General features: G+C 60.6%; 51 protein-coding genes and 1 tRNA gene (2 of these 52 only partly in view). 30 read left to right on the top strand and 22 right to left on the bottom strand.

Annotated elements, in window-relative coordinates:
* On the top strand, nucleotides 1–776 hold the 3' portion of the coding sequence (locus tag V3C40_RS12440) for a type VI immunity family protein (protein WP_072454268.1). Its footprint begins 301 nt before the window's first position; only the last 776 of its 1077 coding nucleotides appear in the window; its start codon lies off the left edge, out of view; it ends in the stop codon at nucleotides 774–776.
* A gap of 4 nt (nucleotides 777–780) precedes the next feature.
* On the opposite strand, the gene V3C40_RS12435 is transcribed toward V3C40_RS12440, so the two are convergent.
* From V3C40_RS12435 to V3C40_RS12425, 3 genes are all read right to left on the bottom strand, one after another.
* Nucleotides 781–1734, bottom strand: coding sequence for a hypothetical protein (locus V3C40_RS12435; protein WP_072454269.1), 954 nt, complete (start codon nucleotides 1732–1734; stop codon nucleotides 781–783).
* Nucleotides 1735–1907: 173 nt separating this feature from the next.
* Nucleotides 1908–1984, bottom strand: a tRNA-Pro gene (locus V3C40_RS12430).
* Nucleotides 1985–2056: 72 nt separating this feature from the next.
* Entirely contained in the window at nucleotides 2057–4150 is a 2094-nt protein-coding gene (locus V3C40_RS12425; protein ID WP_331777574.1) for an AsmA family protein, read from the bottom strand.
* Nucleotides 4151–4271: 121 nt separating this feature from the next.
* Here V3C40_RS12425 and V3C40_RS12420 point away from each other — a divergent pair, with 121 nt between their 5' ends.
* Nucleotides 4272–4625 carry an ArsR/SmtB family transcription factor gene (locus V3C40_RS12420; RefSeq protein WP_319992349.1) on the top strand — a complete coding sequence of 118 codons (354 nt, stop codon included), beginning with the start codon at nucleotides 4272–4274 and terminating at the stop codon, nucleotides 4623–4625.
* 13 nt (nucleotides 4626–4638) lie between these two features.
* The gene (gene arsC, locus V3C40_RS12415; RefSeq protein WP_219330051.1) at nucleotides 4639–5061 is read left to right on the top strand and encodes an arsenate reductase (glutaredoxin); all 423 of its coding nucleotides are present in this window, start codon (nucleotides 4639–4641) and stop codon (nucleotides 5059–5061) included.
* Nucleotides 5062–5121: 60 nt separating this feature from the next.
* Here arsC and ispB read toward each other — a convergent pair whose 3' ends face one another.
* The gene (gene ispB, locus V3C40_RS12410; protein ID WP_034754644.1) at nucleotides 5122–6111 is read right to left on the bottom strand and encodes an octaprenyl diphosphate synthase; all 990 of its coding nucleotides are present in this window, start codon (nucleotides 6109–6111) and stop codon (nucleotides 5122–5124) included.
* A 304-nt stretch (nucleotides 6112–6415) separates the two neighbouring features.
* Between ispB and rplU the strand changes: the two genes are divergently transcribed.
* The 5 genes from rplU to proB all read left to right on the top strand — a co-directional run bounded on the left by rplU (nucleotide 6416) and on the right by proB (nucleotide 9832).
* Entirely contained in the window at nucleotides 6416–6727 is a 312-nt protein-coding gene (gene rplU, locus V3C40_RS12405; RefSeq protein WP_034754730.1) for a 50S ribosomal protein L21, read from the top strand.
* 40 nt (nucleotides 6728–6767) lie between these two features.
* On the top strand, nucleotides 6768–7040 hold the full coding sequence (rpmA, locus tag V3C40_RS12400; protein ID WP_010395157.1) for a 50S ribosomal protein L27: 273 nt from the start codon (nucleotides 6768–6770) through the stop codon (nucleotides 7038–7040).
* A 113-nt stretch (nucleotides 7041–7153) separates the two neighbouring features.
* Nucleotides 7154–8263 (top strand): GTPase ObgE, encoded by a 1110-nt coding sequence (gene obgE / locus V3C40_RS12395; protein WP_034754647.1) that lies wholly within the window; start codon nucleotides 7154–7156, stop codon nucleotides 8261–8263.
* A gap of 12 nt (nucleotides 8264–8275) precedes the next feature.
* Entirely contained in the window at nucleotides 8276–8686 is a 411-nt protein-coding gene (locus tag V3C40_RS12390) for a hypothetical protein (RefSeq protein WP_331777573.1), read from the top strand.
* A 27-nt stretch (nucleotides 8687–8713) separates the two neighbouring features.
* Nucleotides 8714–9832: a glutamate 5-kinase gene (gene proB, locus V3C40_RS12385; protein WP_319992351.1), complete on the top strand. Its 1119-nt coding sequence runs from the start codon at nucleotides 8714–8716 to the stop codon at nucleotides 9830–9832.
* Between the two features lie 119 nt (nucleotides 9833–9951).
* Here proB and nth read toward each other — a convergent pair whose 3' ends face one another.
* Together nth and rsxB are read right to left on the bottom strand one after the other, a co-directional pair.
* On the bottom strand, nucleotides 9952–10599 hold the full coding sequence (gene nth / locus V3C40_RS12380; RefSeq protein ID WP_331777572.1) for an endonuclease III: 648 nt from the start codon (nucleotides 10597–10599) through the stop codon (nucleotides 9952–9954).
* Nucleotides 10596–11327 carry an electron transport complex subunit RsxB gene (rsxB, locus tag V3C40_RS12375; protein WP_331777571.1) on the bottom strand — a complete coding sequence of 244 codons (732 nt, stop codon included), beginning with the start codon at nucleotides 11325–11327 and terminating at the stop codon, nucleotides 10596–10598. The genes nth and rsxB overlap by 4 nt, the downstream gene beginning before the upstream one ends.
* 316 nt (nucleotides 11328–11643) lie before the next feature.
* Here rsxB and V3C40_RS12370 point away from each other — a divergent pair, with 316 nt between their 5' ends.
* Nucleotides 11644–12429, top strand: a complete 786-nt coding sequence (locus tag V3C40_RS12370) for a substrate-binding periplasmic protein (protein WP_235194277.1) — start codon at nucleotides 11644–11646, stop codon at nucleotides 12427–12429.
* Nucleotides 12430–12514: 85 nt separating this feature from the next.
* Here the strand turns inward: V3C40_RS12370 and V3C40_RS12365 are convergent, their stop codons facing one another.
* From V3C40_RS12365 to V3C40_RS12350, 4 genes are all read right to left on the bottom strand, one after another.
* On the bottom strand, nucleotides 12515–13735 hold the full coding sequence (locus V3C40_RS12365) for a polyhydroxyalkanoate depolymerase (protein ID WP_072454276.1): 1221 nt from the start codon (nucleotides 13733–13735) through the stop codon (nucleotides 12515–12517).
* 275 nt (nucleotides 13736–14010) lie between these two features.
* Nucleotides 14011–14334 (bottom strand): ferredoxin FdxA, encoded by a 324-nt coding sequence (gene fdxA / locus V3C40_RS12360; RefSeq protein ID WP_010395176.1) that lies wholly within the window; start codon nucleotides 14332–14334, stop codon nucleotides 14011–14013.
* A gap of 341 nt (nucleotides 14335–14675) precedes the next feature.
* Nucleotides 14676–14963: a protealysin inhibitor emfourin gene (locus V3C40_RS12355; protein ID WP_034754675.1), complete on the bottom strand. Its 288-nt coding sequence runs from the start codon at nucleotides 14961–14963 to the stop codon at nucleotides 14676–14678.
* Between the two features lie 96 nt (nucleotides 14964–15059).
* Complete coding sequence (locus tag V3C40_RS12350) at nucleotides 15060–16457, bottom strand: hypothetical protein (protein WP_219330049.1); 1398 nt, start codon at nucleotides 16455–16457, stop codon at nucleotides 15060–15062.
* A gap of 200 nt (nucleotides 16458–16657) precedes the next feature.
* On the opposite strand from V3C40_RS12350, the gene V3C40_RS12345 reads away from it, so the two are divergent.
* The 4 genes from V3C40_RS12345 (at nucleotide 16658) to proX (ending at nucleotide 20929) form a co-directional block, all read left to right on the top strand.
* Nucleotides 16658–16942: a polyhydroxyalkanoic acid system family protein gene (locus tag V3C40_RS12345; protein ID WP_034760280.1), complete on the top strand. Its 285-nt coding sequence runs from the start codon at nucleotides 16658–16660 to the stop codon at nucleotides 16940–16942.
* A gap of 583 nt (nucleotides 16943–17525) precedes the next feature.
* Nucleotides 17526–18758 (top strand): glycine betaine/L-proline ABC transporter ATP-binding protein ProV, encoded by a 1233-nt coding sequence (proV, locus tag V3C40_RS12340; RefSeq protein WP_034760513.1) that lies wholly within the window; start codon nucleotides 17526–17528, stop codon nucleotides 18756–18758.
* Nucleotides 18755–19858, top strand: coding sequence for a glycine betaine/L-proline ABC transporter permease ProW (proW, locus tag V3C40_RS12335; RefSeq protein WP_070303355.1), 1104 nt, complete (start codon nucleotides 18755–18757; stop codon nucleotides 19856–19858). The genes proV and proW overlap by 4 nt, the downstream gene beginning before the upstream one ends.
* Before the next feature lie 12 nt (nucleotides 19859–19870).
* Complete coding sequence (proX, locus tag V3C40_RS12330; protein WP_070303354.1) at nucleotides 19871–20929, top strand: glycine betaine/L-proline ABC transporter substrate-binding protein ProX; 1059 nt, start codon at nucleotides 19871–19873, stop codon at nucleotides 20927–20929.
* Between the two features lie 91 nt (nucleotides 20930–21020).
* Here the strand turns inward: proX and V3C40_RS12325 are convergent, their stop codons facing one another.
* From V3C40_RS12325 to V3C40_RS12315, 3 genes are all read right to left on the bottom strand, one after another.
* Nucleotides 21021–21491, bottom strand: a complete 471-nt coding sequence (locus V3C40_RS12325; RefSeq protein ID WP_331777570.1) for a GNAT family N-acetyltransferase — start codon at nucleotides 21489–21491, stop codon at nucleotides 21021–21023.
* A 46-nt stretch (nucleotides 21492–21537) separates the two neighbouring features.
* The gene (locus V3C40_RS12320; protein WP_034760268.1) at nucleotides 21538–21792 is read right to left on the bottom strand and encodes an acyl-CoA-binding protein; all 255 of its coding nucleotides are present in this window, start codon (nucleotides 21790–21792) and stop codon (nucleotides 21538–21540) included.
* Between the two features lie 199 nt (nucleotides 21793–21991).
* Nucleotides 21992–22348 (bottom strand): FKBP-type peptidyl-prolyl cis-trans isomerase, encoded by a 357-nt coding sequence (locus V3C40_RS12315; RefSeq protein WP_034760263.1) that lies wholly within the window; start codon nucleotides 22346–22348, stop codon nucleotides 21992–21994.
* 197 nt (nucleotides 22349–22545) lie between these two features.
* Between V3C40_RS12315 and V3C40_RS12310 the strand changes: the two genes are divergently transcribed.
* From V3C40_RS12310 to V3C40_RS12285, 6 genes are all read left to right on the top strand, one after another.
* On the top strand, nucleotides 22546–23517 hold the full coding sequence (locus V3C40_RS12310) for a YVTN family beta-propeller repeat protein (RefSeq protein ID WP_034760259.1): 972 nt from the start codon (nucleotides 22546–22548) through the stop codon (nucleotides 23515–23517).
* 50 nt (nucleotides 23518–23567) lie between these two features.
* Complete coding sequence (locus V3C40_RS12305; RefSeq protein ID WP_442907256.1) at nucleotides 23568–24371, top strand: polysaccharide deacetylase family protein; 804 nt, start codon at nucleotides 23568–23570, stop codon at nucleotides 24369–24371.
* Nucleotides 24368–25408 carry a sterol desaturase family protein gene (locus V3C40_RS12300; RefSeq protein ID WP_442907249.1) on the top strand — a complete coding sequence of 347 codons (1041 nt, stop codon included), beginning with the start codon at nucleotides 24368–24370 and terminating at the stop codon, nucleotides 25406–25408. The genes V3C40_RS12305 and V3C40_RS12300 overlap by 4 nt, the downstream gene beginning before the upstream one ends.
* A complete protein-coding gene (locus tag V3C40_RS12295; protein WP_034760257.1) occupies nucleotides 25408–26235 on the top strand; it encodes an EI24 domain-containing protein in 828 nt (275 codons plus the stop codon). The genes V3C40_RS12300 and V3C40_RS12295 overlap by 1 nt, the downstream gene beginning before the upstream one ends.
* Before the next feature lie 31 nt (nucleotides 26236–26266).
* A complete protein-coding gene (locus V3C40_RS12290; RefSeq protein ID WP_072454280.1) occupies nucleotides 26267–27052 on the top strand; it encodes a competence/damage-inducible protein A in 786 nt (261 codons plus the stop codon).
* Nucleotides 27053–27416: 364 nt separating this feature from the next.
* Complete coding sequence (locus V3C40_RS12285; RefSeq protein WP_331777569.1) at nucleotides 27417–30545, top strand: transglycosylase domain-containing protein; 3129 nt, start codon at nucleotides 27417–27419, stop codon at nucleotides 30543–30545.
* Nucleotides 30546–30596: 51 nt separating this feature from the next.
* Here the strand turns inward: V3C40_RS12285 and V3C40_RS12280 are convergent, their stop codons facing one another.
* Nucleotides 30597–31202 carry a glutathione S-transferase family protein gene (locus tag V3C40_RS12280; protein WP_331777568.1) on the bottom strand — a complete coding sequence of 202 codons (606 nt, stop codon included), beginning with the start codon at nucleotides 31200–31202 and terminating at the stop codon, nucleotides 30597–30599.
* Nucleotides 31203–31333: 131 nt separating this feature from the next.
* On the opposite strand from V3C40_RS12280, the gene V3C40_RS12275 reads away from it, so the two are divergent.
* Nucleotides 31334–32686, top strand: a complete 1353-nt coding sequence (locus V3C40_RS12275; RefSeq protein WP_331777567.1) for a TAXI family TRAP transporter solute-binding subunit — start codon at nucleotides 31334–31336, stop codon at nucleotides 32684–32686.
* A gap of 139 nt (nucleotides 32687–32825) precedes the next feature.
* On the opposite strand, the gene V3C40_RS12270 is transcribed toward V3C40_RS12275, so the two are convergent.
* From V3C40_RS12270 to V3C40_RS12260, 3 genes are all read right to left on the bottom strand, one after another.
* Nucleotides 32826–33110 carry an XRE family transcriptional regulator gene (locus V3C40_RS12270; protein ID WP_034760245.1) on the bottom strand — a complete coding sequence of 95 codons (285 nt, stop codon included), beginning with the start codon at nucleotides 33108–33110 and terminating at the stop codon, nucleotides 32826–32828.
* Nucleotides 33107–33457, bottom strand: a complete 351-nt coding sequence (locus V3C40_RS12265) for a type II toxin-antitoxin system RelE/ParE family toxin (protein ID WP_331777566.1) — start codon at nucleotides 33455–33457, stop codon at nucleotides 33107–33109. Before V3C40_RS12265 ends, V3C40_RS12270 begins: the two co-directional genes overlap by 4 nt.
* A gap of 156 nt (nucleotides 33458–33613) precedes the next feature.
* A complete protein-coding gene (locus V3C40_RS12260) occupies nucleotides 33614–34075 on the bottom strand; it encodes a rhodanese-like domain-containing protein (RefSeq protein ID WP_331777565.1) in 462 nt (153 codons plus the stop codon).
* Nucleotides 34076–34460: 385 nt separating this feature from the next.
* Here V3C40_RS12260 and glnA point away from each other — a divergent pair, with 385 nt between their 5' ends.
* The 7 genes from glnA (at nucleotide 34461) to V3C40_RS12225 (ending at nucleotide 44900) form a co-directional block, all read left to right on the top strand.
* Nucleotides 34461–35876 carry a type I glutamate--ammonia ligase gene (gene glnA / locus V3C40_RS12255; RefSeq protein ID WP_029496182.1) on the top strand — a complete coding sequence of 472 codons (1416 nt, stop codon included), beginning with the start codon at nucleotides 34461–34463 and terminating at the stop codon, nucleotides 35874–35876.
* A gap of 173 nt (nucleotides 35877–36049) precedes the next feature.
* Nucleotides 36050–36532, top strand: a complete 483-nt coding sequence (locus V3C40_RS12250) for a DUF4124 domain-containing protein (protein ID WP_128140903.1) — start codon at nucleotides 36050–36052, stop codon at nucleotides 36530–36532.
* Nucleotides 36533–36537: 5 nt separating this feature from the next.
* A complete protein-coding gene (glnL, locus tag V3C40_RS12245) occupies nucleotides 36538–37626 on the top strand; it encodes a nitrogen regulation protein NR(II) (protein WP_331777564.1) in 1089 nt (362 codons plus the stop codon).
* Nucleotides 37627–37674: 48 nt separating this feature from the next.
* Nucleotides 37675–39165, top strand: a complete 1491-nt coding sequence (ntrC, locus tag V3C40_RS12240) for a nitrogen regulation protein NR(I) (protein ID WP_331777563.1) — start codon at nucleotides 37675–37677, stop codon at nucleotides 39163–39165.
* Nucleotides 39166–39305: 140 nt separating this feature from the next.
* The gene (corA, locus tag V3C40_RS12235) at nucleotides 39306–40271 is read left to right on the top strand and encodes a magnesium/cobalt transporter CorA (protein ID WP_034760218.1); all 966 of its coding nucleotides are present in this window, start codon (nucleotides 39306–39308) and stop codon (nucleotides 40269–40271) included.
* Between the two features lie 134 nt (nucleotides 40272–40405).
* Nucleotides 40406–41779: a GAF domain-containing sensor histidine kinase gene (locus V3C40_RS12230; RefSeq protein WP_331777562.1), complete on the top strand. Its 1374-nt coding sequence runs from the start codon at nucleotides 40406–40408 to the stop codon at nucleotides 41777–41779.
* Nucleotides 41780–42083: 304 nt separating this feature from the next.
* Nucleotides 42084–44900 (top strand): TonB-dependent receptor plug domain-containing protein, encoded by a 2817-nt coding sequence (locus tag V3C40_RS12225; RefSeq protein ID WP_331777561.1) that lies wholly within the window; start codon nucleotides 42084–42086, stop codon nucleotides 44898–44900.
* 79 nt (nucleotides 44901–44979) lie between these two features.
* On the opposite strand, the gene V3C40_RS12220 is transcribed toward V3C40_RS12225, so the two are convergent.
* A complete protein-coding gene (locus tag V3C40_RS12220) occupies nucleotides 44980–46611 on the bottom strand; it encodes an NAD(P)/FAD-dependent oxidoreductase (protein ID WP_331777560.1) in 1632 nt (543 codons plus the stop codon).
* 1090 nt (nucleotides 46612–47701) lie between these two features.
* On the opposite strand from V3C40_RS12220, the gene V3C40_RS12215 reads away from it, so the two are divergent.
* Nucleotides 47702–50698, top strand: a complete 2997-nt coding sequence (locus V3C40_RS12215; RefSeq protein WP_051992113.1) for a TonB-dependent receptor — start codon at nucleotides 47702–47704, stop codon at nucleotides 50696–50698.
* Between the two features lie 127 nt (nucleotides 50699–50825).
* On the opposite strand, the gene V3C40_RS12210 is transcribed toward V3C40_RS12215, so the two are convergent.
* On the bottom strand, nucleotides 50826–51551 hold the full coding sequence (locus tag V3C40_RS12210; protein ID WP_331777559.1) for a 16S rRNA (uracil(1498)-N(3))-methyltransferase: 726 nt from the start codon (nucleotides 51549–51551) through the stop codon (nucleotides 50826–50828).
* A gap of 196 nt (nucleotides 51552–51747) precedes the next feature.
* On the opposite strand from V3C40_RS12210, the gene tkt reads away from it, so the two are divergent.
* Together tkt and gap are read left to right on the top strand one after the other, a co-directional pair.
* Nucleotides 51748–53745 carry a transketolase gene (gene tkt, locus V3C40_RS12205; RefSeq protein ID WP_331777558.1) on the top strand — a complete coding sequence of 666 codons (1998 nt, stop codon included), beginning with the start codon at nucleotides 51748–51750 and terminating at the stop codon, nucleotides 53743–53745.
* 77 nt (nucleotides 53746–53822) lie between these two features.
* Nucleotides 53823–54833 carry a type I glyceraldehyde-3-phosphate dehydrogenase gene (gap, locus tag V3C40_RS12200; RefSeq protein WP_046685413.1) on the top strand — a complete coding sequence of 337 codons (1011 nt, stop codon included), beginning with the start codon at nucleotides 53823–53825 and terminating at the stop codon, nucleotides 54831–54833.
* Between the two features lie 75 nt (nucleotides 54834–54908).
* Here the strand turns inward: gap and V3C40_RS12195 are convergent, their stop codons facing one another.
* The 3 genes from V3C40_RS12195 to glnE all read right to left on the bottom strand — a co-directional run.
* Nucleotides 54909–55097: a hypothetical protein gene (locus V3C40_RS12195; protein ID WP_034760197.1), complete on the bottom strand. Its 189-nt coding sequence runs from the start codon at nucleotides 55095–55097 to the stop codon at nucleotides 54909–54911.
* A gap of 126 nt (nucleotides 55098–55223) precedes the next feature.
* Nucleotides 55224–56000, bottom strand: a complete 777-nt coding sequence (locus V3C40_RS12190; protein ID WP_034760193.1) for a YoaK family protein — start codon at nucleotides 55998–56000, stop codon at nucleotides 55224–55226.
* A gap of 13 nt (nucleotides 56001–56013) precedes the next feature.
* On the bottom strand, nucleotides 56014–56523 hold the 3' portion of the coding sequence (gene glnE / locus V3C40_RS12185) for a bifunctional [glutamate--ammonia ligase]-adenylyl-L-tyrosine phosphorylase/[glutamate--ammonia-ligase] adenylyltransferase (RefSeq protein WP_442907247.1). Its footprint extends 2244 nt past the window's final position; the window shows 510 of its 2754 coding nt (coding positions 2245–2754); the start codon falls outside the window, past its right edge; its stop codon occupies nucleotides 56014–56016.

Genomic DNA, 56523 nt, shown 5'->3' with positions numbered 1-56523 from the left:
TGGTGCGTATGGACGCAGACGATGCAGTGAGTTTTCATTACACCAGCGGTGTGCAGGCCCAGGACGCGGGTCCATGGGAGTTTCAGGTCGTCGGGCTCCCCGCTTGGCGGGCGGAAATGGGAGGCTGGGGCTTGTGCGGGCTGCGGTTTAGCATGCCCATTTTGTTCGTCGAAGAAAATCCCGGACTTTTCCAGACGCTCTTCGTGAGCTTCGCCCGACGCCTATGTGCCGTCCACGGGTATGGCGGCCACAGTCTAATACTGTCGGCCGCTCACTATGACGAGAACCAGGCATTCGAGGCATTCCTGACGTCCAAGCTCCGAGGGTTTGATGCCGGCAATCTTGTTAGCGGCGCAGTCAATGCGCACCTGGGCATTAAAACAGTAGGCTGGCTCACAGCGATAGACAATGATTATGTGGAAAAAATCGGAGGTATATCGGCCATTCGTTCGGCATTACCGATGGACTGGTTTGGCCTATTCGACTATGGGACTGGGCTTGTAATCCAGGGCGGCGCCCAACCCGAAGCCGCACCTGCTGACTCGCCGATACCCGCGCGGTTGGTGCTTCCCAATATGCTCCTCAAGCCCACTAGGACACCGAAAGTCCGGATGCATTACGCATCCGCTGGGAGCGAGCCACGGTTGATTGGCCGAGCTGCGGAGGAATGGCTGAACCGTTTCGATGTCGCGGACAATGAGCTAATGGCGTACAAGGCTAAACTGCTAGACGAGCCGAAATTTGCTGGGCTACCAGACCTTCCTACTCGCCTCTGATTGCTTAAAACAGCGGGCATTCGCCCAGGCCGACATGAAAAACCTCCACGGCGGTGAGCATGTGGAGGTGAGGTCTGGCGGTGCGCGCGCCGGCAACTTGCGTAAAGCCGACCGCAACCTTGCGGTTACTCGTCATCAGTTCTTCAACGCGCAATTCAATTGAGCGCAGTCGGTCTTCCTCGATGGCTGATGCGATAAGGCGTTGTTCTTCGTCGCCCCGGAGACGGCGGTCTCGTTCGTTCCAGTATTTTGGCCGACGTACCCCGTCCATCGGGTTCTCACCGATACGATATTTCCATACCTTTGTCGCGACTGTGAAGATGGCCCTGATGACGTCCAGCTCTCGGTCGACTGTAGACGGCTTGACGTCCTGCCTGCGGTCTTTCATGTAGTCTTCGATATCGGTGGTTTGGATGTTGGCGAAGGGTTTGCGCATCCATAGGATAGTTCCTGCGGGCTGACGCATTGAGTGATGCTTTGGGTTTTTTGCGCCGACATTGGTAGCCTTAGCTTTTATCTGGGCAACGCGTTTTTCCGCGCCGCCATTGAGGCCTTCCAGCCATCCTAAACATTTGTATTTTTCTGATTTTTCCCAACCTTTGTTCTTGGGACCTTCTTCTTTTATATAGCGTCGCAAGAGGCCCTCAAACGTTACTTGATGGGCCTTGGTGTAATCGATGAATAGTCCGGTGCGGCGCTCTGCCTCAATTCGGGCAATCGCATCTTCGGCCGCTTGAAGTGACTGGCAGGTGTAGCGAACGGGCTTGTAGCCCGCTTGCGTAATTTTGATGAGGAAGGCATTTTCCTTTTGGGTGAGGTAGGGTTTGTAATTTTGCTTGCCCAGTTCGATGGCGTACTGCTTGGCTTGAGCGAGTTGAGTGAAGGGCAATTCTCGGTGGAGGTCGTAGCGATTTTTGACTGAGACGGTGTAGCGGCTGCGGTTTTCGATAGTGGCCATGTCAGGTTTCCTGTAGGTGAAAACCCGTCTAGCGAGGCATTCGTGAAATTTATAGCCTTTCGTGAAAAAAAGCGGAAGTATTTTTCGTGGCACAGATTTGGCACAGATGGTGCCTAGACTGCGCAGTGCTGAAAAATCATGCCAGTACATCTCTTTGATTTTTAAGGGAAATATGGTCGGGGTGAGAGGATTCGAACCTCCGGCCTCTGCGTCCCGAACGCAGCGCTCTACCAGGCTGAGCCACACCCCGCTTTTCTTCATTACAGCAGATGGCGGAGCGGGTTTCAAGCGGCTGCATCAAGCTTGTTTGTTGCAAGCCTGCTTATTTCTTTTCCTGCTGCGCCTTTTTGATTTCCGCTTCGCTGACTTTTTTCGCTGGCGCATTCGTCGCTGGCGAAGTCGGGGCCTTGCGGGTGGCGTTGGCTTGGGCCATGACGGCGGCGCAGTCCGTGTCGGGGGCTTTGTCGACGTTGACCAGCGGCAGCAGGGCGGCCAGCGGCGTGACGGCGGTGGCCAGGGCCACGGCGGCGCCGGCTTTCAGGGCCAGCGGGCCTTTTTGCGGGCCCACGTCCGGGTTCTTGAACGTGCCTTTTGCGTACAGCGGCGTGCGCAGGGTGATGATGCGGGCGCCCTTGGTACGGGGGCGCACGTCGAGGTCCAGGGTTTCGGTGGCCAGGTTGACGTTGCCCGTGACATTGACGACGGCCGTGTCCGTGTCGAGCACGAAGCGGCGCACGTCGGCCTGGCCATTCGTGACGGCGAAATCGCTGGCCAGGCAGTTCAGGTGCACTTGCTTGTCGCCAAAGATTTTCACGAAGACGGCATTGGCCAGGTTCAGGCCAGCCAGTTCCAGCATGAACTGGCTGACGGAGCCTTCGCTGACGGTGGCTGCCAGCTCGCCATTCGCGCTGGCCAGCATGGCCGAGACGGAATTGCCGTGGCCCGTCAGTGCCGCGTCACCATACACTTCGCCGAAGCTCGCTTGCATCGATTGCAGCTTGGGAAACAGTTCGCGTATCTTGAGGTGGCGCGCCGCCACCTTGGCTTGTGCGGCGATGGTCTTTTGACGGCCGTCGAGCGTGATGTTCGAGGTGATATTGCCGCCGGCCATGCCGAAATTGAGCGGCGTCAAACTCAGCACCTTGTCTTTCATGCGGATGTTGGCGACGATATCGTTGAGCGGAATATCGTGCGTGCGCACCAGTTTCTTGCCCGTGAACTTCACATCGGCGTCGAGCGCATCCCATTTGGCCGTATTGAACTGTTCCACTGGCAAGGCTTTATTCCCGGGTTGCACGGGCGCCTTGCCGCGCGCCTGTTTGCGCGCATTGCTGTCGGCACCGATGGTGGGGCCCAGGTCTTCCAGGCGCAGCTGCTGCGACGCCACTTCGCCGCGCAGCAGGGGCCGCGGCTGGCGTGGCAGATATTGCAGGGTGCCGGCCAGGTCGCTCTGGCCCACCGTGCCTTTGAAATTCTGGTAGGTCCAGTTCCAGCTGGCACCGTCCTTCTTGCCCAGCAGGCGACCCTTGGTCGCGTAGTTCGGCGTTTCCGGCAGCAGCACGCCCGTCAGCGGGTACAGGTCCGCCATGCTGGCGCCAGCGAGGCTCAGCTGCAAATCGATGCCGGACAGCGAGCGCGGGTCCGTCAGCGTGCCATCGATGCTGGCCTTGTTCTTGCCCAGCACGGCATGCGCCTGCACGGGATACACGGTGTGGTTGTCGGTCAATGACAGCACGGCGCCCGCCTTGCCGCCGCCCGTCACGGGCGCCTTGCGGTAGCTGCCGCCCAGGGTGAAGGCGATGCCGTATTTCTGCACGGGCGCATTGCCTGGCGCATCGCCGGGCGTGGCGTCGGGCGCCGTCGAGCTGACCTTGGCGTGCACGTCGAGGGCGATGTCCTCGTCTAGATAGCGGATGACGCCGTCGCCGAAGGCCATGCGCTGGATTTCCACGTCCCATGCCGAAGGGCCGTTGTCTTTCAAGGTCCAGCTGTTGCTGCCATCGGCGCGCCGCTGCAGGGCAATGTTGGGCGCCTGGAGCGCCAGGTCCGTCAGTACCACGCGATGCTGCAATAGGGGCAAGGGATGGATGGCCACGTCGATACGTTTCGCGCTGGCCAGTTGCGGGCCGGCCGTCGCCCAGTCCGGGTTGCTCATGCGCACGTCCTGCGCGCTGATGACGGGGCGCGGCACATAGCGGCGCCAGCCCGACTCCGTCTTCAGCCCCTGCTGCCATTTCACCTGCAGGTCGCCGCCGATGACGAAGCTGCGGCCCGTGCTTTCCGACACCTTTTCGTTGATGTAGGGGCGGGCGCGGTTCCAGTCGAAGGTCAGCACGAAGATGACGACGATGGTGATCAGGGCGAGCAGGGCGGCCAGGCTCCAGCCGAGGATTTTGAGCGGGGTTGAGCGTGTCATGAGGTTGCCAATCGCAGTGATTTTTTCATCAAGGTAGACCGATAGGCCATAACAGTCGGTGCGCTGGGTTACGTAAGACACCTCGCTTGAAATGATTCAATAATTCGACTATTATTGAAATATGGAAAATGAAAACTCAATCGCGGCGCAAGCCGAGCCACTGACGAGCACGGCCGCCATCGCAGCCCTGGCCGCGCTGGCGCAGGAATCGCGGCTGGCCGTGTTCCGCCTGCTGGTGCAAGCGGGGCCGGAAGGCATGGCCGCGACGAAAATCGCCGAAGCGCTGGCGATCGCGCCATCGTCGCTGTCGTTTCACCTGAAAGAACTGGCGCATGCCAATCTGGTGACGGCGAGCAAGGCGGGCCGCTCCATCATCTACGCCGCCAACTATGCGGGCATGAACGGCTTGCTGGCCTTTTTGACCGAGAACTGCTGCGCTGGCGCGCCTTGCTGCGTCAACGAACCCACTAACTGAAGGACATCACGACATGACGATCACGATTTATCACAACACGGCGTGCGGCACGTCGCGCAATACTCTGGCCCTGATCCGCAACACGGGCGTCGAGCCCGTCATCATCGATTACGTCAAGCATCCGCCGACGCGCGAGGAGCTGGTCGACCTGATCAAGCGCGCGGGCCTGTCCGTGCGCGCCGTCATGCGCGACAAGGGCGCCCTGTACGACGAGCTGGGCCTGGCCAATCCCGAGCTGAGCGATGCTGCCCTGCTGGACGCCATGCAAGCCCATCCTATTTTGATCAACCGTCCCATCGTCGTCACGGAACTGGGTGTGCGCCTGTGCCGGCCGTCGGAAAAGGTGCTGGAGATTCTGCCGCTGCCGCAGCAAGGGGCGTTTGCCAAGGAAGATGGCCAGGCGGTGGTCGGCGCCGATGGCAAGCCGGTGAAATAGGCGGGCATGAAAAAAACGGCGCCATTGGCGCCGTTTTGTATTATGGAGAGTAAAACGCGATCAGTGATTGCGGTCCACGGCAAACGAGCACAGTTGCAGCATCGATTGCTTGTAGACGCTGTCCGGCCAGCCAGCGATGGCGTCGGCGGCGCGCTGGCCGGCGATTTCCGCCTGCTTGCGCGTGTAGTCGAGGGCGCCACTGCTGGTGATGGCCGTCAGGACGGTGTCGAAATGCTGTTCGTCGCCTTGCTCGATGCAGCTGCGCACCAGTTCGCGCTGTTCCGGCGTACCGTTTTCCATCAGCCAGATCAGCGGCATGGTCGGTTTGCCTTCGCGCAAGTCGTCACCCACGTTCTTGCCGATTTCGGCGGCGTCGCCTGCATAGTCGAGCACGTCGTCGATCAGCTGGAACGCCGTACCCAGCGAGCGGCCGTATTCGGCTGCCGCTTCGATATCGTCTTCGCTGGCACCGGCGATCAGGGCGCCCAGTTGCGCCGACGCTTCGAACAGCTTGGCAGTCTTCGAGCGGATGACGTTCAAATAGCTTTCTTGCGTCACGTCCGGATCGTGCATGTTCAGCAATTGCAGCACTTCGCCTTCGGCGATCACGTTGGTGGCGTCCGAGAGGATTTGCATGACGCGCATATTATTGAGCGACACCATCAGCTGGAACGAGCGCGAGTGCAGGAAGTCGCCCACCAGCACCGACGCGGCATTGCCGAACAGGGCATTGGCCGTCTGGCGTCCGCGGCGCATCGACGATTCGTCGACGACGTCATCGTGCAGCAGGGTGGCCGTGTGGATGAATTCGACCACGGCGGCCAGTTCATGGTGCGCCGTGCCGCGATAGGCGTGGGCATTGGCCACCAGCAAAATCAGCACGGGACGGATGCGTTTGCCGCCTGCGCTGATGATGTATTCAGCGATCTGGTTGATCAGAATCACATCGGAGTGCAACTTTTGGCGGATCACCGTATTGACTGCATCCATATCGGCGGCAATCGTTTGCACGATGGTGTTTTGGTTAACGTGTTTGTTAGCGTCAGACAAGGCGAACCTGCATTAGATTGTGGGTGCCGCGATTATACGACAAGGCTTGCGCGTGCGTGACGTTTGCCTATGACTGTAGGGCAATTGATTGATCTTGTTGGCACTGGCGCGCGTTTTGCTGTCCGCCTGGCGCAAGCCTGACATGACGGCCGGGTTGTCGACATACCACGATCATCGGCCTTTGTGAATAGTTTTTGACGCAATTTCTCAGTCCGTGTATAATCGCTGGTTCCCCCTGTTGTGTACGGCTTGCTTTGCACGGCAATGGGACAAATTCTTTCAACATTTGATGAGGTTTCAAATCATGTACGCGGTCATAAAAACCGGTGGCAAACAATACAAAGTTGTCGCTGGCGAAAAACTTAAAGTAGAACAGATACCGGCAGACATTGGTTCCGAAATCACCATCGATCAAGTTCTCGCAGTAGGCGCGGGCGACAGCATCAAGTTTGGTGCTCCATTGGTCGAAGGTGCAACGGTACTGGTTACGGTTGTGGCGCATGGTCGCCATGATAAGGTCAAAATTTTCAAGATGCGTCGTCGTAAGCACTACCAAAAGCATCAAGGCCATCGCCAGAATTTTACCGAAATCCAAATCGTTTCGATCAACGGCTAATCGCCGCTGTTTGAATTAATCAGCTATCAAGGAGTCTTAAATGGCACATAAAAAAGGCGGCGGCACAACGCGAAACGGCCGTGATTCAGAATCAAAACGTCTGGGCGTTAAAGTCTACGGCGGCCAAGCTATCAATGCTGGCGGCATCATCATTCGTCAACGCGGCACCCCAGTGCGCGCCGGCGAAGGCGTAGGCATGGGCAAGGATCACACGTTGTTCGCGCTGATCGCGGGCAAAGTGAAGTTCGTTGTCAAAGGTGCTGGCTCGAAGCAATTCGTGACCGTTGTACCTAACGCAGCAGTACCAGCGTAATTCATCGCGGAGCGCCAGTTCGCTCCGCAATGATCGCATGATGTAAGGCGCAAGCCTTCAATCGAAAGGCTCTGCCCAAGGTAGAGCCTTTTTAGTTTTATGGCGGCAAAATTATGAAGTTTATCGACGAAGCAAAAATCGAAGTCATCGCGGGCGATGGCGGCAACGGCTGCGCCTCTTTCTGCCGTGAAAAATTCCGGCCTTTCGGCGGTCCCGATGGCGGCGATGGCGGCAAGGGCGGCACCATTTGGGCAGTCGCCGACCGCAATATCAACACGCTCGTCGATTTCCGCTTCTCCAAAATGCACAAGGCTCGCAATGGCGAGCCTGGCCGTGGCGCAGATTGCTATGGCAAGGGCGCCGATGACATCCACCTGCGCATGCCGGTCGGCACCTTGATCATCGACAACGCGAGCGGCGAAATCCTGGCTGACCTGACCGAGCACGGCCAGACCGAAATGCTGGCCAAGGGCGGCGAAGGCGGCTGGGGCAATATCCACTTCAAGTCCTCGACCAACCGCGCACCACGCCAAAAAGGCGAGGGCAAGGAAGGCGAACGCCGCGAACTGCGCCTGGAATTGAAAGTGCTGGCTGACGTTGGCCTGCTGGGCATGCCGAACGCCGGCAAGTCGACCTTCATTTCGGCCGTCTCGAACGCGCGTCCGAAAATTGCCGATTACCCATTTACCACTCTGCACCCGAACCTGGGCGTGGTGCGCGTGTCGCACGAGAAGAGCTTTGTGATCGCCGATATTCCCGGCTTGATCGAAGGCGCTTCCGAAGGCGCGGGCCTGGGCCATCAATTCCTGCGTCACTTGCAGCGCACGGGTCTGCTGTTGCACATCGTCGACCTGGCGCCGTTTGAAACCAACGTCGATCCTGTCAAGGAAGCCAAGGCGCTGGTCAAGGAATTGAAGAAGTACGACGAGTCGCTGGTCGACAAGCCGCGCTGGCTGGTGTTGAACAAGCTCGACATGGTGCCGGAAGAAGAGCGCAAGAAGATCGTCAAGGACTTCCTCAAGCGTTTCGCCTGGAAAGGTCCCGTCTTCGAGATCTCCGCGCTGAACCATCAAGGTTGTCCGGAACTGGTGAATGCGATTTACCAGCATCTGGAAGAGAAGAAACACAGCGAAAGCCGTGCCGAAGAAACGCAGATGACCGAAGAAGCACGCGGTATCTCGTCGATCGACCCGGATGATCCGCGTTTCAAGATCCTCGACTAAGGCTTTATCCTGATGTCGGTACAAACGGTCGCTGCCGCGTCCGCGCGCAAGCAAGCGTGGCAGCGCCGTGTATTGCATCTGATCGCGTATGCTTACGGGCTGAGCGCGGTCGCCTTTCTGCTGTTCGCCGATGCAATGGCGGCCGGCATGGGCATCTTCCTCAATGGCGTCAATGGCTACAGCCAGTTCTACGCTACTCATGTCGGTGTCTGGGGCGCTACCGCGCTCCTGGCGCTGTTCGCGGCACGGCAGGGCGAACCGCCTGTCCTCGGCGATATCACTGCAATGTTGGTCCTGGCGCAGCCCGCCGGCCGTCTGTTCGCGGCCATCAGCTTCGGCTTGCCCCAGGGTTTTGTGTTGTTCATGTGCGCAATGGAGCTGACGGCGGGACTGGTCTTGCTGCTGCTGCGTCCTGCGCGCTGACGTCTATTAAGTGAAGAGCGCCGCCCCATGGATTCCGTGATTCAAAAAGCTACCCGCATCATCATCAAAGTCGGCTCCTCGCTGGTCACCAACGATGGCCGCGGGCTCGACCATGCCGCCATCGCGCGCTGGGCCGCGCAGATTTCCGGCTTGCGCGCCCTGGGCAAGGAAGTCGTGCTCGTGAGCTCCGGCGCGATCGCCGAAGGCATGCTACGCCTCGGTTTCGAGCAGCGCCCCACCGATATCCACGAATTGCAGGCGTGCGCCGCCGTTGGCCAGATGGGCCTGGCGCAAATCTATGAAAGCAGCTTCCGCGCCCACAGCCTCGGTACGGCGCAAGTGCTGCTCACGCATGCCGACCTGGCCGACCGCGAACGCTACCTCAATGCCCGCTCCACCCTGACGACCTTGCTGCGCCTGGGCGTGGTGCCGATCATTAATGAAAACGACACGGTCGTCACCGATGAAATCAAGTTCGGCGACAACGACACCCTGGGCGCCCTGGTCGCCAACCTGATCGAAGCCGATGCGCTCGTCATCCTGACGGACCAGCACGGCTTGTTCTCGGCCGACCCGCGCAAGGACCCGAACGCCTACCTGATCACGCAAGGCATCGCCGGCGACCCGGCCCTGGAAGCGATGGCCGGCGGCGCCGGCAGCAGCCTGGGACGCGGCGGCATGCTGACGAAAATCCTCGCCGCCAAGCGCGCCGCCAAGTCCGGCGCCCATACGATCATCGCCTGGGGCCGCGACAGCGACGTGCTCAGCCGTCTCGCCCAGGGCGAAGCGATCGGCACGGAGCTGCGGGCGCAAACGGGGCAATTGACGGCGCGCAAGCAGTGGATGGCCGATCATCTGCATACGGCTGGCGCCGTCGTGCTCGATGCGGGCGCCGTGCAAAAGCTGCGTCAGGAAGGCAAATCATTGTTGCCGATCGGTGTGACGGGCGTGAACGGCGAGTTCGGCCGCGGCGCCGTCATCACCTGCGTCGACGCGGACGGCGTGCCCGTGGCGCGCGGCCTGTCGAACTACACGAGCGGCGAAGCGCGCCGCATCATGCGCAAGCCGTCCACCGAGATCGAGTCCATCCTCGGCTACATGGAAGGCCATGAGCTGATTCACCGCGATAATATGGTCTTGCTGTAGGTCGGATTAGCGGAGCGTAATCCGACAACATTGTTGCCGCGTCCTGTCGGATTACGCGCTGCGCGCTAATCCGACCTACGACGTAATCACAGCGGCCCATTCGGGCCGTTTTTTTTTGACTACACCACAGCCGGCATCGGCGACTTGTCCTTGTAATCGCACAGGTCGGCGATCATGCAGTTCCAGCATTGCGGCTTGCGTGCCGTGCATGTGTAGCGGCCGTGCAGAATCAGCCAGTGGTGGGCGTCGTGCAGAAATTCTTTCGGTACAAACCTCAATAACTTTTGCTCGACGATATCGACATTCTTGCCCGGTGCGATGCCGGTGCGGTTCGAGACGCGGAAGATGTGCGTGTCGACGGCCATCGTCGGTTCGCCAAACGCCGTGTTCATGACCACATTGGCCGTCTTGCGGCCCACGCCGGGCAAGGCTTCCAGCGAGGCGCGGTCGCGCGGCACTTCGCCGCCGTGCTGCTCGAGCAGGATCTGGCAGGTGGCGATGACGTTCTTCGCCTTGGTGCGGAACAGGCCGATGGTGCGGATGTAGCTGGTCAGCTCGTCGACGCCCAGGGCTAGTATCTTGGCCGGCGTATTGGCGACCGGATACAGCAAACGGGTCGCCTTGTTGACGGACACGTCCGTTGCTTGCGCCGACAGCAGCACGGCGATCAGCAACTCGAACGGCGTCGTGTATTCGAGTTCCGTTTTCGGGGATGGATTGGCGGCGCGGAAGCGCGTAAAGATTTCCAGGCGTTTGGCGGCGTTCATGCGTCTTTTTTCGGCGTGTTGGGGGCTGGCGGGGAGGTGTCCGTGCTGGCGGCAGCGGCCTTGGCGCGCGCGCGCTCCATGGCGGCGGCGATGATGGCGCGCTTGCGCTCTTTTTCTGCCTGTTCATCTGGCGTGACGGGCACTTCCTGCGTCACTTCCTGCATCTTGGCGACTGCCTTGGCGGCCAGGCGCGCGTCGTTGGCCTCGGCTTCGCGGCGCAGGCGCTGCGTGCGGAAATCGTGGCGCACGCGCGCGTCATCGGCCTCTGCCTGGCTCCAGGCATCCCAGCCCGTGGCGTCGCCGCTGACCGGGTACATGACGATGCAGTCGACGGGGCAGGGCGCCACGCACAGGTCGCAGCCCGTGCACAGGCTAGTGACCACCGTATGCATCTGCTTGGCGGCGCCGACGATGGCGTCCACGGGACAGGCCTGAATGCACAGGGTACAGCCGATACACAGCGATTCGTCGATATAGGCGACAGATCGCGGACGTTCGAGGCCGTTGACGGGATTGAGCGGAATGACTTTTTTGCCCAGCAAGCCGGCCAGGCGCGCGATGCCTTGCACGCCGCCCGGTGGGCACTGGTTGATGTCGGCGTTGCCGGCGGCTATCGCTTCCGCATACGGGCGGCAGCCGTTGTAGCCGCATTTGGTGCATTGCGTTTGCGGCAGCAAGTCTTCGATCTGGTCGGCAAGTGAGGGAGAGGCGGGATGCGGCACGGTCATCTTCGATACGGTAAAACGCCATTATCGGCCATCCGGGGCGCGCACAAGTAAAAACCTGTTTCGCAAGAGGGGATAAGGTGTGTCATGGCGGGCTGTTGCAGGCGCGCCGCAATCGTATTTTATTTCCCTTGGGAATGTCAAAGTGCAAATAAACAACTTTGCAATTTCTTTTTTTTGTGGGAGCATGATTTTATCAAGTTAGTTATCAAAAGCCGACCGCCAGTCCTGTTGCCGCGCCTGCATTGCAATGCGCGCCAGGCCATAGGAGCCAAACATGCGTTTCCTCCGGACAGTTGGTTTGCCCTTCTGTTTGCTCATGCACTCTACACTTGCCCTTGCGTACGGGCAGGCGGCCTCGCCCATGGCGGCGCCGGGCGCTGCCAGCTCGCGCATCGTCCGCTTCGCGGCGGAAGACTGGCCGCCCTTCATTACCCGCAGCCTGCCTGCCGACGGCATGTCGGGCGCCATGGTCAGCGCCGTCTTCGAGCGCCTCGGCTATGCAGTCAAATATGAATATTTCCCCTGGAAGCGTGCCATGCAGTTTGGCCTGGCCAGCCCCCGCTACGCCGGGCTGCTGGCCGTCTGGCGCACGCCGGAACGGGAAAAGCTCTGCCACTTTTCTGTGCCGGTTGGCAATACGCAGGGCGTGCTGGCCTATTTGAAGGAAGATGGCGTGCCCGGCGCCACCCTGGCCGATCTGGGCAAGCTGCGCATCGGCACCGTGGCCGGCTATGCGAATGGAGAACAGTTCGATGGCATGGTGGCGCGCGGCGAACTGAAGACGGAAGAGGGCTTGAACGACGCGACGAATCTGAAGAAGCTGTTGATCAAGCGTTACCGCGTGATCGTCATCGAGCGCCATGTCCTGCAGCACTTGCTGATGGGACGCAACTTCAGCAAGGCCGAACGGGAACGCATCGCCATCATCGATACCGTCTTCAAGGAGCGCCCCGTCTACGTGTGCTTCCAGCGCGATGCCGAAGGTGCTGCGCGGCAAAAGCGCTTCAACGAGGCGGCGCGCGATATCGACACGGCCCGGCTGGAACGCGATTATTGGAAGCGGCTTGATCAGAGCCTGGCCACGGCCCCGTCCTCCCCTTGACGTGTGGCGCCGCTGTTGTACGTGCCTAAAAGAAAACGCCACGCCAGTGTGAACTGGCGTGGCGTTTTGATGGAGATGCCGTGTATCAGCCGTGTTTCTGAATGAATTCGCCGATTTTCGGGCAAATGATTTCGCGCCAGCGGCGGCCCGAGAAGATGCCGTAGTGGCCGCATTTCGGCGCCACGAAGTCTTGCTGCATCTCGGCAGGGATGCCGGAACACAAGTCATGCGCCGCCTGCGTCTGGCCGGCGCCGGAAATGTCGTCCAGTTCGCCTTCTACCGTGAACAGCGCCACGTTCGTGATGTCTTGCGGACGCACCAGCTGGCCGCCCACTTTCCACGTGCCCATCGGCAGGCTGAATTCCTGGAATACGGTTTTAATCGTTTCCAGGTAGTACTCGGCCGGCATGTCCAGCACGGCGTTGTACTCGTTGTAGAACTGGCGATGGCCTTCCGCCGGCTCGTCGTCGCCCGTCACCAGGTGCATGTAGAACTCGCGGTGGCTTTGCGCGTGACGGCCCGGGTTCATGGCGATGAAACCGGCGTGCTGCAGGAAACCCGGATACACCTTGCGGCCAAAGCCCGGATAGTTCGGCGGCACCGCGTAGATCACGGTGTTTTCAAACCACGAGAATTTCTTTTCCGTCGCCAGGTTGTTGACTTGCGTGGGCGAGCGGCGCGGGTCGATCGGGCCGCCCATCATCGTCATGGTTTTCGGCATGTGCGGATCTTTTGCCGTCGCCATCAGCGAGATGGCGGCCAGCACGGGCACGGTCGGTTGACAGACGGAAATCACGTGCAAGTCAGGCGCCAGCAGGCGGATGAATTCCTGCACATAATAAATGTAGTCGTCCAGGTGGAACGGGCCTTCCGTCAGCGGTACCATGCGCGCGTCCGTCCAGTCGGTGATGTAGACATCGTGCTCGGCCAGCAAGCCGCGCACGGTGTCGCGCAGCAGGGTCGAGTGGTGACCGGACAGGGGGGCAACCAGCAAAACTTTGGGCTGTTGCAAGCCAGTGGTTTCTTTTTTGAAGTGAATCAGGCGGCAAAACGGTTTTGTCACGACAACGTGTTCGCGGATGTCGACGCTCTCGCCTTGGACGAGAACGGATTGGATATCGAATTGCGGTTTTTCGTAGTCTTTGCCAAGGCGGTACATCAGCTCGTAGCCGGCTGCGATGCGTTGCGAAAACGGGGTGTGGGCCAGTGGAGAAACCGGGTTGGTAAATAACTTGGAGGACATGTCTGCCCATTGCATCACCGGAGTGAGGAAAGAGCGTTGCAGTTCGTGCAGTTGGTAAAGCATATAGAGTCCTTGTTTGATTCCAAGCGCCAATATCGGCTCAAATATCATAATCCAATTTTACGATATTTGTTGAGGACAAAATGTGCTTTACCGCGCATAGATCCACAGTTTGCGCATAGTTGTGACAGCGCGCCACACTTGCATGGATAGACCTGCAACCATGCTTTAAAAGCAAAAAAAGCAGCGTTTCCGCTGCTTTTTGTCTGTTTTTTGCCGCTACGCCCCTGCGGGGAAGAGCCTCCCCCGCAAGAATCGCCGCCGCAGCTGCCGTGCGCTTAGCGTACCAGCATGTCGAGCTTGTCCTTGACGTCCTTGTATTGCTCGGCTTCCGGCAAGGCAGCTTTCGTCTTGGTGATCGAAGGCCAGTTACGCGCCAGATCGACGTTGATCTTGATGAAGGCTTGCTGGTCGCCCGGCACGTCTTCTTCCGCGAAAATCGCGTTCACCGGGCACTCTGCCACGCAGACGGCGCAGTCAATACATTCGTCCGGATCGATTGCCAGGAAGTTCGGGCCTTCCCGGAAACAATCTACCGGGCAGACATCGACGCAGTCGGTATAGCGACAGGCGATGCAGGATTCGGTGACAACGTGGGTCATAACAGTCCTATCAATTTGGGGGAGGTGCTGTAGCGCCTGCAGGAACCTCGGCGGCGCGTACTAAAGCAAAGCATTGTATTTTAAGGCAATTCGCTATTTCTCACAAATCCCGCTTATATACAATACATATAAGCAAATTCATTTTTTGGCAGTGGCGTTGCCGCGTAGAGCGGGCAATTCAGCGACTATCCGGGACGTTGCGATGAAGAACGCGGCAAGAAAGCGACAGTCGCCCGATGCGGCAGGGTACGGGGCGGGCGGCGCGCTGGCTTGCCGTGTGGTGTTTTTGTTTTACCCAAATCAAGATCGGTAAAAATAAGTGCCAAATCGTGCCGAAACTATCAGGCGCTGGCGCGTATTTGCGTCAGCAATTGCTGCCAACGTGCATTTTCAGCACTGCCATCCTCGGCAAACGTGATGGTGCGCCGCGCGTTGGGCGCGTCGACGGTGATCTGCCAGTGGGGAATATCGGCGCCCACCTGTTCGCCCGCCGCCTGCGCGTGCGTGAAAAAGCCGCTGCTGGCCAGTGCCGCTTCCAGCCCGGGGCCAGCCGGATGGGCTTGCGTATCGATCTCGTACTGTTCACTCAGGCCGGCAAAGCCGCCGCTGCTGCGGGCTGAAATTTTCATGCTGCTCCTTGCTGTTGGGGTGGTGGTGGGACGCGCCACAGCCTGCCGCTCTTCCGGCAGGCCTGGATCGGGCGCGCTGGTGCGCTGCAGTGCTGTTTATTTGGGGCCGTAACTGCGGCACCAGGCGGCCAGGGCTTCGCGCTCCGCTTCGAGCAATTGATCCGACTCGCTGTATTCCGCATGATTCATGGTACCGCAGCAGGCGCGCCTGTCTTGCACAGCGTCGTCTTCGTCGACGACAGCGGGGGCAAATGTCATCTGTCCATCCTCCGTCATGGCATTGGCCTTGAGCACTTCGCGCACGGTAAAGCTGTTGCGGATGAAGTCCAGGTAGGCGCTGTTGCCATCGGTCTCGGCGATCGTCAGCATGTGGCCGGCCACGTCGGCATAGGTGGCGGCCTGGTCGGGCGATGCCACGAGGGCGCGCAGGACGAGGCTGCGCAGGTAGTCGCCGCAGCGGTGCAGCACGGCCGCGTCGTCTTCCAGCTGTGGCTGGCGTTCGTGGGCAAAGATGTCGGCCAGGATGTCGTAGATGGCGCCCGTAAACACTTGCGAGATGGCGTGCACTTCCGTGCCGGCTTCCGATAATTTGATGTCGTTGTCGGCATTGCGCAAGCCGTTGGGACGGCCCAGGGCCAGGCCGAACTGCTCGGCCAGATCAGCCAGAAACGTTTTATCGTGCAGGTCGGATTTCGTTTGTGCGATGACCGCTTCCACCTGGTCCAGCTGCGACAGGGCCAGGAAGATGGCCGTCAGGTCGCCGAACGATTCGTGCAAGCCGCCCGTCTGCGGCGGGTTGTTGCTGAGCAGCCAGTTGGGCTTGAGGCCATCGAGCACGGCGTGCCCTGTTTCATGCGAGACGATGTCGAGCGAGCGGCAGGTGTAGACGCGCTCGGTGGCGCCGCTGGGAATGAAGTCGCCGAACTTGAGCGCCTTGTCGCTGCGGCTGTAATAGGCATTCATGACATTGGGCAAGCCGTGCGGGAACACGCGCAGCGGTGCCGTGTTGCTGGCGCTATTCCATTGCCAGGGCAGGGGCGGCGCCGTGTCGTTGCTGGCCAGCGCGCGCTGGTACATGGTCAATGTCATGCGCACGATGGCAAACGTGTGCACGGCGTCGAACTGGTCGGTGTTGGGCGAAACGATGAAGTCGCCGAAGGCATTCGGACTGACCTGCGCGATGCCCGGTTCGCCGAACGTGACGCGCGCGTCGCGCGGGCCTTGCAGGATCAGACCGGGCAGGAAGGTCTTGCGCGTGCCCAGTTCGCTGACGGACGGGTCCTGCTTCCAGATCAGCACGCGCGAACCGACGGGCACGGCGGCCGCGTTGCGCACCGTGGCCTCGGTCAGGCGGGGCGGCCCCGGCTGCAGAGTCAGTTGCGCATTCTTGCGGTGCTGGCGGTACGGCGCCGAGGGGGTGGGGACATAGCCGACGGGCAGGGACACGCATTTGGTCAGTACGGCTTCGACCGGCACGATGACTTTCTGGTCCATGGTAGCTCTCCAAGACACGCGCAACTGGAACTGGAATAGTCGTCCCGCTTCGGTGTATCCGGTTTGATACGGCGCAAGCGATGCGCGGGAAGGACGGGCTTTTTTAGCCGTCCGGCGCCAGCTTCGGCCGCGCCCGCCGCATGGCGGCTGGTATGATGCTGGCCGTATGGCACCCGTTTTTATAATAAAAGGATCGTTTGATGGCGGATATAAATATAGTTCAGCAACATAAGCTGACGGCGGCAAAGGCGCGCGAAGCGGCGCAGCAAGTGGCCGACAAGCTGGCCCAGGAATATGATTTGGCGTGCGCCTGGGATGGCGATGTGCTGCGCTTCGAGCGCAGCGGCGTCGATGGTTCGCTGACCCTGGAAAAAGAGCAGGCGCAACTGCAAATCAAGCTGGGCTTCATGCTCAGCGCCTTTGCTTCCACTATCGAAGGCAAGATTGCCGAGAAGATGCGCAAGGTGTTTACCGAGCCAGCTTGATGGCGTTTGCCCCGCTTGTCTCGCGCCAAGTTTGGTGGTAAAAATGGCGCTGCGGCGGAAGGCGAAAAGACGACGAAAACACGTCGCTTTTCGCCTTTTTTACGTCTGACTGTACGCTAGCGAACATTGCTAGCACATTTCTATTTGGAAAGCCATTGGACTTTGGCGGCTTTTTGCGTTATACTTGAGTCATATTTACAACAGCTACACCGCGTTTCACCTTCTGCTTCGCAGTACTCTCCACTCGCTCAGTGGTGAATAATTCTTCGGGTTTTACACCCGCATCCAGTTAAAAGTAGCTTGGTCGATTTTTTTCGGTCAAATACATTTGGTGCCATGTATTTGCATGGCGCTAGCGTTGTTAAAAGTCCTGAACCACAGCCTCTTTTAGCACGCACACGGCACCCCGGCACCGGCCTTGGCCATCCGCTGGTCACACGCGTGTCACCCCCTGTTTCCTGTCGCTCCCGTGCGCTTTTTGCGCCGTGGCGTAGCCGACGCAACAGGGTTTGTTGATTCCCGCCGCAAGCTAGCAGGCTTGCTGGGTTTCATTCCATTCGTCAAATCGAGGGAGAACCACATCGTGGCAAAACAAATCATTATCGACCATGTGTTCAAAGTGTTCGGCGACAAGCCAGAAGAAGCACTTGAACTCGTTCATCAAGGCGCCAGCAAGCAGGACATCCTGGCCAAGACAGATTGCACCATCGGCGTTTTCGACGCCACCTTTACCATTGAAGCGGGCGAGATCTTCGTCATCATGGGCCTGTCCGGTTCGGGCAAGTCGACCCTGGTGCGCATGCTGAACCGCCTGATCGAGCCGACGGCCGGCCGCATCCTGATCGACGGCAACGACATCAACACCTTGCCGGATGCCCAGCTGCGGGCTCTGCGCCGCAAGGACATCAGTATGGTGTTCCAGTCGTTCGCGCTGCTGCCGCAAATTACCGTGCTCGACAACACTGCCTTCGGCATGGAACTGGCCGGCATGCCCAAGCCTGAGCGTCATGCGCTGGCCCAGCAAGCGCTGGAACAAGTGGGCCTGGACGGCTACGGCGCCAGCTATCCCGACGAATTGTCGGGCGGCATGCAGCAGCGCGTGGGCCTGGCCCGTGCGCTGGCTTGCGATCCATCGATCCTGCTGATGGATGAAGCGTTTTCCGCGCTCGATCCGATTATTCGTACGGAAATGCAATCGGAACTGCTGCGCCTGCAACAGATCAAGCGCCGCACCATCGTCTTCATTTCGCATGACCTCGATGAAGCCATGCGCATCGGCGACCGCGTCGCCATCATGAAAGACGGCCACGTGGTGCAAGTGGGCACGCCGGAAGAAATCCTGCGCAAACCGGCCAACGATTACGTGCGCAACTTCGTGCGCGGCGTCGATGCGGCGGCCGTGTTCAAGGCCAGCGATATTGCCCGCAAGAGCCAGATCGTCGTGTCCGAGTCGCCGAGCCGCGGCTCGCGCGCCGCGCTGTCGATGCTGGAAGAGCAGGATCGCGCGTTTGCCTACGTCGTCAATCCGCAGCGCAAGTTCCTCGGCGTCGTGTCGGCCGATTCGCTGCGCAGTGCGCTCGACGGCCATGTCGGCCCGCTGGGCCTGGCGCATGCCTATCTGCCCGACGTGCAGACCATCAATGCAGACGAGCCCGTCGCCGGACTGTTCGGCCAGGTGGCGCAACTGCCTTACGCCGTCCCAGTGGTGGCCGATGACGGCAGCTTCCGCGGCGCCATCAGCAAGACGACCTTGCTGAAGTTCCTCGACCGCGATACGCCAGCCATTGCCGAACAACAACAGAAAGGACAAGCATGAATCCAAGCACCGTTTCCACAGTAGAAGCTGTTGTTGAACAGCCGGCCGCGCAAATCAATCCCTGGGCGCTGACGCCGCCGGGCGACACGTCTTGGCTGGATGCGGCCGGACCGGCCGTACAGCCGGAACACGCGGCCTCCGGTTTTCACCTGACGCAGATCTTCGACGGCTCGCTGCCGCTGGAAAGCTGGATCAACCAGGGCCTGGGCTGGGTCGTCGCGCATTTCCGCCCATTCTTCCAAGCCGTACGCGCGCCGATCGACAGCGTGCTGTCCGGCGTGGAAGGCGTGCTCCTGGCGGCCCCGTCGCTGACGGTCATCGCCATCATCGGCTTGCTGGCGTGGCAATTTACCAGCCGCACCTTGGCCATCGGCACCGTGCTGGCGCTGCTGGTCGTGTCGATGCTGGGCATCTGGCCGGAAGCCATGACGACCTTGTCGCTGGTATTGACGTCGCTGGCGTTCTGCCTGGCCATTGGTTTGCCGCTCGGTATTTTCCTTGCCAGCAGCGACCGCGCACAGAATATCCTGCGCCCCTTGCTCGATGCCATGCAGACGACGCCCGCCTTCGTTTATCTGGTACCGGTGGTGATGCTGTTTGGTATCGGTAATGCGCCAGGCGTGATCGTGACGATCATCTTTGCCCTGCCGCCGCTCGTGCGTCTGACCAACCTCGGCATCCGCCAGGTGCGTCCCGACCTGATCGAAGCGGCCCGCGCGTATGGCGCCTCGCCGTGGCAGTTGCTGACCCGCGTGCAGTTCCCGCTGGCCATGCCGTCCATCATGGCCGGTATCAATCAGTCGCTGATGCTGTCGCTGTCGATGGTCGTGATCGCCTCGATGATCGCTGTCGGTGGCCTGGGCCAGATGGTATTGCGCGGCATCGGCCGCCTGGACATGGGCCTGGCAACCGTCGGTGGCCTCGGTATCGTGCTGCTGGCCATCACCCTGGACCGCTTGACGCAAGCGATGGGCCAGCCACGCCGTGGCGTGCGCCACTGGTACCAGACGGGTCCTGCCGGTTTCGTGCTGCGCCTGGTGCGCGGCAACACGGAGAAAAATAATGTTGCACAGCAAGCTACGCTGGCCAACGCACAATAAGAAAGGATTTACATGCATCAAATCGCACATTTCAAAGAGACGCAAAAATCGCAACGCAAGTTCCAGCTGTTTTCCGCCCTGGCGATCGCCGCCATGGCCCTGACCACGAGCCTGGCCATGGCGCAGACGCCGGCCGCACCCGCCGATGCGCTGCCCGGCAAGGGCATCAAGGTGCAGGCGCTGCAAAGCTCGATCGCGGAAGAAACCTTCCAGACCATGCTGGTCGACAAGGCGCTGGAAAAGCTTGGCTACGAAGTGCAGCCGATCAAGGAAGTGGAGTATCCGACCGCGCATATCGCCATTGCCAACGGCGACGCCACCTTCATGGCCGTGCACTGGGACCCGATGCACAAGGATTTCTATAACAATGCGGGCGGCGACGCCAAGCTGTTGCGCACGGGCCAATACGCCGGTCCTGCCGCGCAAGGTTATCTGATCGACAAGGCGACGGCCGAAAAGTACAACATCACGAATATCGACCAGTTGCGCGACCCGAACCTGGCCAAGCTGTTTGACCACGACGGCGATGGCAAGGCCGACTTGACGGGCTGCAACCCCGGCTGGGGCTGCGAAGCGCTGATCGAGAATCACATGGATGCGTATAAATTGCGCGAGACGGTGACGCACGTGCAGGGCAGCTATGCGGCCCTGATTGCCGACACCATGGGGCGCTACAAGCGTGGCGAGCCGATTTTGTACTACACGTGGACGCCGTACTGGGTCAGCGGCGTGCTGGTGCCGGGCAAGGACGTGGTCTGGCTGAAAGTGCCATTCTCGGCCAATCCGGAGAAAGTAAACACGCGTCTGGACAATGGCAGCGACTACGGCTTTGCCGTCAACACGGCGCGCATCGTGTCGAACAAGGCCTGGGCCGAGAAAAACCCGGCGGCTGCGAAGCTGTTCGAAGTGATGCAATTGCCCGTGGCCGACATCAATGCGCAGAACGAACGCATGCGCCGTGGCGAAAACACGCAAGCCGATATCGCGCGCCATACGGCTGGCTGGATCAAGTTCCACCAGCAAAAGTTTGACGGCTGGATCGCGCAAGCGCTGGCAGCGGCGAAAAAGTAAGTTCTAGCGCCGTTTCACCATGAAAGAGTGGCTACCATTTTGGTAGCCACTTTTGCGTTAACGGCCTGTTTTGGTGGTTTTTGGTGAGTTTTTAGCCGTTTTCGGCCAGTTTCAGGTGCAAAATGGGGAAAGGCTTGCCGAACGGGTCGCGTTCGGAGCGGCTTTCCCCGATAAAGCCCTGGTGGAGGTAAAAGCCATGCGCTTGCGTGTTGTGTTCGTTGACATCGACAGCCGTGGCGCCCAGGGCCGCGATGGCGTGCCGCACGAGCGCGCGGCCGGCGCCGCTGCCACGCTGGTCGGGATGTACGAACAGCATCTCGATCTTGGCGTGCTCGACGCACAGGAAGGCATAGGCGACGCCGTCATCGGCGCGCAGCACGTGCAGCAGGCGTTCGGCCGTCACCCTGGCCAGCTCGTCGCGGACGAAAGGCATCAGGAAGGCGATATCGCTATCGGCAAGGAAATCGTGGGTGGCGCGTACGGACAGGTGCCAGACATCGAACAAGCGGGGCAGGTCGGCGGCATGGGCCAGGGAAAGCAGGGAATTCGGTGATGGTGTCATGCAGAAATTATACTGCCCCGGCAGGCGCCGGGGCAGGGAGGGACGATCAGTCCTTCAAGTCTTCGATCAGGTCGATGTATTGTTGCTGCGCATCTTCCTTCGAGGTGCCGGCCAGGGCCGCCCAGGCGTCGAACTTGGCACGGTTGACGAAGTCGGTCATGCCAGGACGCTCGCCCGTGGCGTCGCCGCTCGACGCTTGCTTGAACAAGGCGTAGATTTTCAACAAGGTCATATTGTCCGGACGCTCGGACAGGGTCTTGGAATCGAGCTGCGCTTGTTCGAATTGCTCTTGTAAACTCATGATGGCTCCTGTGTGCTGATGGAATCGCTGGAAAAGTGCGGCAGGCCCGGAGGAGTGGCCACCGTGCGTGCTGCAGTGCCTGACATCATAGTGAAAAAAGCGCGCCGTGCATTAGAGGACACCCTCAAAACAAAAACGCCGCCGCTGAGTGATCAGTGGCGGCGTCTGGCACGGTCCTTGGAACGCAGCCTTCAGCTTCTTATACGCCCAGCAGTTCGACGTCGAAAATCAGGGTGGCGTTCGGTGGAATCACGCCGCCGGCGCCGCGTGCGCCATAGCCCAGTGCCGCAGGGATGATCAGCTGGCGCTTGCCGCCCACTTTCATGCCTTGCACGCCTTCGTCCCAACCCTGGATGACGCGGCCTGCGCCCAGCGGGAATTCGAATGGATCGTTGCGGTCCTTGCTCGAGTCAAATTTCGAACCGGCGCTGCCGTCGTCGTTTTGCAGCCAGCCCGTGTAATGCACGACAACATTGTTGCCGGCTTGCGCTTCAGCGCCTTCGCCAACGACGGTATCGATGTATTGCAGGCCGGAAGCGGTAGTGGTGGTGGTCATGATAATCCTTGTGTAGGCGATGAAAGCTTCAGATTGTAGAGCAATGAGTTGCAAAGCGCCATTCCAGGCCCGGCGCAAGCGAAAACCGGAAATTACGCCGATGTGTGGCTGCCGGTTGTATTTAAGGGGGGATTTCACACAATAAATACAGTGTTCCACGTAAAATGCATGTTTTGTATTTAACAGTGATTTCTTCCATGTTCCGCAGTCTACGCCGCCTTGTTTTTTCCTCGCTGTGCCTGGTTTCCGCAATATCGACGGCGCAAGCCGAAGTGGTGGTGGTGCTCAATTCCCGTGATGCTACGGTGCAACTGCTGGACCAGAAAACCTATGCTCCCCTGTCTACCTTTGCCGTCGGCAAGGAACCGCACCATTTGATGGAGACGCCGGACGGCAAGTCGCTGATCGTCGCCAGTTCCGTCGGCAACGAGCTGATTTTCCTCGATCCTGTCTCGGGCCAGATCCAGCGCCGCATCAGCAACATCCTCGATCCTTACCAAATCGGCTTTTCGCCAGACCAGAAATGGTTCATTTCGAATTCGCTGCGCCTGGACCGCATCGACCTGTACCGCTACGACGGCAAGAACCTGACCCTGGCCAAGCGCATCCCGCTGCCGAAGCTGCCCAGCCACATGGCGTTCACGGCCGACAGCACCATGGCCTTCATCACGCAGCAGGGCAGCAACCAGGTCAGCGCCATCGACCTGGCCACGCAAACCGTCAAATGGACCATGCCTGTCGGCCCCGCGCCGGCCGGTATCACGATGACGCCCGATGGCAAACATTTACTGGTCGGCATCATGGGCAGCGATTACGTGGAAGTGATCGACTGGCGCACGCAAAAGACCGTCAAGCGCATCAAGGCGGGCGCCGGCACGCATAATTTCCGCGCGCTCGGTGACAACCGCATGACGTTCGTCTCGAACCGCGTCTCGAACACCATCAACATCATCGACCAGCAAACCCTGGAAAACGTGGGTACCATCAATGTGCCGGGCGGCCCGGACTGCATGGAAATCACGCCCGATGGCAAGACGATGTGGGTGACCCTGCGCTGGATCAAGAAAGTGGCCGTGATCGACCTGACCACGCGCAAGGTCATCAAGACCATACCGGTGGGCCGATCGCCCCATGGCGTGTATTTCGCCACCCACTCGCCGCGCATGTGATGGCGGGTGTGATGATGAAACACCTGATTCCTGCGGGCCGCGTGTCCGCCATGCTGCTGTGCGCCAGCGCCATGCTGTCCCCCGCGCATGCCGCCGCACCTGCACCAGCAGCACCGGCCCCAGCCGCATCTTCTGCCCCGGCCGCCTGCAAGGGCACGATCTACATGACCTTCGACACGGGCAGCCAGTCGCAAGCGCAACTGATCGCTGAAGTGCTGAACAAACGTCATGTAAAGGCAACCTTCTTCCTGGCTAACGAAAAGACCACGCGCGGCGATTATTCGCTCGATGCCTCGTGGGCGCCGTACTGGAAAGCCCGGGTCGCCGAAGGCCATGCATTCGGCACGCATACGTTTGACCACGTGTACTGGAAGAAGGATCTGGCCAACGGCTTGATCCAGGTCAAGCCCCAGTTCGGCAAGGACGGCGGCAAACTGGCGTCGTTTAGCGATAAGCAGTTCTGCGAGGAATTGCGCCGCGTCGATACGCGCTTCCAGGAACTGACCGGCCACAAGCTCGATCCGTTCTGGCGTGCGCCGGGTGGCTACACCTCGCCGCGCACCCTGGCGGCTGGCAGCGCTTGCGGTTACCAGCATGCGGGCTGGGCGCCGGCGGGGTATTCCGGCGATGAGTTGCCCAGCGATAAGTATCCGAACGCCATGCTGCTGAAAAAAGCGCTTGCGAACTTGCGCAGCGGCGACATTTTCATTTCGCACATGGGCATCTGGTCGCGCAAGGATGCGTGGGCACCCGCCAACCTCGATGCTTTGATTTCCGGCCTGCAAGACAAGGGTTTCTGCTTTGCCACCCTGCGCGAGCACCCTGCCTACGCGCAGAAGAAGGGCCAGCCATGATGGCCGCCGATATCCTCGGCTTCGTCACGCCCGTCATCGATGCCGTGGTCGACGCCTTTGGCGTGGCGCAAGGCTGGCTGTTCCAGACGGTGGTCAATCCCCTCGTGTATCACCTGGGCTTTGGCGAATTCACGGAAGAAGCGTTCGAGGGCACGGAGTGGCTGCTGATCGGCCTGTGCGAACTGGTGCTGCTGTTTCTCGTGCTGCGCCCGCTCGAAGCCCTGATTCCCGCGCAAAAGATCACCGACCCGCGCGCCCGCTGGAACGATTTCATCTACACCGTGCTGCACCGGATCGGCCTGTTTTCTGTCGTCGTCTTCTTCACGCTCGATCCGCTGATGGATGCGCTGGCGGGTGCCTTGCGTTTCGATAATATTCATCCATTCAACCTGGAATCGCTGTTGCCCGGCATCAGTCCCTTGCTCAGTTTTATCATTTATTTTGTGATACTGGACTTCGTCGACTATTGCTACCACCGGGCTTCGCACCATTTCGGCTGGTGGTGGGGCTTGCACAGCCTGCATCACAGCCAGCAAAACATGAACTTGTGGAGCGATGACCGCAACCATCTGCTCGATGACTTCCTGCGCGACGTGGTGATGGCGCTGGTGGCGCTCGGTATCGGCGTGCCGCCGGGCCAGTACGTGCTGCTGGTGTCGGTTTCCCGCATTCTGCAAAGCTTGCAGCACGCGAATGTGAGGATACACTTCGGCCGCATCGGCGAGCGGCTGTTGATCTCGCCCCGTTTCCACCGTACACACCATGCGATCGGCGTGGGACACGAGTCGAAAGGCAAGGGCAGCATGGGCGGTTGCAACTTCGGTGTGGTCTTGCCGATTTGGGATATGCTGCTGGGCACCGCGAATTTCTCGGCCGGCTATGCGCGCACGGGCGTGCGCGACCAGCTGGCCCGTATCGACAGCAAGGGCATGGGCCGGCCGGGACGCGACTATGGCCGCGGCTTCTGGCAGCAGCAATGGCTGGGCCTGCGCCGCATGGTGGAATTTGCAAGAATCAAACGAAAAGGACGCCGTTGATGCGTAATGTGTTGAATTCGTATGGCCGCGCCTTGCTGTCGCAATTGCACGGCAGGATATTGCTGCTGAGCGTGGCGCCGTTCATCCTGTCGCTGGTGCTGTGGGGAGGACTGCTGTATGTGGGCTTGCAGCCGCTGATCGACAGCCTGCATGCGCTGTTCACGCAGTATGATTTCTTCCGCACCAGCGGGCAGGTGCTGTCCACCTTTGGCCTGGGCATGCTGAAAGCCGTGATCGTGCCGCTGATCGCCATGTTCATGCTGCTGCCGCTGATGATCTTGACGGCGCTGATCTTCATGGGCCTGTTCGCCATGCCGGCCATCGGCCGCCATGTGGGCGGGCGGCACTTTCCGCAACTGGACAAGAAGCATGGCGGCAGCCTGCTTGGCAGCGTCGCCACTTCGCTGGCCACGTTCTTGCTGTTCATCATCGCCTGGGTCATCATGCTGCCCCTGTACGCGTTTCCGCCTGCCGCCCTGGTGGGGCAAGCTGTGCTGTGGGGCTGGCTGACCTACCGCGTGATGGCGTATGACGCCATGGCCGACTACGCCAGCGCGGAAGAGCGCCATGCCATCATGCGCACGCAGCGCTGGCCTTTGCTGGCCATCGGCATGGTGTCGGGCGTGGCTGGTGCCGTGCCCGGCATGCTGTGGATGGGTGGCGTGATGTCGGTGGTGTTCTTCCCCTTCCTGGCGGCGTTCGCCATCTGGCTGTATGTGCTGATCTTTATCTTTACGGGTCTGTGGTTCCAGTATTACTGCCTGGAAGCACTGTCGCGTTTGCGGGGCGTACGCGGCATGACCGACGTGGCGCCGGCGGACGCCTGACCATTCTTATCGAATTCTACGAGGGAGCTTCATGGCTATCGGATTGATCATCATTGGCGACGAAATCCTGTCGGGCAAGCGCACGGACCAGCATTTCCCGAAAGTGGTAAGCATGCTCAAGGCGCGGGGCTTGCAGCTGAGCTGGGCGGAATACGTGGGCGACGAGCCGGCCCGCCTGGTCGCCTTGCTCAAGCGCAGCTTTGCCAGCGGCGACATCGTCTTCAGCTTTGGCGGCATCGGCGCCACGCCGGACGACCATACGCGCCAGGCGGCGGCCGATGCGCTGGGTTTGCCTCTGGTGCTGCATCCGCAGGGCAAGCTCAATATCCAGCAACGGATCACGGAAATGGGCGAAGAGGCGGGCGTGCCGGCCGATTTGAACTCGCCGGAAAACCTGCACCGCCTGAAAATGGCGGAATTTGTCGAAGGCGCCGAGCTGATTCCGAATCCGTACAACAAGATTGCCGGCTTTGCCGTGCGCGAGCATTATTTCGTGCCCGGCTTTCCCGTCATGTCCTGGCCCATGATTGAATGGGTGCTCGACACGCATTACCCGCACCTGTTCAATCAGGTGCCGCACGCGGAACATGCCTTGCTCGTGTACGAAACGGCCGAATCGCTGCTGACGCCGCTGATGGTGCGCCTGGAAGCGGAGTTCCCGCTGATCAAGGTGTTCAGCCTGCCCAGCGTGGGCGATGCGCAGACGCGCCGGCATATCGAACTGGGTGTCAAGGGCGAGCCCGCGCAGGCCGAGGCCGCCTTTGCGCAGATGTGCGCCGCGCTCGATACCTTGCAGGCGGAATACACCACCATCTGAGATGCGGCCAGCCCGGCGCTGGCGGCTTTTTCGCTGGCGCTCAGCCCGCTTTGCATCTATGTACGCAAGCGTACATTCCAAGACGTTGTTTTTTTGCGAAAATCTTCAATGAAGCAAGATTTTTGTGTGCGCTCGTCAGTCGTTTTCATGCCGATGTGGTGGAATGGTGAACAGGGGCCTTGCGTGTCAAACGCGGGGTCGCCTGCCTGTGCAGTAGCGTGTTTTTTTGATTCACCGGTATGGACATCATGTTAAGCAAGCTTTGTTGTGACCGGCCCTGGCTGGCCCTCGTCTTATCCCGCGCGGAGCGGTATCGCTACCGCATTTCCCGCGCCGTCCAAACCCAACCTTACCCCAGCATCCCATGAAAGACACAGGCGTCAATCTGGCCGCGCACGAGCGGCCCCCTTCTGATCCACTCCCCGACACGGACGCCGAGGCGCCGCCGCCGGCGAGTCCGCCGAAGAAGCGCCGTTCGCGCATCTGGCCCATCTTTGCCATCATCGTGCTGGCGCTGATCGCCGGCGTGGCGTGGTTCGTCATGCGCGAAGTGCGCACGTCGGCCCTGCAGGCGGAGTTTTTCACGCGCCTGGACCGCCAGCTGGCGTTCAAGGTCGAGCCTGGCCCCGCACCGGCGGGCGCCATCCGCTATCCGCAGCATGGGCCCTACGACGAGCGCCTTGGCTATGCCAGCCTGCCGGACTTCATCACCAAGCTCAACGCCCGCGACTATGCCGTCACGGCGCAGGCGCGCATGTCGCCGAAGATGGTGCAACTGGTCGACCGGGGCATCTTTGCCACGTATCACGAGAAAAACCGCGCCGGACTGAGCATTCTCGATTGCCGCGCCGCGCCTCTGTTCGCGGCCAGCTATCCCGAGCGCATGTTTGACGGCTTTGCCGAAGCGCCGCCCGCGCTCGTGCAAAGCCTGCTCTTCATCGAAAACCGCGAGTTGCTCGACCCGGGCACACCCGAGCGCAATCCGGCTGTGGAATGGGACCGCCTGAGCAAGGCTGTCCTCGACAAGGCGCTGAACCTGTTCGGCGGCCACCGCAGTGGCGGCGGCAGCACCCTGGCCACGCAGATTGAAAAATACCGGCATTCGGAAGATGGCCGCACCAGTTCCATGCAGGACAAGCTGCTGCAGATGATTTCGGCCAGCCTGCGCTCGTACCAGGATGGCGAAAACACCATGGAAGCGCGGCGCAGGATCGTCGTCAATTACCTGAACACCGTGCCGCTGTCGGCAAAGAGCGGCTTTGGCGAAGTCAACGGCATCGGCGACGGCATGTGGGTCTGGTATGGCCGTCCATTTGCCGAAGTGAAAACTTTGCTCAAAGGTAAGATGGACCAGCCGGGCAGCGCGCTGGCCTACAAGCAGGCGCTGAGTTTGCTGATCGCGCAGCGCCGTCCTTCGCATTACCTGGTGGCCGGCGGTGCCGACCTGGAAGAATTGACCAACAGCCATCTGCGTCTGCTGGCGCAAGCGGGCGTGATTTCGCCGCAGCTGCGCGATGCGGCCATCGCCGAAAAGCTGCGTCCGTCGACGGCCTCGGGCGTGCAATCGGAAGCGTCGACCTCGTTTGTCACGCGCAAGGCCTCGAATGCCGTGCGCAATCACCTGGCCAGCATGCTCGGTGATCCGCGCCTGTACAATCTCGACCGCCTGGACCTGAAAGTGGTCAGCACGCTCGACGCGCAGGCGCAAAACGCCGTCACCAAGGTCTTGCGCGAGCTGCGCGACCCGGAAGTGGCGAAGGCGGCCGGCCTGACGGGCAAGGGCATGCTGGGCAATGGCGACCCGGCCAATGTGGTCTACAGCTTTACCTTGCTGCAAAAGGGCGACCAGGCCAACTTGCTGCGCGTGCAGACCGATAACTACGACCAGCCGCTCGACATCAACGAGGGCGCCAAGCTGGACTTGGGTTCCACGGCCAAGCTGCGCACCCTGGTCACGTATATGGACATCATCGACCAGCTGCACCAGCGCTACAGCGGCATGGGCGCCGCCGAGCTGGGCAAGATCGCCGTCGATCCGAAGGACATGCTGTCGCAGTGGGCGATTGCCTATCTGAAACCGTTGGCGCTCGGCGAGGCGCGCAACCTGCCTACCATGCTGGCGGCCGCCATGGAGCGCAAATATTCGGGCAACCCGGGCGAAGGCTTCTTCACGGGCGGCGGCTTGCACCATTTCGGCAACTTCTCCAAGCTCGACGACAGCCGCATCATGACGGTGCAGCAGGCGCTGCGCCAGTCGACCAACCTGGTGTTCGTGCGCTTGATGCGCGACGTGGCCCGCTACTACATGTTTTCGCGCCCCGACTCCTCGGCCTCGCTGCTGGCGGACGCCGACGATCCGCGCCGGGCCCAGTACCTGAGCCGTTTTGCCGACAAGGAAGGGCGCGAGTTCCTGCACCGCTTCTACCAGAAGTACCGTGGCAAGAGCGTCGACGAGCAGGAAAAAATCCTGCTGGCCAGCATCCGCCCGACACCAGTGCGCCTGGCCAATATCTTCCGCACCGTCAATCCGAAGGGGACTGTCGCGGAATTCGGCGATTTCCTCAACGCCAACCTGACGTCGCAAAACGAAGTGCCGCCCGAGCGCGTGGCCAAGATGTACCAGCAGTACGCGATGGAAAACTGGTCGCTGGCCGACCGCGGCTACCTGGCCAACGTGCATCCGCTGGAACTGTGGATGGTGGCGTACCTGCGCCAGCACGAAGGCTCGACACTGTCGCAGATGGTGGCGGCCAGCGAGAAGGAGCGCCAGGAAGTGTATAAATGGCTGTTCAATACGCACCGCAAGCATGCGCAGGATCGTCGCATCGCCAACTTGCTGGAAGTGGAAGGTTTCCTGGAAATCCACCGCCAGTGGAAGAAGATGGGCTATCCGTTTGATTCGCTCGTGCCGTCGTATGCGACGACCCTGGGCGCGTCGGCCGACCGTCCCGCCGCGCTGGCCGAGTTGATGGGCATCATCATCAACGATGGTGTGCGCAAACCGAGCGTGCGCATCGATTCCATGCATTTCGCGGCCAATACGCCGTATGACACGATGGTCAAGCGGGGCAGCAAGGTGGAAGCGGAGCAAGTGTTGTCGCCGGACGTGGCGCGCGCCGTTGCCAAGGCCATTCGCGAAGTGGTGTCGGACGGCACGGCGAAACGGGCGAAGACGGCGTTTGTCGGCGCTGACGGCGTGCCGATCCCGATGGGCGGGAAGACGGGCACGGGCGACCAGCGTTTCGACGTCTATGGCGCTGGCGGCCGTCTGATCGAGTCGCGCTACGTGAATCGTTCCGCCACGTTCGTGTTCAATATCGGCGAGCGCTTCTACGGCAGCATGACGGCATACGTGCGCGGACCGGAATCGAAGAACTACGATTTCACGAGCGCCTTGCCCGTGCAACTGCTGGTGTCGCTGGCGCCAAGCCTGATGCCGTTGATCGAAGCGCCTGCGCCGGCTGAAGGCGTGGCGAAACAGTGCACGAATTAGCCGCTGGCAGGTAGTTGTAGCAAAACGCCGGCGTTCGCGCCGGCGTTTTTTTTAGCCGGCAAACACGGCCGTCTTGTCCGCCAGACGCGCGTGATAAGCGGCGATGGCAGGGTAGCCAGGACGCTGCAGCGGCGCCATCAGCCAGCGCTTGACGGACAGGCCCAGCATGATGTCGGCCAAGGTGAACGTTTCGCCGCAGACGAAGGCACCCGTGCGCTGCAGCTGCTGTTCCAGCACGCCCATCATCTTGTTCCAGCCGGCAATGCCGGCCGCCAGCTGCGCCGCATCCTGGTGTGCCGGGCTCTGGCGCACCAGCGACATGAAGGCGTAGCGCCAGCTGTTGTTGAGGTCGCCCATTTGCCAATCCATCCATTTTTCCACTTCCGCGCGGGCGCGGGGCGTGCTTGGCAGCAAGTCGTCGCGGCCCGCCTGGGCGCACAGGTAGCGGCATATCGTGTTCGATTCCCACAGCACCAGGTCGCCATCGAGCAGCACGGGCACCATGGCGTTCGGGTTCAAGGCCAGGAAAGCCGGGTCGTCGGTGCTGCGAAAGCCGCTGCCCCAGTCTTCGCGTTCGTACGGCAGGTCGAGTTCCTCGCACGTCCACAGGACCTTGCGGACATTGATCGAGGCAGCTTTTCCAAGAATTTTCAGCATGCGGGGCTCCATAAGGCAGGTGGTTAATCTGTCACTGTAGCGGATTTGGCCAACCCGCGCATGTGAAAGTGCCTTGCATAGTTGAGGTTTTCTTGGCATCGTAGCCACCCATGAAACCTATGCGCCACCACATGTCCAAAATCCTCGCGTTCAGCCGCTTTTCCGTGCGCGATTTCCTCGCCACCGCCGGCCCCACCTTGCTGCTGGTCGGCGCGTTTTGCGCGCTTGCTTACTGGCTGGTCGACCCGGCGCCGCCGCGCCAGGTAAGCCTGTCGACAGGGCAGGACAATAGCGCGTATGAAGAATTCGGCAAAAAATATGTGGCCACCCTGGCGAAGCACGGCATCAAGGTGACCTTGCAGCCGTCGCTGGGTTCGCAGGACAACCTGCAGCGGTTAAATAGCGGCAAGACCGATATCGCCTTCGTGCAAAGCGGCTCGACGGAGCACGAGGATGCCGAGCGCCACGGCCTGATTTCCCTGGGCAGCCTGTTTACGGAACCCGTCTGGCTGTTTATGCGCGAAGACAAGGCGGTGACGGAGCTGGCGCAATTGAAGGGCATGAAGATCAACCTGGGACCGGAAGGCACGGGCGTGCCCGGCCTGTTCCGGCAATTGCTGTCCGTTAATGGCGTGGAGGCGAACGAGCTGACGGTGAGCGACTTGCAAAACACGCCTGCCACGGTGGAGCTGCTGGAAGGGCGCATCGACGGCCTCGTGTTCAGCTCGGCCCCGGAAGCGCCGCTGATCCAGATGCTGCTGCAAACGCCGGGCATCAAGCTGTTTGATTTTTCGCAAGCGGAGGCGTACACGCGGCGTTTGCCTTTCCTCACGCATGTCGTCTTGCCGCGCGGCATAGTCGACCTGGGGCAGAACATTCCCGCCCAGGATTATCATCTGATCGCGCCGACAGCCACCTTAGTCGCGCGCGAAGACTTGCATCCGGCCTTGGTCGACCTGTTCGTGCAGGCGGCGGCCCGCATCCATGGCGGCACGGGATGGTTCCAGCAGCAGGGGCAGTTCCCGTCCGCGCGCTACACGGAAATTCCCGTGGCACCGGAAGCGCTGAAATTCTACAAGGATGGCGCGCCCGTGCTGCAGCGCTATATGAGTTTCTGGCTGGCCAATTTCTTTGACCGCATGTGGGTGCTGGTAGTGGCCTTGGGCGCCTTGATCCTGCCCCTGTCGCGCGTGGTGCCGCCGCTGTACGTATGGCGCATCCGCTCGCGCGTGTACCGCTGGTATGGCCAGTTGCGCACGGTCGAGCAGGCGCTGGAGGACGTGCCGCCAGAGCAGCGCGCGCAAGTGTATGCGGCGCAATTGAAGCGGCTCGACCAGATCGAGGAGATGGTCAACCAGATCTCGATTCCCCTGTCGTTTGCCGATGGGTTGTATGGCTTGCGCAGCCACATCAATTTCGTGCGCAAGCGCATTCTGTCCCTGATGGGCGAGCATTCAGCAGTCGAGGCTGGCGAGCCGGCCTGAGCGATTAACTCGCTTAACAACGCCTAACAAAACCGTAGCGAGCGGAAGGAAGTTGTGGTTGAGAAGCGCAGCTGTACGAAGGTACAGTGAGCATCGCAGACCGCAAATTACGACGCGTAGTAGGTTTTTGATAGGCGTACTAAATGAGGGTGATTGACAGCTTGCGTCCGACCAGCGCGGCGGCCCGCTCCAGGGTCGACACGGTCACGTCGCTGCTGGGGTCGAGCAGGCGGTCGAGCTGCGAGCGGCTCGTCTGCAGCAGGGCCGCCATGCGCGTCTTCGACATCGATTGTTCCTGCATCGCCTGCGTCAGTTGCCAGGCGATCACTTCCTTGATGGCGCGGTTTTGCGTTTGCTCGAAAATGCCTTCTTCCTTGAGGAAGTCGTCGAGACTGCTGCCGAGGTGGGGAGCGGTGGCGTTCATGTCAGTTCCTTGTAGCGTTTGCGGGCCAGCGCCAGGTCGTCATCGGGCGTGGCGCGGGTTTTCTTGATAAAGCCGTGCAGCGCCACCAGGCAGTCGCCGTGATGGCAGATCAGTACGCGGGCGATGCGGTTGCCGGGCAGGCTGCTGCGTACTTCCGACAATCCTTGCCCCAGATGGCGGCACAGGGGCATGCCCACGGGCCAGCGCCATTGCGCATGCATCAAGTCTTGTCCGATCACATGGCGCTCTTCGATGGGCAACGATTTGAGCCAGTCGCGCACGGGTTCGCCGCCATTGCCGTTCGCATAGAACAGCAGGGTCATTTGGCGCAAGCCGGAAGCATCCATGACGCACCTCTACGTTGTACTATATAAGGTACACATTCGCAAGGAGAATTTGCGCCGCTCTTGAAAAATCGGGCGCGTATGGATGGTTGTAGCCGATAGCGGACCGCAGGGTGGCCCGCCAGATCAAACACGGTTCAGATAGTCAGGCGGCCAGCGTCAGGCACCCAGCCACGGCAACCCCGCCTTGCACCAGCCGCCGATCTGCTTGCGGTGGCCGTCGGCGTCCTTGTCGCCCTCAAAACCTTCGAGGATGTCGAAGCAGTTCAGGTAACCGTGCTCGGTCGCCAGCTTGGCGGCATGGCGCGAACGCACGCCGGAGCGGCACAGGAACAGCAGCACCTCGTCCTTGCCGGCCTGGGCGCCCAGTTGCGCGAGGAAATCGGCATTCGGCACGCCACCGGGGTAGGTGGCCCACTGCACCGCTCCATGCTGGGTATCGGCGATATCGACCCGCCCCACCCAGTCGCGCTCGGCATTCGTGCGCACGTCGATGAGCTTGACGGCGGGATCGCCCTGCAGCAGGTCGTATGCTTCCTGCGGCGTGACGGCGCCGGCATACGGCGTACCTTCATTGGCCCGGCTGCGGGCGGTGGTCAGGATGTCGGCGGCGGTGGTCATGGCGTCCTCGATGAAAGTGGGCAGGTGTGGTCGATTATAGTGCGCCGTCGGCGCCCCGCAAACGGGAAATCACGGTGCACGGTGCATGCACCACAATGAGGCATTTTTCAAGAATTGGTACAAAATGCACGATAATGGTGCGTTATTCGTTTTTTGCACTTGCATAGTGCATTCTTGATTTGACGCAAACCCAGCATGAAAATCGCGGGCAGGAAAACTTTCACTGGCATGGCCGGGTTTTGACCTGGGCGGCGACATCCCACCAGAGGCTGGCATGGAATCTGCTATGATCCTTATGAGTTTTGGTGGCACGCAATGTTTGCTTCGCTTCATCAGCCCAGACGCACTAAGGTCGGCTCACCCCACATTCATTTAGGAGATACGCATGGCAATGACAGCCGCAGAAGTCTTGAAGATGGTAGAAGAAAACGAAGTCAAATTCGTTGATTTCCGCTTTGCTGATACCCGTGGTAAAGAGCAGCACGTGACGGTTCCCGTGTCGCACTTCGACATGGACAAATTCGAGTCGGGCCACGCCTTTGACGGTTCTTCGATCGCTGGCTGGAAAGGCATTGAAGCGTCCGACATGATCTTGCTGCCGGATCCAAACACGGCCAATATCGACCCGTTCATGGAAGAAACGACCCTGTTCATGCAGTGCGACGTGATCGAACCGTCGGACGGCAAGGGCTACGACCGCGACCCGCGCTCGATCGCGAAACGCGCCGAAGCCTACCTGAAATCGTCGGGCATGGGCGACACCGCCTACTTCGGCCCTGAGCCAGAATTCTTCATCTTCGACAGCGTGCGCTGGAAGATCGACATGTCGGGCTGCTTCGTCAAGATCGGTTCGGACGAAGGTTCGTGGTCGACCGGCAAGGACATCGAAGGCGGCAACAGCGGCCACCGTCCTACCGTCAAGGGCGGCTATTTCCCCGTGCCACCAGTGGACAGCTTCCAGGACATGCGTTCGGAAATGTGCCTGATTCTGGAATCGCTGGGCATCCCGGTTGAGGTACATCATCACGAAGTGGCCGGCGCCGGCCAGAATGAAATCGGCACCAAGTTCTCGACCCTGGTCGAGCGCGCCGACTGGACGCAAAACCTGAAATACGTGGTGTGGAACGTGGCGCACAGCTATGGCAAGACCGCCACCTTCATGCCGAAACCTATCGTTGGCGACAACGGTTCGGGCATGCACGTGCATCAATCCGTATGGAAAGATGGCAAAAACCTGTTCGCTGGCGACGGCTATGCCGGCCTGTCCGATTTCGCCCTGTACTACATCGGCGGCATCATCAAGCACGCCAAGGCATTGAACGCGATCACCAACCCAGGCACCAACTCGTACAAGCGTCTGGTACCAGGGTACGAAGCGCCAGTGAAACTGGCGTACTCGGCGAAAAACCGTTCCGCCTCGATCCGTATCCCGCACGTGGCCAATCCAAAAGGCCGCCGCGTCGAAGCGCGCTTCCCGGATCCACTGGCGAACCCTTACCTGTGCTTCGCCGCACTGCTGATGGCTGGCCTGGACGGCGTTGCCAACAAGATCCATCCGGGCGAAGCCGCCTCGAAAGATCTGTACCATCTGCCGCCGGAAGAAGACGCACTGATCCCTACCGTGTGCGCTTCGCTGGAAGAAGCACTCGATGCACTGGACAAGGACCGCGAGTTCCTGACCCGTGGCGGCGTGTTCAGCGATTCGATGATCGACGCTTATCTGGAACTGAAAATGCAGGACGTACAGCGCATGCGCATGACCACTCATCCTGCCGAGTTCGACATGTACTACTCGCTGTAATGGCGCCACGCCGGCAATGTGCCGGTAGTGAATAAAAAAACGCGGGTGAGGCGATGGTCTTGCCCGCGTTTTTTGTTATGGCGCCACAGTGCGTTGTTGTATAGTCGGCCCAGGAACGATGCGGCACGCGCCGACAGGAGTAGAGATTGACCAAGCATTACAGAATGGCGCTGATGGCAGGATTGCTGGGCGCGGCAGCACAGGCGCACGGGCAGCTGTATGTGTGCGCCGATGCGCAAGGACACAAGACGTACACGGACAAGCGGGCTGGCGCGCATTGCCAGCTGCTCGATTTGCCGGGCGCCATGACGGAGCCGCCACGCAAGACGGCGCCGCTGGCCGGCGCACCGGCCCGGCCCGCCACGCAGGCGGCGGCCACGGCGGCGCCTGCCGCCGGCGCGTTTCCCAAGGTCGATGGCGCCGAGCAGCGCGCGCGCGACCTGGACCGGCGCCAGATCCTGCAGGACGAATTGCGCAGCGAAGAGCAGAAGCTGGCGGCGCAGCGCCTGGAGTTCAATGGCGGCCAGCCTGAGCGCCAGGGCAATGAGCGCAATTACGCGAAATACCAGGAAAGAGTGGCGCAGTTGAAGGACAACATTAGCCGGACACAGCAGAACGTCGAGGCCCTGAAACGCGAGATCGCGAATATTCGGTAAAGCACATGACACTAGACAACCATTCCAGCCGCCCGGCCCATCTGGCCGGCCTTGATTTGCTCGCTTCGGCCGTGATCCTGCTCGACGGCGACGGCCGCATCAGCTATGCCAACGCGGCGGCGGAAAACCTGCTGGAAAGCTCGTTGAAGGCCCTGTCGCGGCAAAAGCTGACGGCGCTGTTCTTGAATCCCGACGAGCTGGCCGGCATTTGCGCGCAGGCGCTCGAGCATAAATTTTCCGACTTGCGCCAGGACCTGACTCTGGAGCGCCTGGGGCGCGAGCCGCTGCGCGTGCACAGCATCATCAGCGCGCTCGACGCGCCGCGCGACGGCGTGCTGATCGAGCTGCGCGAAAACGTGCAGCAGCTCAAACTCGACCGCGAGGAGCGCATCCTCGACCAGAGCCAGGTCAACAAGGAGCTGATCCGCAACTTGGCGCATGAAATCAAGAACCCGCTGGGCGGCATCCGCGGCGCGGCCCAGCTGCTGGAGCTGGAATTGCCGGCCCTGCACCTGAGCGAGCTGCGCGAGTACACGCAGGTCATCATCAAGGAAGCGGACCGCCTGCAAACCCTGGTCGACCGGCTGCTGGCGCCGCACCGCCGCCCGCATATCGTGGGCGACGTGAATATCCACGAAGTGTGCGAACGGGTACGCAGCCTGATCCTGGCCGAGTTTCCCAGCGGTCTGACCATTTCGCGCGACTACGACGCTTCGATTCCCGAGTTTCGCGGCGACAAGGAGCAACTGATACAGACCGTGCTCAACATCGCGCACAACGCGGCGCAAGCGCTGGCAGAGCGCATCGAGGCGGGCAATGCGGAGCTCATTTTCAAGACGCGCGTGGCGCGCCAGGTGACCCTGGCCAAGGTCCGCTACAACCTGGCATTAGACTTGCATATCATTGACAATGGACCGGGCATCGCACCCCAGATCCGCGACCGGATTTTCTACCCGCTGGTGTCGGGCAGGGAAGGCGGCAGCGGGCTGGGGCTGACCTTGGCGCAAACCTTCGTGCAACAGCACCTGGGCGTGATCGAGTGCGAAAGCCGGCCTGGATACACCGATTTCAGGATCGTTCTACCCTTGCCATAAGCGAGGAGGTATCCCACCCATGAAATCCATTGCGGGACGCACACACTAATGAAGCCAATCTGGATAGTTGACGACGACGAATCAATCCGCTGGGTGCTGGAAAAAGCCCTGGCGCGGGAAAATCTCGCCACCAAGAGTTTTGCCAATGCGCGCGACGCCATCGCCGCGCTGGAATTTGACACGCCGCAAGTGCTCGTGTCCGATATCCGCATGCCGGGCGCATCCGGCCTAGAATTGCTGCAGACGGTCAAGTCGCGCTTTCCCGGCTTGCCGGTCATCATCATCACGGCCTTTTCCGACCTTGACTCGGCCGTCGCAGCCTTCCAGGGCGGCGCCTTCGAATACCTGGCCAAGCCCTTCGATATCGACAAAGCTGTCGAGCTGATCCGCCGTGCGCTGGAAGAAAGCCTGCGCGAGACGAGCGTCGAATCGGGCCCGTCGGAAACCCCGGAAATCCTCGGCCAGGCGCCGGCCATGCAGGAAGTCTTCCGCGCCATCGGCCGGTTGTCGCAATCGAACGTGACGGTGCTGATCACGGGCGAATCCGGTTCCGGCAAGGAGCTTGTGGCGCGCGCGCTGCACAAGCACAGCCCGCGCGCGGCGCAGCCTTTCATTGCTCTCAACACGGCGGCGATACCGAAGGATTTGCTCGAGTCCGAACTGTTCGGCCATGAACGCGGTGCGTTTACGGGCGCGCAGACGACGCGCCGGGGCCGCTTCGAGCAGGCCGAGAACGGCACCTTGTTCCTCGATGAAATCGGCGACATGCCGTTCGACCTGCAGACGCGTTTGCTGCGCGTGTTGTCCGACGGCCATTTCTATCGCGTCGGCGGCCATCAGCCTATGAAGGCGAACGTGCGCGTCATTACGGCCACGCACCAGAACCTCGAGCAGCGCGTGCGCGACGGCCTGTTCCGCGAAGACTTGTATCACCGCCTGAACGTGATCCGTTTGCGCCTGCCCAGTTTGAGGGAGCGGCGCGAAGATATCCCCATCCTGGTGCGCCACTTTCTGGTGCAAAGCGCACGCCAGCTGGGCGTCGAAGCCAAACGCATGAGCGAACCGACGATGCAGTTCTTGAGCAGCCTCGATTTGCCCGGCAATGTGCGCCAGCTGGAAAACCTGTGCAACTGGATCACCGTGATGGCGCCGGGCCAGACGGTGGAAATCAAGGATTTGCCGCTGGAATTGACGCAGGGGCAGGGCGATGGCGCGGCCACTGCGGCGGCGGGCGAAGCTGCGCCAGCGGTCGTTGCCCACCCGCACGGCGGCCAGGTCTTTGAAGCCGTCGCGCCCGCCAACGGCGCGCCGCCGGGCTGGATCGGCTTGCTGGAATTGCAGGCGGCCGGCATGCTGGGCGCGGGGCAACAAGAAGTCATGGCCGTGCTGGGGCGGCAGTTCGAGTCGGCCCTGATCAAGACGGCGCTCAAGCATACGCACGGGCGCAAGAACGACGCTGCCGTGCGCCTGGGCATCGGCCGCAACACCATCACCCGCAAGATCTCCGAACTGGGCATCGACGGCGCCAAGGACGATTGATTGCCGTCCGGACGGGGCTCCGCCCCGTCCGCTTCCCCTCCTGGCGTTCCTCGCACGCCACAACACCCACAGCAGGCGATAAGGTAAGCTAGCGCCTGCCGGACTGTTTCGTCCGGTTTTAACTTTATTGTGGAAACTGTATGCTGATTAACTGCGTGGCCTACCAGGATGGCAAAAAACTGGCCGACTTGCCGATCGACGATATCAGCGATTACGTCGAGCGCCCCGATTGTTTCGTCTGGGTCGCCCTGCTCGACGCCACGCCGGACGAGCTGAAACAGATGCAGCACGAGTTTTGCCTGCACGAACTGGCGGTGGAAGACGCGCAGCGGGGCCACCAGCGTCCGAAGATCGAGGAATATGGCGACTCCCTGTTCGCCGTCGTGAAAACCGTGGAAATGGTCGAGAACGAACTGGTGCTGGGCGAAGTCGACATTTTTGTCGGCGCCAATTACGTGCTCTCGTCGCGCAGCAACAGCTCGCAAGGTTTCCTCGGTGTCCGTGCGCGTGCCGAGCGCGAGCCGCACTTGCTGCGCCAGGGCTCGGCCTTCGTGCTGTACGCGCTGATGGACGCCGTTGTCGACCGGTACTTTCCCGTGCTCGACGCGCTCGAATCGGAACTGGAACTGATCGAGGACCGCATCTTCGACCGTGGCACCGAGCGCGACAATATCGAACGGCTGTATCAATTGAAACGCAAGGTCATGGTCTTGCGCCACGTGGTCGCGCCCCTGATGGAAGCGGTGGGCAAGCTGCACGGCGGAAGGGTGCCGCCGCTGTGCCACGATACACAGGAGTATTTCCGCGACGTGCATGACCATCTGGCGCGCATCAACGGCACGCTCGACACCATCCGCGACACGATCAGCACGGCGATCCAGGTGAATCTGTCGATGGTGGCCATCGATGAGAGCGAAGTGAACAAGCAATTGGCGGCCTGGGCCGCTATTTTCGCCGTCTTTACCGCGTTTGCCGGCATCTGGGGCATGAATTTCAAGTTCATGCCGGAACTGGACTGGCATTATGGTTATCCGGCCGCGGTGGCAGTGATGAGCTGTGTCTGCGGTTATATGTATTACTTGTTCAAGCGTTCCGGCTGGTTATAAAAAATTCCTGTGTATCTGTATTATTAAACAATAGCCAGGGGTACAATCGCGGCAAGTCCGTTGACCCGGGCCTTTGCTGAGGATCGCCGCGCCGGCAGCTTTGCCTGCGCTTTCCGTGCTGCGCAGGAGCATTCATGAGTATTCCGTTGTTTGATGTGAATTCGCAAGAACCCCTGTTCGATCCCGAGCAGCGGCGCACCCTGGCGGAGGCGGCCCTGCGCTCGATCACCGCGTCGACGGCGCATGCCCGTGGCGACGATTTCCTGCGTATCCTCGTCAAGGATCTGGCCGAAGCGCTCGACGTGCACTATGTGATCGCCGGTCGGCTGGTGCGCATGGACGATGGCAGCGAAGGCATCCGCACCCTGGCCCTGTGGGGCGGCGGCGACTATCAGCCGAATATCGAATACAGCCTGCAGCACACGCCTTGCCAGGACGTGACCTGCCAGAGCATGTGTTTTCACGGCAGCGATATCCAGCGTCGCTTTCCACTTGATACCCTCCTGGTCGACATGCATGCGGAAAGCTATGTCGGCATGCCGCTGATCGATACCGATGGCAAGACCCTGGGCATCCTGTCGGCCATCGACACGCGTCCCATCGATGAAAACAAGCGCTTGCTGGCCTTGCTGCTGCTGTCGATCTTCTCGGCGCGCGGCGCGGCCGAGCTGCAGCACCAGGAGCGCACCCAGCAGCTGGAAGAAATCGTGCGCGTGCGCACCGAGTCGCTGGTGGCGGCGCAGGCGAACCTGATCGAGCAGGAACAGATGGCGGCCCTCGGTTCGCTTGTGGCCGGTGTCTCGCATGAAGTCAACACGCCAATCGGCGTGGCGCTGACGGCGGCGTCGAGCATGGGTAGCTATGCCGACCAGCTGGTGCAACTGCTGGGCGGCGCCAAGGTCAGCCGCGCTGAACTGATCGACATTGCCGAATCCCTGAAAGGCGCGGCCGCCCTGATCGAGCGCAACCTGGCGCGCGCCGCCGACCTGATCGGCAATTTCAAGCAGCTGGCCGTGGACCAGGTCAGCGAATACGTGGCCGACCTGGCGCTGCACGACTATGTGCACGGCCTGGTGTCGGCGCACAGCCCGGAACTGCGCAAGGCGGCGCTGGGCGTGGAACTCGATATCGCCCCCGATTGCCAGGTGCGCCTGGCGGCCGGCAAGCTGTCGCAAATCCTTTCGAACCTCTTAATGAACAGCGCCCGCCACGGCTATCCGCAGGGCGGTCCGGGCCGCATCACGATACGCGCGCGCATCGAAACGGACGGCGATGACGCGGCTGCACGCTGGCTGCTGCTGGACTTTTCCGACGACGGCATCGGCCTGGCGCCGGCCGTGCGCGAACACATGTTTGAACCGTTTTTCACCACCAAGCGTGGCCAGGGCGGCTCCGGCCTGGGCATGCACATCGTCTACACCATCGTGCAGCAACTGGGCGGCCAGGTGTGCGCCATCGACTGCACTCCCGGCTGTCATATACAAATCAGGCTGCCGCTGGCCAACTGACACCGCGCGGCCTCCCGTCTAGCGGGGAGGGGCCGTCCTATCCCAAGCCGCCTCCGTTTTTCACATGTTGTATGTACGCCATACGCATGCTGAGTTCTGTTGACACTCATATTCTTGCCGTGATTCTATGTAGTTGTCTAGTTGACTTTTAGTCTCCTAGTGCCATTTCTGTACAAGTGTCCCAGCGAACTTCACGGTGTCTGATCAGGTGCCGTGCGAGACGTTTCCTTTAGATGAACGAGTGCAATCCGGGTAGCAAATCCGGAGTCATATATAACCGTACAAATGAAAAAAAGGGTTCACCATGCTTAAAGAAACCGTCATCTCTCGTGCAGTTCGCATCGTCTGCGCCGGTGGTGTAGTTGCCGCCATGTCAGTTGTTTCGCAGTCCGCGATTGCACAAGATGCGCAGGGCGCCGATGCGCAAATCCAGCGCGTTGAAGTCACCGGCTCGTCGATCAAACGGATCGCCGCCGAAGGCGCTTTGCCGGTCACCGTCCTGACCGCTGAAGCCATCCGCACATCGGGCGCCACCTCGGTCACCGATTTGGTCAAGAAACTCTCTTCCGCCCAGGGCGCCACCAGTGAAAGCTCCTCGGTTGGCGGCAGCACCTTCGGTTTTTCCGGTATTTCCGTGCATAACGTGGGTGAGACGCGTACGCTCGTCTTGCTGAACGGTAAACGCCTGGCCCAGTTCGGCGGCCAGACGCTGACGGGTTTCGCCGCTGGCTTCGACTTGAACTCGATCCCTATCTCGGCAATTGAACGCGTGGAACTGCTGACCGATGGCGCTTCCGCCCTGTACGGTGCCGATGCCATCGCCGGCGTGGTCAACTTCATTACCAAGCACGATACGACGATCGGTGATGTGACCATCGGCTATTCCGCACCCAAAAACGGTGCGCGTGAAAAACGCCTCAGCGCCACCAAGGGCTTTGGCAATCTGGACGAAGATGGCTACAACGTGGTGCTGACCTTTGGCCACGATGAGCGCGACAAGCTCGCTTCCGTCGACCGTAAGTTCGCTAACACGGGCAAGGTGCAATTCTCGGCCAATGGCAAGCGCTATCAGAAGCAGCAGTTTTCGGCCAGCCCGATTCCTGCCAATGCCACCGATGACAATGGCCAGCTGATCAGCCCTTACCAGAAGGCCAACGGTTCCTGCCCGGAAAAGACGTTCCGCGTGATCGAACCGTATAACGATGGCAGCGGCCTGGTCGATGACTATTGCGGCTATGACTTTACCAAGGACCTGGAAATCTATCCGGAACGCAAACGCGACAACTTCATGGCGTCGGGCACCTTCAAGCTCGCCGGCCAGGAAGTGTATGCGGACGTATTGCTGTCACGCACCAAGCAGACTTCGCGCATCGCTCCCGTACCTGGCGCGATCGCCGTCGATGCGGGCACGCCGCTGCATGACAAGTACTTGGTGCCAGCGGGTATCACCGGCGATAGCACGGCGTTCTACCGCTTGTTCGACATGGGCCAGCGTACCTCGAAAGATACGGCAGATTTTGCCAGTGTGGTGGTCGGCACGCGCGGCATTCTGGCCGGCTGGGACTATAACGCAGCCTATAACTTCTCCGAAAGCCGCGTAAAAGGCAGTATTTCCGGTTATCCTGGCGCCATTGCCGTCAATAACCTCACGTCGAGCGGCTTGCTCGATCCCTTCGTCGGCCCGGGCAAGCAGTCCCCTGCGGCACAGGAAGCGATCAAGTCGGCCGCGTACTCCGGTTACTGGGACGGCGGCACTTCGCGCCTGCAGACGATTAACCTGAATGGCTCGACGGAACTGCGGCGACTGCCTGGCGGCGCAATGATGCTGGGCATGGGCGTGAACATCAACCGCGAGGAATTCTCCGCCAAGCCAAGTCCGTTTGCGCAAGGCATCCTGGCCGATCCCGTGAAGGGCACCTTGTGCGGCGGCACGACGGGGCTGGAATGCGACCAGCGTTTCGGCGACGCGGCCAGCAGCCAGCCGTACAGCGCCAGCCGTACGTCGAAGGGCATTTTTGGCGAAGTCATCGCGCCTGTGCTGAAAGAGCTGGAATTGGGCGCCGCCTTGCGTTTCGATGAATTCTCGGACTTTGGTGGTGCAACCACGGCCAAGGCCAGCTTCAAGTGGACGCCGGCACCCACCTTGCTGATCCGCGGTTCGGTCGGCAATGGTTTCCATGCGCCGACAGTGCCACAAGTCAACGCCTTGCAGCGCGGCTACGGCGTCACCAGCGACAAGTACACGTGCTCGCCAGCCTTGCAGGCGATCGCCACGCGTCTCAATGCGCAATGCCAGCCAGGCAACCGCCAGTACGACCAGCTGGCCGGCGGCAACCGCGAATTGCAGCCTGAGAAATCGAAACAGGCAACCATCGGCTTCCGTTACGAGCCGATCAGCGCCATCACCCTGGGCGCCGACCTGTGGCATGTGCAGATCCGCGATTCCTTCGGCCAACTGACCGAACAGCTGGTATTTGCCAATCCGGCCAACTTCCCGAAATCGTGGGGCGTCAACAAGGACGTGGGCACGGGGACTACCTACCTGGCCTTCCTGGCTGACAACCAGAACTTGGGCAAGTCGTTTGCCACCGGTGTCGATATCGATGTCAGCGCCCGTTACCGCTCCGGCATCGGCCTGTTCACGTCGCAGCTGAACGCGACGCAGATGCTGCGCGAGGACGTGCAGCTGGAACGCAATGGCAGGTATTATTCGGCGCTGGGCAACTTCGCCGATCTGGGCTCGGTGACGTTCCGCACGCGCGGCCAGTGGACGAATACCCTGAAAACGGGCAATTGGTCCAACTCGCTGACCGTCAACTTCCTGTCCGGCTACAAGGACCAGGAAACGTCGGTCGACGTGCTGGACGCGTCGGGCGCCGTGACGGGCCAGGAAAAGATCCGCATGCAGGTAGGTTTCTATTCGACCCTCGACTGGCAAACGGTATGGACCCCAAGCAAGAGCTGGGTCCTGACCGCCGGCATGCTGAACCTGACCGACAAGAGCCCTCCATTCGTGCCATCGACGGCCGGCGCGAACCGCGGCCAGCAATTCGGCTATGACGACCGCTATTACGATCCGCGCGGCCGTACGGGCTACCTGAATGCCTCGTACAAGTTTTAAACAAGGTACGCAGGCAACAAAAAACCGGCACTGAGTGCCGGTTTTTTTTCGTCCCGCCGCAGGGCGGGGAGGGCGAGGCCTAGCGGCGCGCCGCCATCGACAGGGCCACCGCTTCGGCTACCTTGATGCCGTCGACGGCCGCCGACAGGATGCCGCCCGCATAGCCGGCGCCTTCGCCGGCGGGGAACAGGCCCCGCGTGTTCAGGCTTTGCAGGTCGTCGTCGCGGCGCTTGATGCGGATCGGCGACGAGGTGCGCGTTTCCACGCCCGTCAGCACGGCATCGGCCTTGTAGTAACCCTTGATCTGCTTGTTGAACGCCGGGAAGGCCTCACGCAGGGCCGTGATCGCATATTCGGGCAAGGACGGCGCCAGGTCCGTCAGGTGCACGGCCGGCTTGTAGGACGGCACCACGCTGCCAAACTCGGTCGAGGCGCGGCCAGCCACGAAGTCGCCGACCAATTGTCCTGGAGCATCGTAGTTGCCGCCACCGAGGGCAAACGCGCGCTCTTCCAGTTCGCGCTGCAGGGCGATGCCGGCCAAGGGGTCGCCCGGGTAGTCGGCCGGCGTGATGCCGACGACGATGGCGCTGTTGGCGTTGCGCTCGTTGCGCGAGTACTGGCTCATGCCGTTCGTCACCAGGCGGCCCGGTTCCGAGGCGGCAGCCACCACCGTGCCGCCCGGGCACATGCAGAAGCTGTAGACGGAGCGGCCATTGCTGGCGTGGTGCACGAGCTTGTAGTCGGCCGCGCCCAGGATCGGGTGGCCGGCGCTGGGGCCGAAGCGGCAGCTGTCGATCAGCGATTGCGGGTGTTCCACGCGGAAACCGATCGAGAACGGTTTCGCTTCGATGTACACGCCGCGCTTGTGCAGCATTTCAAAGGTGTCGCGCGCGCTGTGGCCGATGGCCAGCACGACGTGGTTGCTGGCGATGGTTTCGCCATTGTCCAGCACCACGCCACGTACCTGGCCGCCATCGCTGCCTGGCACGATGTCGAGATCGACTACCTTGCTGCTGAAGCGGTATTCGCCGCCCAGCCGTTCGATATTCGCGCGCATCTCTTCCACCATCTTGACCAGGCGGAAGGTACCGATGTGCGGCTTGCTCACATACATGATTTCTTCGGGCGCGCCGGCCTTGACGAATTCCGTCAGCACCTTGCGGCCATAATGCTTGGGATCCTTGATCTGGCTGTACAGCTTGCCGTCCGAGAAGGTGCCGGCGCCGCCTTCGCCGAACTGCACGTTCGATTCCGGGTTCAGCTCGCGCTTGCGCCAGAAGCCGAAGGTGTCGACCGTGCGCTCGCGCACCTGCTTGCCCCGTTCCAGGATGAGGGGGCGCAAACCCATCTGCGCCAGGATCAGCGCCACGAACAGGCCGCACGGGCCCGTGCCGATGACGATGGGGCGCGGTTCATTGGTGTGGCCGGCCAGCTGTTCGCCGCCGGCGACGAATTTATAGTCGGTGTCGGGCGCGGGCATCAGGTGGATATCGTGGCCCAGGCGCGCCAGCACGGCCGCTTCATTCTTGACATCCACGTGCAGCGAGTAAATCAACACCACGGCACTGCGCTTGCGCGCGTCATAGCTGCGCTTGAAGACGGTAAAGCCAAGCAGCTCATCGGCGGCAATGCCGAGGCGCGCCAGGATGGCGGCGGGCAGGGCCGCCTCGTCGTGTTCGAGGGGGAGTTTTACTTCGTTGAGTCGCAACATGGTGTGTATTTTTAAAAATTGCCGGGCTCCGTATCTAGCGGAGAGTGTGTGGTGACGCGTGAGGCCATCCGGCCGCTATTTTACCTCCACAATGCTCGCTGCCTCGTTTCCCCGGACTTTTTTGGGGACGAAAAAGACAGGCATGCCTTCTGTGCGCATGCTCGTCACCGTGCCGTGATGGAATCTGGAGATGTTTCCTGGCTGCCACAAACTGGTGCAAACCAGTGCGCTGCTGGTGCATCCGCCGCCCCTTGTTGGGGCGCGCAAATCCGGACCTAATTTTTCGGGTAAATTTGTGTTGCTTTTTTGTTGTGGCCGCTTGATTTTGTTGACGCCTTGCCATTGCGTGTGATTTGATAGTGTTTTGTTACTCGCAGGTGCAATTCCGTATCTTTGTTTCGCACGCATTTAAGGAAATGAGCAGCGTTGTCTCTTGTCGCTGCCACTTCCTCAATGGAGTGCGGGATTTTTATTTTAAGATGATGACGAGGAATTTCTTTTTATACAGAACTATTCTGAAAAAACCTGATTGATTTATTGCGGGATGGATCTGCAATATATTCGGCCTCGTCCCGTAAAATAATTTCGTCTTGTGCGTCATTTATTTTGCGGGCTCTTTATATCCATCTTTTAGAAACAACTCTTCCTGCAGTATTCTGATTCCATTGGTGCAAAGCCACTGTTTGCAGGCATTCCAAGCAAGTTTTATTATCGTCCGCGAATGTTTTCATTCAGCCTGGATGCGTTTCCGCGCGCCTGTTTCCTGGATAAATTGAAGTGTTGCGCCAACAGAACAGTTTTCCTAATTTTATTGACCAGTCCGTTTCAATATGTTCCGATGTGTCATTCTGTTTTCTTTGCATATGCAAAGTGGACCGAGAGGATGCCTTGTGTGACGGGATTGCAAGGTGATGAGAGTAAAAAGCGTTCAAAAACGCATAAGTGTGAGTGATAAACTCCTTTACCAAAGCAGTAATACTGCGCTCATAAATAAATAGGGAATGACATGTTGAGAAAAACTGTAATAGCACGTGCATTAACGATCGCTTTCAGCGCATCGGTATTGAGCGTTGCGATTGTTCCAGCGGTAATGGCACAGTCGAATGCCACGGGCAACATCATCGGCAAGATTGCGCCGGATGCCAGCGCGTCGGTGCAGATCGTCGGTTCCGACAATGGTTTCAAGCGGACCATTTCGCCCGATGCAAGCGGTACTTTCCGCATCACCTCCCTGCCAGTCGGTAACTACAAGGTAACGCTGCTGAAAGGTTCTTCCGTCGTCAGCACGCAGGACGTGGAAGTGCGCATCGGCCAGGAAAGCGAAGTAGCGCTGCAGCAAGTGCAAACCGTGAACGTGACGAGCCGCCGCCGCGCGATCGATGTCACCAGCTCCAACTCCGGTTCCTCCTTCAATTCGCGCGAGCTGGCTACCCTGCCACTGGCGCCTACGGTTGCCAACATTGTGCAATTGGCAGGCGGCACCACGCGCGCCGACTCGCGCTACGGCAACAACGCCGCCAGCTTCGGCGGCTCCAGCGCGTCGGAAAATGCGGCGTATATCAACGGTTTCCCCGTCACCAACAGCCTGTACCAGGTTGGCTACTCTTCCCTGCCTTTCGGCTCGATTGCTGAAGCGCAAATCATCACCGGCGGCTACGGCGCCGAGTTTGGACGTTCGACGGGTGGCGTGGTCAATATCACCACCAAGAGCGGTACCAATAACTGGGAATTCGGTGCTGGCTTTACCTACGCGCCTGATTCGCTGCGCGGCAAAGCCAAGAACATCATGTTCCCGAACACGGGCGCCAATCCCAAAACGGATGGCAAGATCTACAACTACCGCGAAGGCGACAAGCTGACCGAGAAGGTCTACAACGCCTACGTCAGCGGCCCGCTGATCAAGGACAAGCTGTTCATCTATCTGGGTGGCGAATTTACCAAGATGGACCGCGAAACGGCACGCCTGGCCTCGACCAGCACCGTGAACAACCAGACCGGCTGGCTGGTGCAAAAATCCGAGGTGCCGCGCTATATCGCCAAGATCGACTGGAATATCACCGACAACAACCGCCTCGAATACACGCATATTTCGGACGAGTCGAATGTTAACGATCAATACTACGGCTTCAACTATGACACCAAGAAGCGCGGCTATGTGCAGAACGGTGGCGCCAAATTCAAGAACTATTCGGCAGGTGTGCTGTTCCTGAACGCCACCGGCGCTGCGCTGGCGGCAGCCCAGGGCTCCAACATCGACATCCTCAAGCTGACCAGCTATGTGACCGATGATCTGACCGTGCAAGCCCTGATCGGCCAGGCCAAGACGCAACGCGAGCAAAATCCGTTTGGCTACATTCCAGGCTTGCGTCCTGTCGTTGCCTCCCCGGATAACCAGGTGCCAGGCGTGAATTACCAGCCTAGCCAGGTGCAAGGTTTCAGCTCGGCCCTGTTGCGTGATGGTGCGCAAGATACCAACCGCGGCTATCGCCTGGATCTGGAATACAAACTGGCCAAGCAGCATACGATACGCGGCGGTCTGGATCACAACAAGATCAATGCCCTGAACGGCACGGAAGCGGCTGGCGGCGGTACCTGGACGTACCTGAAGACCAATCCGAACACGGTATTGTCTGGCCACAATATGTCGCCGGCAGCTGGCGGCGGTTATGGTACCCAAGGTTACTACGTGCGTGAAAATCTGCAGCGCGGCGGCTCCACTCCGACCGTCGAGCAATCGGCGCAGTACATCGAGGACCGTTATCAAGCCACTGAAAACCTGGTCGTGACACTGGGCTTGCGCAATGAGTCGTTCAAGAACATGAACGGTATCGGCGAAACCTTCGTGGAACAGAAAAACATGCTGGCACCGCGCTTGAATGCGGCCTGGAATGTGTACGGCGACGGTTCCCTGAAAGTCTTCGGTACGGCTGGCCGCTATTTCATGCAATTGCCTGCCAACATGGCCGTACGTTTTGCCGGCGCTTCGCTGAACACCGACCGCTTCTACACCTACACCGGCGTCAACCCAACCACCGGCGCACCGCTGGGCTTGAACCCGATCAGCAATGTCGTGTCGGCTAACAATGAATTTGGCCAGGAAAAACGCGCCAATGAATTGGCTGCGACCAACTTGAAGGCTCACTTCCAGGACGAGATCAACCTGGGCTTCGAGAAGGCCCTGACGCCTGATTTCAACGGCGGTATCAAGTTTACCTACCGTAAGCTGAAAAACACGATCGATGACTACTCGGATCCACGTGCCATCTCGGCCAAGCTGACGGGCGCTGAAAAAGAGTACTTCGACGATCATGGCTGGAACGGCGCCCTGTTCAATCCAGGCAAGGACAACACCTTCATGATCCCAGTGGGACCAAACGGTGCACAGCGCGCGGTGACGATTTCGGCTGCCGATGCAGGCTTCCCGGAAAAAGCCAAGCGTACCTACACGGCGCTGGAATTCATGCTCGAACATCCGATGCGCAATGGCTGGTATGGCAAGATGAACTACACGTGGTCGCGCAGCGAAGGCAATCAGGAAGGCCAGACCAAGTCGGATAACGGCCAGGCCGACGTGGGCTTCAGCTCGGGCTGGGACTTCCCTGAAACGATGGTCAACGGCAGCGGCTTGTTGCCGAACAACCGTGCGCATCAGTTGAAAACCTACGGCTACTATGAGTTCACGAGCCAGTTCGGCGTCGGTGGCAACTTGCTGGTGGCAACGGGCCGTCCAATGTCGCGTACTTGCAATATCCCAGCGTCCATGGATCAACAGGGCTTGGGCTTGTCGCAATACGGCTCGATCTTCTTCCTGTGCCCAACCGGCCCGAACGGCCGCGGCGCTTACGGTACGCTGCCAACGGAAATGCGCCTGGACTTGAACTTCATCTACAAGCCAGAGCAAATCAAGGGCATCGTGCTGAAAGTCGACGTGCTGAACGCAACCAACCGTCAAGTGGCGCAATCGATCGACGAGGCTTACAACACCAGCGCCGCCGGTACTGCAGTCAGCCCAACCGCTGGCATGGTCAATGCGTATTCGAGCCCGCGCACCGTGCGCTTGTCGGCTCAGTACAGCCACAAGTTCTGATGTGACTCCGCCTTCGCCGGCTGACCTTGGTCAGCTGGCGTAGGCTGGGATGTACAGGCAAGTCTAGAAGTTTCTGGCGCCCCGCAAGCTGCAAAGCTTGCGGGGCGTTTTCTTGGGTGGCACAGTTTTACATGCCGCCCCACAAGGCACTCAGCATCGCCAGCGCCGTCAATCCCGCCGTTTCCGTGCGCAGGATGCGCGGCCCCATGCTCAAGCCGATGGCGCCGGCGGCCAGGGCTGCCTTTTCTTCCGCTTCCGAAAACCCTCCTTCCGGCCCCACCATCACGGTGATCGCTTGCGGCGGCTGGTGACGCGCCCAGTCGGCCAGCGATTGCTGCGCGCGCGGTGTCAGGATGATGCGTTTATGCAAATCTTGCTGGCTGCTCCAGCTATTGAAGTCTTGCAATGGCGCCAGCTGTGCCAGCCGGTTGCGTCCGCATTGTTCCGATGCGGATACGACGATCGCTTGCCAATGCGCGAGTTTTTTCTCGGCCCGCTCGGCGGACAGGCGTACCACGCAGCGCTGCGCCGACAGCGGCACGATGCCGGCCGCGCCCAGTTCGATGGCTTTTTCGATGATCCAGTCCATTTTCGACGCTTCCGGCAGCGCCTGCGCCAGGGTCACGGCGTACGGCAGTTCCGCTTCACGCGCCACGTGCGCCTGGATTTGCGCCGTTACGCTGCGCTTGGCGACCGCCACCAGGCTCGCCTGCACTTCTCCGCCTTCGCCATTGAACAGGGTGATGACGTCGCCCGGCGCCAGGCGCACGACCTGGATATGGTGGGCGACAGCCTCCGGCAGGGCGATGGTGGTGCCGGCAACGAGCGGCTGGGGGCAGAAAAAACGCGGCATGCAAATCCTCAACGGGGGTATATGTGGGGTGGAAAGACGTCAAAGTATAGCCATTTGGCTGGCCAGTACGCCGCAATTCTAATTTGCGGCCCCCTAGTCTGGTAAAATAGTTGACTACATAAAGCAGCCGGCCTGGGTTCTTTCTTGTCCGTGCTGTTGCAAACGAATCCCAAACTCGCGACTGACCCACACCATCATGACAACTACGCTCCCGACTACCAAAATGGCCAATGCGATCCGCGCACTGGCAATGGACGCTGTACAAAAGGCCAACTCCGGCCATCCAGGCATGCCGATGGGCATGGCCGAGATCGCAGTTGCCCTGTGGAGTGGTCACTATCGCCACAATCCCGCGAACCCGAAATGGCAGAACCGCGACCGCTTCCTGTTGTCGAACGGTCACGGCTCCATGCTGCACTACGCGCTGCTGCACCTGACGGGCTACGAGCTGTCGATGGATGACATCAAGGCCTTCCGCCAGATGCATTCGAAAACCCCGGGCCACCCGGAAGTCGATATCACGCCAGGCGTGGAAACGACCACCGGCCCGCTGGGCCAGGGCATCGCCAACGCCGTCGGCATGGCGCTGTCGGAACAATTGCTGGCCGCTGAGTTCAACAAGCCCGGCCACGACATCGTCAACCACTACACCTACGCCTTCGTCGGCGATGGTTGCCTGATGGAAGGCATTTCGCACGAAGTGTGCGCGCTGGCCGGCACCCTGGGCCTGAACAAGCTGATCGCCCTGTACGACGACAACGGCATTTCCATCGACGGCAAAGTGGAAGGCTGGTTCACGGACGACACCCCGGCGCGCTTCGAAGCGTATGGCTGGAACGTCATCCGCGCCGTCGACGGCCACGATGTTGCCGCCGTGGCTGCCGCCATCGCCGCCGCCAAGACCGCATCGAAGCCAACCCTGATCTGCTGCAAGACCATCATCGGCAAGGGTTCGCCGAACCTGCAAGGCGGCGACAAGGTCCACGGCGCCGCGCTGGGCGACAAGGAAATCGCCGCCGTGCGCGAATACATCGGCTGGGATGCCGCTCCGTTCGAGATGCCGGCCGACGTGTACGCGGCCTGGGATGCCAAGGAACAGGGCGCCCTGCTGGAAGCGGACTGGAACGAGCGCTTTGCCGCCTACAGCCGCGAATTCCCGCAGCAAGCCGCTGAACTGACCCGCCGCATGCAAGGCGAGTTGCCACAGGCATTTGAAACGGCCCTGTCGGCTGCCATCGCTTCCTGCGTGGAAAAGAAAGAAAACATCGCCACCCGCAAGGCCAGCCAGAACGCCATCCAGGCGCTGGCTTCGTCCCTGCCGGAATTCCTGGGCGGCTCGGCCGACCTGACCGGTTCGAACCTGACCAACTGGAAAGAGTGCGTGGCCGTGCGTTCGGGCCAGCCTGGCAACCACATCAACTACGGCGTGCGCGAATTCGGCATGAGCGCCATCATGAACGGCATCACCTTGCACGGCGGCTACATCCCGTTCGGCGCCACGTTCCTGACGTTCTCCGACTACAGCCGCAATGCCCTGCGCATGGCCGCCCTGATGAAGCTGCGTTCGATCTTCGTGTTCACTCACGATTCGATCGGCCTGGGCGAAGACGGCCCGACGCACCAATCGGTCGAGCACGTCTCGTCGATGCGCTTGATCCCGAACCTGGACAACTGGCGTCCATGCGACACCGTCGAGTCGGCTGCTGCCTGGGGCGCCGCCGTGCGCCGCAAGGATGGCCCGTCGACCCTGATCTTCTCGCGCCAGAACCTGCCATATCAAGAACGTAGCGCCGAACAGATCGAGAACATCTACCGCGGTGGCTATGTGCTGAACGACGTGGCCGACGCCAAGGCGATCCTGATCGCCACCGGTTCCGAAGTGGAACTGGCCGTCGCCGCCGCCAGCGCGCTGGCCGCCGAAGGCATCGCCGTACGCGTGGTGTCGATGCCGTCGACCGACGTGTACGACCGCCAGGACGCCGCCTACAAGGCCAGCGTGCTGACGAAAGGCGTGCCGCGCGTGGCCATCGAAGCGGGCGTGACCAGCTTCTGGTACAAATACGTGGGCCTGGAAGGCGCCGTGGTCGGTATCGACACGTTTGGCGAATCGGCTCCGGCCGGCGTGCTGTTCAAGCACTTCGGCTTCACGGTCGAGAACGTCATCGCCAAGGTGAAAGCCGTTATCGCTGGCTAATATTGATTTTGAGCAGACCCTGGCCATTGCTGGCCGGGGTGCTGTGCTGATACCTTTTTTTTAATCAGGAGCAGAGTATGACGATCAAAGTTGCAATCAATGGCTACGGCCGCATCGGCCGTAATGTGTTGCGCGCTTTCTACGAAGGCGGCAAGAAACAGGATATCCAGATCGTTGCCATCAACGACCTGGGCGATGCCAAATCGAACGCCCACCTGACCCGCTACGACACCGCGCACGGCAAGTTCCCGGGCACGGTCACCGTCGAAGGCGACAACATGATCGTCAATGGCGATCCGATCCGCGTATTCGCACAGCGCAATCCTGCTGAAATCCCATGGGGCGAGCTGGGCGTGGACGTCGTGCTGGAATGCACGGGCTTCTTCACCACCAAAGAGAAAGCTTCGGCTCACTTGAAGGGCGGCGCGAAAAAAGTCATCATTTCGGCACCCGGCGGCAAGGACGTCGATGCGACCGTCGTGTTCGGCGTGAACCACTCGGTACTGAAATCGACCGACACCGTCATCTCGAACGCTTCGTGCACCACCAACTGCCTGGCACCGCTGGTCAAGCCGCTGAACGACGCCATCGGCATCGAAACGGGCCTGATGACCACCGTGCACGCCTACACCAACGACCAGGTGCTGTCCGACGTGATGCATGAAGACCTGCGCCGCGCCCGTTCGGCCACCATGAGCATGATCCCGACCAAGACGGGCGCCGCTGCCGCCGTGGGCCTGGTGCTGCCTGAGCTGAATGGCAAGCTGGACGGCTTCGCCATCCGCGTGCCGACCATCAACGTTTCGCTGGTCGACCTGTCGTTCATCGCCAAGCGCGACACCACCGTGGAAGAAGTCAACGCGCTGATGAAGTCCGCTTCGGAAGGCGCCCTGGAAGGCATCCTGACGTACCAGACCGAACCGCTGGTCTCGATCGACTTCAACCACAACCCGGCTTCGTCGAACTTCGATTCGACCCTGACCAAAGTGTCGGGCCGCCTGGTGAAAGTATCGTCGTGGTACGACAATGAGTGGGGTTTCTCGAACCGCATGCTCGACACCACCGTTGCACTGATGTCGGCAAAGTAATTTTTTGACCGAATAAGAAAAACGCCCAGGCTTACCTGGGCGTTTTTTTTCGTCTGTCGCCTGCGCTTGCTCCGCTTATTCTTTGGGTTCGCACTGGCTGCGCCACTGTTCGCACGCTACCTCGACACCCTGATAGCACATGTTGAGGATGTAATCGCAGTTTTCCGATGGAATCCATGCGCGCACGGCGGCCGCGCTGGAGAATGAGGCGGCGATGCCGACAGCAGCGGCAAAGACAAACAGGGCTTTTTTAATGGAAATCATTTTCTCGCTTTCACAATTGGACAACGGTAGGGTGTCAACTCAAAAGGCCGCCAGGGCAGGCATGATGGGCTCGCCAAGCGCAGAAAAATATTAGCATTGTTATTGCTTTAAAGAAAAATATTTTTATCAACGTTGGGTGTGCAAGCGACGGCGGTAGAAGCGCCATAGAAGGCGCAAGTCGCGCAGCACGGGTACGCCCGACAGCAGGGTCAGCACGCCGGCGAGCAGGATGGTGGCGGCGGGAAAGCCGATGTGCTTGAAGGCCAGGGCGCCGCTGACGCCGCCGATGAAGAAGCAGGCGATCAGCAAGCTGTGCGTTCTGAGCTTGCCGCGGTTGACCTTGACCATGCGGTCCGGCAGGTGGCGCCGGTTGTAATACGCCATCTTGCCCAGTTCGATGCCGATGTCGGTGGACAGGCCCGTCACGTGCGTTGTGCGGATGACGGCGCCCGAAATCTTGGTGATGATGGCGTTCTGTAAACCCATGACAAAGCACAGCAGCAAGATAGTGACGGGGCCCAGCACGTCGGGCATGGTGGCCAGGTAATTGCCCGTCAAGCCGAACAGCAGCAGTAAGGCCGCTTCCAGCAGCAGGCTGGCGGCAAACTGGCTGTGCAGGCGCCGCCGCTTGCCCCAGTTCACCATGATGGCCGTGACGGCCGCGCCGCTGACAAAGGCCAGCCACGCGCCCAGCGCGGCCAGGGCCACCGTGATATTGCCCAGCGCCAGGTCGTCCGCCATGCCGGAGACGATGCCCGTCATGTGCGAGGTATAGCCGCCGATGGCAAGAAAGCCGCCCGCGTTCACGGCGCCGGCCACCAGCGCCAGCACGCAGCCCAGCTGCAGATTGGCTTGCGTATCGCGCGCCGATCCGCTCAGGCGCGACAGGTAATGGAGCGGCATGCCCGGGCCAGCCTCAGGCGGTGGCGCCGAAGATGGCTTGCCACAGGCGCATCACGTTGTCCGCATGCACGCGCACCCGTTCCGGTTCCACGCGGGCCAGGTCTTGCCCCTGCAGGCGCAGCTGGTGCTGGAGCTTGCGCAGCGCGCGGTAGGCGTCGGCGACCTGGGCGGCCAGCTGGGCGTCGATCAGGCCCAGTTCGCCGCACAGGCGCAGCAGGGCGATATTGCCCGAGTTGGCCGTCAGCTGCGGATACTGCGCCGCATGCTGGAGCACCAGGTATTGCACCATGAATTCAATGTCGATCATGCCGCCCGGATCCTGTTTCAAATCGAAGCTGCCGGGGCGGGGCGGATGCGCGTCGAGCATCTTCTTGCGCATGGCTACCACTTCGCCCTTGAGCGGGCCGTTTTCCGGGCGTTCCTTGCGCAAAATCGTGTCGCGGATGCGTTCGAAATGCTTGCCGATGGTGGCGTCGCCCGCGCAGAAGCGCGCGCGCGTGAGCGCCTGGTGCTCCCACACCCA

Source organism: Janthinobacterium sp. LS2A, assembly GCF_036543145.1.
GTDB classification, from domain to species: Bacteria; Pseudomonadota; Gammaproteobacteria; order Burkholderiales; family Burkholderiaceae_D; genus Janthinobacterium; species Janthinobacterium aestuarii.
This window is presented reverse-complemented; position numbering and strand designations above follow the sequence as displayed.

What these genes read in the sequence shown, in the direction of transcription:
- V3C40_RS12365 (WP_072454276.1), bottom strand. Translation starts at nt 13,735, where the DNA reads ATGCTTTACCAACTGCACGAACTGCAACGCTCTTTCCTCACTCCGGTG.
- V3C40_RS12315 (WP_034760263.1), bottom strand. Translation starts at nt 22,348, where the DNA reads ATGACCACCACCACTACCGCTTCCGGCCTGCAATACATCGATACCGTC.
- V3C40_RS12260 (WP_331777565.1), bottom strand. Translation starts at nt 34,075, where the DNA reads ATGACCACCGCCGCCGACATCCTGACCACCGCCCGCAGCCGGGCCAAT.
- tkt (WP_331777558.1), top strand. Translation starts at nt 51,748, where the DNA reads ATGACAACTACGCTCCCGACTACCAAAATGGCCAATGCGATCCGCGCA.
- V3C40_RS12215 (WP_051992113.1), top strand. Translation starts at nt 47,702, where the DNA reads ATGGCACAGTCGAATGCCACGGGCAACATCATCGGCAAGATTGCGCCG.
- V3C40_RS12390 (WP_331777573.1), top strand. Translation starts at nt 8,276, where the DNA reads ATGTCGGTACAAACGGTCGCTGCCGCGTCCGCGCGCAAGCAAGCGTGG.
- V3C40_RS12220 (WP_331777560.1), bottom strand. Translation starts at nt 46,611, where the DNA reads ATGTTGCGACTCAACGAAGTAAAACTCCCCCTCGAACACGACGAGGCG.
- V3C40_RS12285 (WP_331777569.1), top strand. Translation starts at nt 27,417, where the DNA reads ATGAAAGACACAGGCGTCAATCTGGCCGCGCACGAGCGGCCCCCTTCT.
- proB (WP_319992351.1), top strand. Translation starts at nt 8,714, where the DNA reads ATGGATTCCGTGATTCAAAAAGCTACCCGCATCATCATCAAAGTCGGC.
- V3C40_RS12270 (WP_034760245.1), bottom strand. Translation starts at nt 33,110, where the DNA reads ATGAACGCCACCGCTCCCCACCTCGGCAGCAGTCTCGACGACTTCCTC.
- V3C40_RS12425 (WP_331777574.1), bottom strand. Translation starts at nt 4,150, where the DNA reads ATGACACGCTCAACCCCGCTCAAAATCCTCGGCTGGAGCCTGGCCGCC.
- V3C40_RS12250 (WP_128140903.1), top strand. Translation starts at nt 36,050, where the DNA reads ATGGCAGGATTGCTGGGCGCGGCAGCACAGGCGCACGGGCAGCTGTAT.
- gap (WP_046685413.1), top strand. Translation starts at nt 53,823, where the DNA reads ATGACGATCAAAGTTGCAATCAATGGCTACGGCCGCATCGGCCGTAAT.
- V3C40_RS12210 (WP_331777559.1), bottom strand. Translation starts at nt 51,551, where the DNA reads ATGCCGCGTTTTTTCTGCCCCCAGCCGCTCGTTGCCGGCACCACCATC.
- V3C40_RS12350 (WP_219330049.1), bottom strand. Translation starts at nt 16,457, where the DNA reads ATGGACCAGAAAGTCATCGTGCCGGTCGAAGCCGTACTGACCAAATGC.
- V3C40_RS12370 (WP_235194277.1), top strand. Translation starts at nt 11,644, where the DNA reads ATGCACTCTACACTTGCCCTTGCGTACGGGCAGGCGGCCTCGCCCATG.
- V3C40_RS12305 (WP_442907256.1), top strand. Translation starts at nt 23,568, where the DNA reads ATGCTGCTGTGCGCCAGCGCCATGCTGTCCCCCGCGCATGCCGCCGCA.
- V3C40_RS12435 (WP_072454269.1), bottom strand. Translation starts at nt 1,734, where the DNA reads ATGGCCACTATCGAAAACCGCAGCCGCTACACCGTCTCAGTCAAAAAT.
- V3C40_RS12190 (WP_034760193.1), bottom strand. Translation starts at nt 56,000, where the DNA reads ATGCCGCTCCATTACCTGTCGCGCCTGAGCGGATCGGCGCGCGATACG.
- glnA (WP_029496182.1), top strand. Translation starts at nt 34,461, where the DNA reads ATGGCAATGACAGCCGCAGAAGTCTTGAAGATGGTAGAAGAAAACGAA.
- V3C40_RS12320 (WP_034760268.1), bottom strand. Translation starts at nt 21,792, where the DNA reads ATGAGTTTACAAGAGCAATTCGAACAAGCGCAGCTCGATTCCAAGACC.
- V3C40_RS12290 (WP_072454280.1), top strand. Translation starts at nt 26,267, where the DNA reads ATGGCTATCGGATTGATCATCATTGGCGACGAAATCCTGTCGGGCAAG.
- corA (WP_034760218.1), top strand. Translation starts at nt 39,306, where the DNA reads ATGCTGATTAACTGCGTGGCCTACCAGGATGGCAAAAAACTGGCCGAC.
- rsxB (WP_331777571.1), bottom strand. Translation starts at nt 11,327, where the DNA reads ATGACCGTGCCGCATCCCGCCTCTCCCTCACTTGCCGACCAGATCGAA.
- V3C40_RS12420 (WP_319992349.1), top strand. Translation starts at nt 4,272, where the DNA reads ATGGAAAATGAAAACTCAATCGCGGCGCAAGCCGAGCCACTGACGAGC.
- V3C40_RS12275 (WP_331777567.1), top strand. Translation starts at nt 31,334, where the DNA reads ATGTCCAAAATCCTCGCGTTCAGCCGCTTTTCCGTGCGCGATTTCCTC.
- V3C40_RS12325 (WP_331777570.1), bottom strand. Translation starts at nt 21,491, where the DNA reads ATGACACCATCACCGAATTCCCTGCTTTCCCTGGCCCATGCCGCCGAC.
- ntrC (WP_331777563.1), top strand. Translation starts at nt 37,675, where the DNA reads ATGAAGCCAATCTGGATAGTTGACGACGACGAATCAATCCGCTGGGTG.
- V3C40_RS12280 (WP_331777568.1), bottom strand. Translation starts at nt 31,202, where the DNA reads ATGCTGAAAATTCTTGGAAAAGCTGCCTCGATCAATGTCCGCAAGGTC.
- V3C40_RS12345 (WP_034760280.1), top strand. Translation starts at nt 16,658, where the DNA reads ATGGCGGATATAAATATAGTTCAGCAACATAAGCTGACGGCGGCAAAG.
- fdxA (WP_010395176.1), bottom strand. Translation starts at nt 14,334, where the DNA reads ATGACCCACGTTGTCACCGAATCCTGCATCGCCTGTCGCTATACCGAC.
- V3C40_RS12225 (WP_331777561.1), top strand. Translation starts at nt 42,084, where the DNA reads ATGCTTAAAGAAACCGTCATCTCTCGTGCAGTTCGCATCGTCTGCGCC.
- rplU (WP_034754730.1), top strand. Translation starts at nt 6,416, where the DNA reads ATGTACGCGGTCATAAAAACCGGTGGCAAACAATACAAAGTTGTCGCT.
- V3C40_RS12355 (WP_034754675.1), bottom strand. Translation starts at nt 14,963, where the DNA reads ATGAAAATTTCAGCCCGCAGCAGCGGCGGCTTTGCCGGCCTGAGTGAA.
- proW (WP_070303355.1), top strand. Translation starts at nt 18,755, where the DNA reads ATGAATCCAAGCACCGTTTCCACAGTAGAAGCTGTTGTTGAACAGCCG.
- V3C40_RS12300 (WP_442907249.1), top strand. Translation starts at nt 24,368, where the DNA reads ATGATGGCCGCCGATATCCTCGGCTTCGTCACGCCCGTCATCGATGCC.
- V3C40_RS12195 (WP_034760197.1), bottom strand. Translation starts at nt 55,097, where the DNA reads ATGATTTCCATTAAAAAAGCCCTGTTTGTCTTTGCCGCTGCTGTCGGC.
- V3C40_RS12230 (WP_331777562.1), top strand. Translation starts at nt 40,406, where the DNA reads ATGAGTATTCCGTTGTTTGATGTGAATTCGCAAGAACCCCTGTTCGAT.
- V3C40_RS12265 (WP_331777566.1), bottom strand. Translation starts at nt 33,457, where the DNA reads ATGGATGCTTCCGGCTTGCGCCAAATGACCCTGCTGTTCTATGCGAAC.
- V3C40_RS12295 (WP_034760257.1), top strand. Translation starts at nt 25,408, where the DNA reads ATGCGTAATGTGTTGAATTCGTATGGCCGCGCCTTGCTGTCGCAATTG.
- V3C40_RS12310 (WP_034760259.1), top strand. Translation starts at nt 22,546, where the DNA reads ATGTTCCGCAGTCTACGCCGCCTTGTTTTTTCCTCGCTGTGCCTGGTT.
- glnL (WP_331777564.1), top strand. Translation starts at nt 36,538, where the DNA reads ATGACACTAGACAACCATTCCAGCCGCCCGGCCCATCTGGCCGGCCTT.
- rpmA (WP_010395157.1), top strand. Translation starts at nt 6,768, where the DNA reads ATGGCACATAAAAAAGGCGGCGGCACAACGCGAAACGGCCGTGATTCA.
- proX (WP_070303354.1), top strand. Translation starts at nt 19,871, where the DNA reads ATGCATCAAATCGCACATTTCAAAGAGACGCAAAAATCGCAACGCAAG.
- nth (WP_331777572.1), bottom strand. Translation starts at nt 10,599, where the DNA reads ATGAACGCCGCCAAACGCCTGGAAATCTTTACGCGCTTCCGCGCCGCC.
- obgE (WP_034754647.1), top strand. Translation starts at nt 7,154, where the DNA reads ATGAAGTTTATCGACGAAGCAAAAATCGAAGTCATCGCGGGCGATGGC.
- arsC (WP_219330051.1), top strand. Translation starts at nt 4,639, where the DNA reads ATGACGATCACGATTTATCACAACACGGCGTGCGGCACGTCGCGCAAT.